Consider the following 57671-nt stretch of genomic DNA (forward strand, 5'->3'; position numbering starts at 1 on the left):
CTCTAAGAAGAGCATCTATATCTAATTCTAAAGTAGTGCAAATCGTAAATCAATACATGTATTATTATAATCAAATACGAATTCAGGCAAAATTAAACTACCAGTCTCCAATAGAGTTTGGAGAACAGGTAGCTTAGGTGTTTTTTCTAAGTCTCATTTAGATGGGTCAGTTCACTTTTGTTTATACTTTTTTTTGCAAGAGAAATACCCACATAAATGTTAGAGCCTGCTTTAATTCTTTAGATAAATGTTGTATATGTTGTTCTATTACCCCTTTTTTATAAATCCCAAATCCATCTATTGAATACCAGCCATTCTCTTTTGCAAGCTGTTCAAATTCCCAAGGCATCATTGTATTACAAATTACTTGCTCACCATATAATCGTGGATAGCTGTTTTTTCGTGGTTGTGCTGTTGGTCCGAGTATCCCTATGCAAAGGTGACCACCAGGCTTTAAAATGTGATGTAGACATTTTAATGATACTTGCGGATCCTCTGTCCATTCTAGACAATTTATTGATAATATGGCATCAAACTCATTTGCTTGAAAAGGCATTTCGTTGATTGATGCTTGGATAAACTTTAGTGAATCTGTCTCTCGATTCTTTGCTAAACGAATCATTTCTGAGGATAAATCAACACCTGTTACATGAAAGCCTTCTGAATATAATTTGAATGAACCGTATCCATCACCACAACCTATATCTGCAACTTTTGCAGATTTCTTAATATGTTTTGAAAAGAATGGGATGATTGAGCAACGGCTACCAGTTTCCCACATTTCCTTAGAGTTGCTGTGCCAAAAAGTTGCTTTATCATCCCATTGACTTTTTGAATTAGCCTGCCATTGTTTTGATAGCACAATTTATCACCTTTCCTTTAATAATGATCGTTTCATAACCTTTAAATATTATGTAATTATACAAATAAGAGTTGAACATAATGGTCATATTAATGGAGTAAATACCTTAAAAGTAAGCTCCGTTAAACTTGGTTGTTGATTTCCACTGCAGGAGTTCGCTTTCCGCGGGCGGTCCGGGAGTCTCACACCTTATCCCCAATCAACAGTGAGCTTTAACAGAGCCTAAAAGTAAGATGTTTATTATACATTTGAAGTAGTTTTGAATCTCGAGTGACAACCTTACTTATTACCAACTTTCAGGAGGACTTTATGACTAAGAAAAATAACAAAGGTAGTAAAAATCAAAACTCCCCTCAAAACGGTCAATATCAAATGGAATTGGCACAAGATCACATCCCAGGTGATAATAGTAAAGGGAATAAGCGCAATAAAGACCAAAGGGATAAATCAAGGATCGAATGAACACAAACAGCCACTGAATGTATCAGTGGCTGTTATTTAATGCTAGATTATTCTCCTAGACTTTCAGTTGTAATAGCACGTTCAACTGCTTCAAGTGCTGCAGCTTCATCACTACCATTTGCAGTTATTTTAATTTCTGCTCCCTTTGAAATACCCAAAGACATAACACCCATGATTGATTTTAAATTCACAGTTCTACCATTCGCTTCAAGATTTACTTCAGAAGTAAAAGAATTAACTGCATTTACTAATGCAGTTGCTGGTCTAGCATGTAACCCTGCTTCACTTGTAATTGTAAAAGTTTTTTCTACCATTTGTACATTCTCCTTCCATTTTTGCCAATGTAGCTTTTCTACTCTATTTAGATTGATGAATTTGTATGTAATTCTTCATCTCTTGCAGCTGTAAAAAGCTACTTTAGTTATTAACATTATTATAAACTTTTTTTATAAAAAGGGAACTAGTTTGTTAATTAATTTGAAAGACATTCTTACAATTTATTTCATATTGAACATGTAGAGTAAAAGTATCTGTATTCATACGCTCAATAACGATCGAATTTAGCTCATTATCCTGAAGAAGGATGATAGAAGATTTTCTCATCTCTAGGATCGCTTTATCACACTTAGCAACAAACTCACATGCTCTAGCAAAACCAGCTTCGTCAATCCTACGGCTACATGTTATTAAAATATCTTCCCCATTCATGTAAAACTTACGCATTAAGATCCTCTCCAAGCTTTTTAACTATTATATGCTTGTACTTTTATGTGTATTTATACTATTTTTTTCTCACGGGAAGATTCTGAAAGTTTTGTAAAATTATCCTTGTTAAACTTGACGGTTTTTATAAAATTAGTGTATAGTTAAAGCATCATTAAGCTGAGTATTTATGATAACGTTTTAATAACGATTATTTATACATATAATATTCTGTTAATGATAAAATTTTTTTAGCACCACCTGTGCTACAGTATTAGGAGGATTAAGTACTATGCAAAACGGTAAAGTAAAATGGTTTAACAATGAAAAAGGTTTCGGATTTATCGAAGTTGAAGGCGGAGACGATGTATTCGTACACTTCACAGCTATCCAAGGCGACGGATACAAATCTTTAGAAGAAGGTCAAGAAGTTTCTTTCGAAATCGTTGAAGGTAACCGCGGACCACAAGCTGCTAACGTAACAAAGTTATAATCACAAGCAAGTTCTTCAAATAACTTGTGATTCAACCATAAACAACTTGAATTAACAGAGGCTGAGTTTTCTCCGCCTCTTTTTTATTTGTTCTAAACCTTCAAGGATCGTTTATATGTTAAATGAACCAATATTACCAATTTTCTAACGTTTTTGACTTACTAGTAGATATTCCACCGCTTTTACATTTTGCTTAATGCTTTTCTCAATTCTACTCACTTCATGTTGATTAAAAATATTCGCGTTGTTCGCTATAAAGACTAATTTATCAAGATCTCGGTAAATTTCTGAGAATGCTTCTTTGATTGATGTATCTAATGGTTCATTCCCCATGTCATTTCCACTCCTTCCAATCAGAAAATTGACGAATATCTAGTCAAAACGTTGCATAAATGTGTTATATTTTTACATAGTTTACTTCTTTCTTCATTTTAACACGACATTACTGTTTTCGATATATGTATACGATTGTTTTTTTTAACGAATATTTTCTTCCAATATTTCAAATCCTATAAACTGGAGGTGTTATCATTGGATCAAATTAAACATACTGGATTAATTAGTGGAATGAATGAATTAAGTCAGATTGAGATGTCAGTAAAGGCTGCGCAAAAAATGGTTGGTTCAGCAACAATGCAGTTAGATCCTGAAGCGATCCATCATGCAGAAAATGCGATAAGTGATGCAAAGGATATTATGAATCGATCAAATAAAACAGGTGTTGATCAAGAGTTTTTAACAAAGCAACAACAATTACTAGATCAATGTGAGCATCAATTATCTGAGGCAAAGCAATAAGAAAAGCGCACGCGCCTTGATCAGACCCGACTGGCATAAGACGCCCAGGAATAGAAGACATTCTTTGTCTTCAATTCCCTGAGAGGCTTAGGCCCCCGAGGGTCTAGGCGCTGGAGCTAGACACCAAAACTGAGTAAGAAAAGTTATAAATTCTGATACAATAAAAAAATCCGCTATATGCGGATTTTTTATTGCTAAAACGATCTAGGCTATTTGGTTTTAGCATTTATAATAATTTTTCTCCAACTTCTTTTATCTTTTGACCAACAGTACATTGATTAATGCAAAAAGAGTGAGCATACCGCTTTCCAAATTCTTCACGGAAATGCTTCTTAAGTAGACAATTAACACAATAAGTATCTAATATTTCGCTAAGTTCCTGCAATGTTTGTTTTTTACTCATTCTCTTCAACTTCCTCGTCCAATATCAATTTACTTCTAATTTCAATTCCACTCATTGCTTGTGTTGCTAGTTTATCAGCTTCACCATTCTCTTTCCGAGATAAAGTCTCATACTCAGGTGTGATATGAAGACTCTTTATTTTATTTTCTATACGATCTAACCAAATTGTAAATTCTTCCTCATAGCATGGCCATTCACCAGATAACTGGTTTAGAACTACTTGGGAATCACCTTTAAATACTATCTTTTGTTTTGTTATTCCATACTCCTCTAGTATATTTATCAAATAAAAAAAAGCTGCATACTCTGCTTCATTATTTGATGTTAACTCCATAACCTTCTCGTTCATTCTTATCCGATATCGATTACCGCTCTGTGTATAGTAGACCACAGCCCCGAAGCCTGCTAATTTAGTGTTTTTGTGATATCCACCATCAAAATAAGCAATAACATCATGCGGTTCATCCTTAACAATATCTCTTAGACGTTTTAATTCCTTTAGCGTCCAGGTTTGCCCGTCTTCTGATGAAAAATAAAGTTGTTTTACTCTACCAGTTTGAATAAAATCTTCAGCTAAAAATATCGTCTCATTTAATGACAGATAATCTGTCGAAATAAGTGCTTGAAACTTTTTTTTCGTTTGATAGGTCCATTCGATTCTATACTTCAAAGGGTTCACTCCTGATTAGGTTCTTTGGATTTCACTCGAGTTAGTATATATTGAAGCTAATAAAAAAATGTCACTGTATTTCATAAAGGTTTAACCCACTTGAATAAAATTACTTTATATTTACTAATGTTATCAATGTGCTATAATCATATTCGATTTACCTTTATTTTGATTCCATTAATCGTAAGTTAATCATTAAGTTTATTTTTAACCAACTATTTTCTATTAATTTTGTTTTGTTAGATTTGTTTATTGATTTCCTCATGCAAGCGTTCGCTCCAATCAACAAAGTACCTATAAGAACCGTGAGCTTACAAATAGCCATAAGTTTAAAAAAGGGCCAATGAAACCTATTTTATCACCGTTTTAGTTTTTGTTAAAGGCTGTTTTCGAAAACTTTTTTGCTATTTACCAAGTAGTGCGGAGTGGTTGATTTCCGCTCCAATCAACCTGAATTATTTTTTATTTAAAAGCAACAATCTCTTAGAAAAGAGCCTTGTTAAACAATTTAACATCGTTAGGAGGTATTAGTTTATGATTGAGGTATATGTAGATGGTGCCAGTGCTGGTGATCCAGGAATGTCAGGTGCTGGAGTTTTTATTAAAGGTCATGGAAGTGCAGAACAATACTCACTCCCTCTTGGGATTATGACAAATCATGAAGCAGAATACCATGCATTAATAAAAGGCTTGGAAATTTGTCTTGAAAATGGTTATCGAATTGTATCGTTTCGTACAGACTCACAGCTTGTTGATCGTGCCATCGAAAAACTATTTGTTAAAAACCCCTCGTACGCACCATTACTTGAACGTGTTTTAGAGCTATCGCAACAATTTGATCTTTTCTTTATTAAGTGGATTCCTAGTAAAGAAAATAAAGTAGCTGATCAACTTGCGAGAAGTGCTATTTTAAAAAATAATTAAAACGATAGAGAAGAAAGATGTGAAGGATATGAAAAAAACAACATTAGCAGATATAAGTTTATTATTTGTAGCATTTATTTGGGGTTCAACATTTGTCATTGTTCAAAAGGCGATACAATTCTTACCTCCGCATTTTTTTAATGGTACGAGATTTTTAATTGCGGCTTTATTATTATTAATTTTCATGAAAAAAAAATCGAAGTTTTCACTCACCTTATTAGGATCTGGTATGTTTTTAGGTATGTTTTTATTTCTCGGCTATGCTTTTCAAACGGTCGGTTTACTTTATACTACTTCTTCAAAAACAGGCTTTATTACTGGTCTTAGCGTTATGATTGTACCTTTATTTGCAATATGGATACTAAAAGAAAAACCTAGATCGATCGTTTTTCTCAGTGCTTTTATTGGGGCATTAGGACTTTACTTCCTTACTATTGGAGATAAGATGAGTATGAATATCGGTGATCTCCTTGTTTTCTTCTGTGCTATTGCATTCGCACTTCATATTATTTTTACTAGTAAATTTTCAAGCAAACATGGGGCGATACCTTTAACAATTGTTCAATTATCTACTGTTTCTCTACTAAGCTTTATTAGTTCGTCTATGTTTGAAAAAACATCTTTTACATATGATGCCTTATTTAATCGAGATGTGATTATTGCATTAGTGATTACATCTATTTTTGCAACAGCGATTGCGTTCCTTATCCAAACAAAATTTCAACAGTTTACAACTGCACCAAGAGTCGCACTTATTTTTGCAATGGAGCCCGTATTTGCTGCCCTTACTGCTTTTATTGTCATCAATGAACGACTAAGTGGATCTGGATTAATTGGTTGTTTACTTATCTTTATTGCAATGATCGTGACTGAATTTCCAGACTTTAAAGAAATTAAACGGATAAAACAAAAGCACGGCATGTAAGCTCGGATAATTCGGGCTTACTTACATTAAATTTAAAGATTTAACATGTCTAATTGCCTGTTTTCTATTTGAAATTGCTTCTTTATCCAACATCTCTAACAAAGATATGAAAAAAGCACCATCAAATTCCTTTTGGATTTTTAATGTAAGCTCAATTGCAATATTGACGATTTCATCTTGTGAATTGGTATAATGTTTGCCAAACTGAATAAAACCGTATGCGTCCTCACCTAATATAAAGCCCTTTCCTGTTAAATATTCTACGTAATCTAAAACTGTTTGCACCGTTTTTGCCAATTTTAATTCCATCCTTACATAATCAGTATATAGACAATGATAGCGAATCCTGTCGATTAATTCTATTGTTTTTTATAATAAATACGAAAATTCCTTTTAAAATATTCAAATAATAATGGAGACTTTTGACACAGGATTAACATTACCAAATGTTTTTTCAATTATTTTTATGAGAAAAAGGTCATAATACAAGTGGAGGTGACATGATAATGAGTAGTGAAAAAAGAGGTAACAATCGTGGCCAAAAAGCACCAAGTGTCAATCCACAAGGATATGGAGAAGGTGTTGAGTTTTCAACAGAACCAAAGAGCAAGCTAGAGAATGCCGCTAAGAAGAAAAATACGAAATAAGGAAAGAGAGGCATTTAAATAGCCTCTCCTAAACCTGTTACACTTTTCAAAAGTGTATGAAATCCTCTTAATTCCAGGCCCTTTATCATTAAAAATGTTTTGGCCCCCATGAACATGAATTTTGGAATCGTGCTCTTTCAATGTTTAGTTGTGGGGTTTTGAACATCTATTTCTAGATAAGATGATTGCAAGTCCACAGAAGATGTCTTTAATTTAATCGTTCCAGGCTGATCTGTGGCCTGTACGTAGATTAGTAGCTTGCCATGGTAAGCTTTCCTGAAATTCGCTTTATAATCCTGATGGCTTGTAGGGTTACTACATTCAATCCCAATAATTTCACCCGGCCCATCAATTTCACAATGTAATTCATTCGTTGCTTCATAAACAAGATGATTGTCTTGATCTAGGATATTTACTTCTACATGTGCCACATCCAGACTGTCAGCTTTAAGAGAAAGAGTGTCCGCATTCATTACTATCTTAGTTGGTTCGCCAGCTGTTTTTAACTCATGTGTACAACGGCTTTCTCCATTGCTTACGCCTATCGCCTTTAATGTACCATCACGATATGGGATATCCCAATAAATTGTCCCGTCGGGGTATTCTTCTCTCTTTTTTAAACCAAATGATTCACCATTTAAAAGTAACTCTGCCTCCTGGCAATTTGTACAACATACAACCCTTACTATTTCACCATCAATTCCCTTCCATTGGCAGACAACTTCATGATCCCAATTTATATGCCCCGGCTTTTCTTTATCCTCTATAGAGGTCACACCTAAATGGACCATATCTTTTCCAGACCATTGACTTTGTTTAAAAAAGTATAAAGGTTTTTTGAATCCAGCAAGATCCAGCATTCCAGGGGTTGCATGGCGGAGTGGCCATCCTCTTGCTTCACCTAAGTAATCAATTCCTGTCCAGATAAATTGTCCTGATACATAGTCATTATCTTTCACAGCTAACCAAACATCATTATTCCTTCCATTCTCACTTCCATAAATAACTCTTTCAGGGTATTTTTTATGGTCCTTAGAATATCGAAACTCTTGATAGTTATAGCCAACCACATCAAGCGCATCCGGAAATTCTGTTTCATTTGACATTATGACACTTGCTAAAGCAGCTGTAACAGGGCGTGTTGGATCATATTGCTTTACAACCTTTACCAATCTCTTGGCAATGTCACCCATTCCCTTTGCTTCTGGTTTGTCTACTTTGTAACGATCTTCAAGTACAGGATGTGAATATGGATCGTTTGGATAATCAATTTCATTACCGATACTCCAAAAAACAATAGACGGATGGTTCCGATCTCTTAAAACCATATCCCTCAAATCCTTTTCCGCCCACTCTGCAAAGTCGGAAGCATAACCGTCTAGTGATGGTTCGCCTTTATTCCAGCCTTCTACCCACTTATTCTTAGGAAATTCCCACTCATCAAATGCTTCATCTTGAACTAAAAACCCATAAGAATCACACATATCTAGCAATTCCGGTGCAGGTGGATTATGACTCATTCTAATCGCATTTACACCAGCTTCTTTTAATAGTTGCAATCGCCTTTTCCAGACCTTGTCAGGAACTGCAGCTCCAAGACACCCTGCGTCATGGTGAATACATACACCCTTCATTTTAATATTCTTTCCGTTTAGATAAAATCCTGAGTCCACATCGAAATGAAAATATCTTACACCAAGTCGAGTAGTCTCAGAATCTATCACTTCACCATCTTTTATCACTTTTGTTTCTACACTGTATAAGTAAGGGTTTTCCGGTGACCAAAGATTTGGCTGTTCTAGTAAGATAGCATGAGAAAACTCTTGTTCATTATTTGCTGGAATAGTCTCTACGTTTGAACAAGCGGTAACTTCTTTACCGTTCGCATCCTTAATATTATGATTAATTTTGATTTCAGCTATGTCACTGTATTCATTTTTTACACTTGTGCGAATTTGAATTTCTGCTTCTGACGTTGTAATTTTCGGAGTTGTGATGAATATACCATATGGCTTGATATGCAACTTATCGGTCAAATTGATAAAGATATTTCGATAAATACCAGAACCTGGATACCAGCGAGAATCTGCAAAATCTGAGTGGTCTACCTTCACAGCAATCACATTTTCTTTATTATCGAAGGTTAAAAACGGAGTTAAATCATAATGGAATGAGCTGTATCCATAAGGTCTTTTACCAAGAAATTGTTCATTTATCCATACTTCACTATTTTTATAAATTCCATCGAATTGAATAAATATTTTCTTCCCCTTTAAACTATCAGGTACAATAAATTTCTTCCGATACCACCCAATTCCTCCAGGCAAATACCCCGTTGAACTAGCATATTCCTTTTTAAAGGGCCCTTCAATACTCCAATCATGAGGTAACGTTAAATTACGCCAATCTGAATCGTCAAACTCACGCTTAAAAGCATCCAAATTGTCACCTTTTAGGAATTTCCAATCAAAATTAAATTTTCTACTCTTTACAGACAGGTCCCATTCTTGATTTAAAACATTTACCATATATAACTTACACCCCTTGTTTAATTATTCAAATTGTAATTATTCTTATTTAACTTGATAGAACAAGGGCTATCAAACATGTTGATAGCCCCTCCTTCACTTACATTTAATCGATAAATTAATTACCTTCAACAAGCTTTTTATATTCATCCATTTGTTTTTGGATTTCATTCAATACTTTCTCATAACCAGCTGCTTCTAATCTCTTACGCAAATCTTTAACAGCTTTTTCTGGGTCTCCCGCTTTACCGAATGCAATCGCTGGTACCATTTGTGCTGTCACTTGTGATAGAGCAGCAAGTTCAGCTTCTACAGGGGTACTATCGAAAACAAATCTTCCATATGGGAACGGCTTCTTAATTTTATCGTACTCTGCATAAACCTCAGTAATCCCTTCCCATTTATCAGCACTTGGAATTTCGAACTTGTCTACACGCCCACCCCAGAAGTTAGAGGAGAATGCATCCTTTGTTTCATCATAACCTTCAGGACGAACACGTTTGCCGTCTGCAATTTCGTATTGAACTCCTTCAATCCCATAGTTGAATAGTTTGTATATTTCCTCATCGTTACGAATTAAATCATATACCATTAGGGCACGCTCAGGATTTTTACTATGAGCTCCTACAGCTGTAGCACCGTGAGTTACTGACATTGAAATTAAGTTATCACGTGTATCAGACCAAGCAAACATATCAATTTCTGAACCCGGTTGTTTCACGTCCATTTGCGGACGTAGACCAGAGAATGTTTCCGTATGATGCTGATCAGCTCCTGTTTTTCCAGCTTGGAATAACGCGCGAGTGTCACCTTTATAATTCAAAACATCGCTACGCCAGTATCCTTTATCTGCCCAATCCTTCATAAGCTTTGCATAGTCTACAAAAATATCTTCGAAAACTGGACTAGTAACTGTATACGCTTCATCATAAGATTTACCCCAGTAAATCGGGAATACTCCTGTAGCGATTGGAAGTTCAATCTCGTCCGAATAAGAAGTTGTATACCCCCATGCTGTAGTGACGTTTGTACCAGGTGTATCCCAAGGAATTACACCCTCTTTGTTGTCAATAATACCTTGGAAGTAATCACCTAATGTTTCAAAATCTTCAATAGGTTCAGTAATTCCAAATTCTTTTGCCCAATCCGTGCGATAGAAAAAGCCATGGTTAACCCATTGAGTATAAGAGTCCTCAGGAATCATTACAATTTTCCCATCAAATTTTGTTTGCTCCCAATTTTCATCGGAAACTTCTTCCCATGTTTTAGGTGCGTATGTTGGTAGAAGGTCACTAATATCCATGAATGCTCCTTTTTGAGCATTTCCCCATGCATCTAACCAGTCAGTAGCAGTGATAATTAAATCAACTGGTTCACCAGAAGCTAAAGTAAGATTATACTTTGTCATATAGTCCGCCCATTCTATCCATTTAATTTCAAGATGAGCGTTTACTTTTTCTTTTAATTTAGCATTTACTTGTTCCATAACTTTTTCTAATTGTCCGTTGGTCGGCTTATCTCCCAACGCCATCATGGTAATTGTTACGAATTCAGAAGTATCAACTTCGCCATTTTCATTTACCTTTGTACTTGGATCTGACTTTTCTGAACTTGTTTGGCTGGATCCATTACAGGCCACAAGGCTAAAAGTTAACAACATTACCATGACCATTACCAAGAAATTTTTCATTTTCAACATATTATTGCCTCCCTTTTATTTTTTTCAAAAACTATTACATAGTTCTTGATTCTATGAAATGAGGAAGTTCCCTCAACCATATTCAATCATCCTTTTACTGCACCAACTGTAATACCTTGGATAAAGTATCGTTGAACAAACGGATAGAAGAGAATAACAGGACCGGTAGCAATAACCGCTGTTGCCATTTTCATCGTTTCCAATGGAACATCTTGTGGCTGTACATTGGAAGCAGCCGCAGAATTCCTTATGAAATCAGCACTTGTGATTACGTTATAAAGAAATAGCTGTAACGGTCGATATTCCATATTGGGTGAAAGGAAAAGCATTGCATTATACCATTCATTCCAATATCCTAAGGCAATGAAAAGTCCTATTGTCGCCAAGGCTGGAGTAGACATTGGTAGAATTAATCTTAAAAAGATCGTGAAATCACCCGCACCATCCATTTTCGCTGATTCCGTAATCTCATGTGGAATCGACTTTGTAAAAGCCTTCATCATAATGATTAGAAAAGGACTCAGTAATCCTGGAAGCAGTACTGCTAGGTAACTATCTTTAAGATCCAAATATTGCGTTACTAGAAGATAAAACGGGACAAGTCCACCAGAAAAAAGTGTTGTAAAGTAGATATAAAATGATATTTTATTACGATACAAGAAATCCGCGCGTTGCAAGGCATAACCTGTCATCGCTATAATAAACAAACCTATCGCAGTACCTACAATGGTAATTCCGAATGTTACAGCATATGAACCAATAATAAGTCTAGGGTTCTTAAAAACTATTTCATATGCAAATGTAGTGAACTCTTTTGGCCACAAGGTAAATCCACTTTCCATAACCGCCTGCTCAGATGTGAAGGAAGATGATACGATCAAGACAAAGGGCAAAAGACAACATAAAGCAAATACACCAATAAACCCATAACCGATAATACGAACCATTAATGTAGAAAAATCTATATTCCGTCTAACCGTACTTTCCATAAACGATCCCCTCCTTAAAACAATGAATTTTCTGGCGAAACCTTTTTAACAATCCAGTTAGCTATAATGACAATTAGGAATCCAAAAACAGATTGATATAAACTTACAGCACTTCCTAATGAAAAGTTAAAATTCGTCATCAATGTTCGGAACACATAGGTTTCAATAATATCTGTTGTAGGATAGAGCATTGTATTATTAGCACCTACTAGGTTATAAAACAAACCGAAATTTCCTTTTAATACTCCACCTAAAGAGAACAGCAGTAAAATGATAAAAGTTGGCTTAAGCCAAGGAATAATGATATATCTAATACGCTGGAAAGCATTCGCCCCATCGATTTCTGCTGCTTCTAAAATAGCTTTATCAAGACCCATGATCGCAGCAAAATAGACGATCGATCCATAGCCTGTGGATTGCCAAAGGAAAGTAATAACAATAATATAAGGCCAAATCGCCGGATTAGAATAAGTCTGTACTGGATCCATGCCAATCATTTTTAAAAATGAATTAAGTATTCCATAATCGTAACTAAGTATGTTATAGGCTAAAAGTCCAATTAGAACTGCAGAAATAAAATGTGGTAGAAACATAATTGTTTGTGATACTTTTTTGAACCATTTATTTGTCAGTTCGTTAAGCATGATGGCTACAGCTATTTGTAGGAAATTTCCTAGGATGATGAAAGCTAGATTATAAGCAATCGTGTTAAAGGTTAACTTCCATAAATCACCAGTCATGATCAAAAAGCGAAAATTATCTAACCCCACAAAAGCGCTTTCAAATATTCCAAGTGAATAATCATAGTTTACAAATGCTAAATATAATCCTGGCATTGGTAAGTAAGCAAAAATAGCAAAGAAAATAATTGCCGGTAGGCACATGAGAAGAAGAGAACGGTTTCTCCACATTCTTTTAAATGCAGAGTCTTTCGTTTGCTTTTGGACAACAGGTGTCGATGATTGTACAGTTACAGTTTTCATTTAATCCCCCCCGATTATAATCAGCATACTTTTAATTCAAAGCGGTATACGAATACAGTCCAGATACATGGTAATCTAGTAGTTTGCTAACCTTTCAAAAACACAATTTAGTAAGAATGTGCTTTTGAATAATTTGAAATGGGTTTCATATTTTTGAATGAAGTTAAGTTCTACAAATAGGAACACCCTACCGTAGTTTTTTCCAAGATATTCAAAAGCGATTGCTGACTTATGAAAGCGGTTACTTCATTGACCTAATTATATTATTCCTGTATTAATAAGTAAATATTATTTTTAAAATAGTTCGCTATTTCTAAATATTCTGAGTTATAATTTCACTTCATGTAAGTAAATATAAGTAGATATAGTTATTACTTTACCAACTATTAGAAAGGGGTTTCATTTTGTCTTTTCATATAGGTAATGTTCCTTAGCAAAAATAATACTAAGGAACCACTACCGTATTTTTGAGAAATAATAGTAATCAAACACCGATTACTATCATACTAATTATCTCATATATCTTTCGTAAACATCCCTTTAAGTTTAAAGGAATATGAATAGTCCCGATTAGCAAAAAGAGTGAATTCAGGATGTGTTTTTTGTCCCCAGCTATCATCTCCACCAACACCCATTTGCTTATAATTAATCCGGACTACCGTCTTATCACTAGTTGGCAATTTATAAGCATGGTCATGTTCTTCAAGTTCAAATGGTGTATATGGTAGTGCATTTAGCTCAAGTATAGGAAGTCCAGAAATCTTTAGCCCTACACCCTGCTGTTCATTTGAAAGAAAAGCCCATCTTACACCTGTTTTATTGCCGCACTCCTGTGGTTTTAAGTATGGTACATATTGATCTATTACTTTACCAGTATACAAACCAATTTTTGCACCTTTTTCTTTGTCCCAGTAGTTTTCATAAGGTCCCTTCCCATACCAAGTAATTTTTTCAAATGAATCGTCTAATGTTGCTAACATGCCAATTTCAGGTATTTCAGGAAGGTTTTCACCTGGAGTTAGGATAAAATCTACTGTAACTTCCCCATCACCTGTAATCGTGTATGTCGTTTTGCAATGTGATGTAGTTGTTGTAGCTAAACGATATTCGCTTGTAACCATAGTAGTCATACTATCTACTTCATCAATTAAAAATGATGAAAGAACTCGATTAACTCCCGCTTCTCTCCATGTTAAGCTACGTTGATCCAACTTATTTCCTCGGTCATTATCCGTCATTGCACGCCAGAAATTAGGACGCATTCCACCGTTAATAAGATTTATATGATTAAATAAGTATGACTCTAATGTTCCAGTTTTTTTATTAAAAACAACCTTAAACTCTTTACCAACTACTGAAAGAAAATTTTCATCTTGAGTGACTTTTGTTTCTGGTAAGTTTACAGTTTTGGTTTCCAAAGCTGATTTGGTTTTATTGATGACAAACTGTTCAAAGGCAACCTCATGACCCTTTTCAGCCCAAACTGTGTTTTCCTTCAATTGCAAACTAATTGTTAACACATATTCTGAAGTTGGTAGTTTCACATCAGAAATGGTATAGGGTAATTTAATCGTCTTTGTGGAACAAGGTTCTACATCAATTTCGGTTATTCCTGTCTCAATTACTACCTCATTTTCTGATAGATTCCAGACTAGTTCGAACTTATTTAAGTTTGTAAACAAAAAGTTATTTACTACCTCTACTAGGCCATCTTCAAACTTACTAGCTGTAAGTCGAACATTTTGATAACATTTTTTCACCTCGATGATTTTTGGGGAAATCGTTCCATCAGCAAAAATTAAGCCATTCCCTGAAAAATTCCCATCATGCGGTGTTTCGCCAAAGTCACCACCATAAGCTAAGTATGGAGTGCCCTCCTTTGTCTTTGTTTTTAGAGCTTGGTCCTTCCAATCCCAAATAAATCCACCTTGAATGATTGGATATCGTTCAAATAAATCAGTGTATTTGTAAAGGTTTCCACATGAATTTCCCATTGCATGGCTATACTCACAAAGAATATATGGCTTAGCCTTCTCTAAGAATGCTGCACTTTTTGCATATCTCTCAACACCTTCAGGACTAATATACATGGTGCTTTCAATATCTGAAGCAGCTTCTGATTTCCGGAAATGAAAAATCCCTTCATAATGAACGATCCTTGTAGGGTCATTTTTCTTTAAGAAATCATGCATCTTAATAAAATTATCACCACCAAATGATTCATTCCCAAGCGACCAAATAACAATTGAAGGATGGTTTTTATCCCGCTGAAACATTGAATTACATCGGTCAAGAACGTTATCTCGCCACTCTACCTTGCTTCCCGGGACGGTTTCTCCTTCTTCTTTCTGACCATATTTCCATGTCCCATGGGTTTCAAGATTTGTTTCATCAATTACATACAATCCGTATTGATCACATAGCTCGTACCACAACGGATTATTTGGATAATGTGAGGTTCTAACGGCATTGATATTATGTTGTTTCATCAACTTTATATCATTCACCATGTCATCATACCCCACTGCTCTCCCTTTATCTGATGCAAACTCATGACGATTTACACCCTTAAACACAATGCGTTCACCATTAATTTTCATTAGACCGTCTTTTATTTCAAATTTACGAAAACCTACCTTGCAGCTTTCTGTTTCGATTATTGCTCCGTTATTATCTTTTAAAGTTAAGACAAGTGTATATAGGTATGGACTTTCTGCACTCCATTTAAAAGGATTCTTTACAGAGGTTGATGTAAAAACAGAAATAACCTGTTGACCATTCATATCCAAGCTTATTCGGAGTGGATCTACTAAGACAAAATTGTTCTGGTGATCATAAAGCATAGCTTCGAAAATATAGCCAGTAACTATCTGTTCAAAGGAATTTTTAATTTTAGCTTCAATTTTCAATTCTGCATCTTTATACTCATCATCTAGTTCTGTAATCACAAAGAAATCGTTAATATGAAGATTTGGAGTTGAATACAAATAAACATCACGAAAAATCCCACTCAATCTCCAAAAATCCTGATCCTCTAACCAGCTAGCATCACACCAACGGTATACCTCAACGGCTAGTTTATTTTCTCCATCAATAAGATATGGTGTTATATCAAACTCTGAAGGTGTGAAGGTATCTTCACTATAACCGACAAATTCACCATTTACCCATACGTAAAAAGCAGATTCTACTCCTTGAAAATTTAGGTAAACAGGTTGGTCTTTCCAATTCTCTGAAATTGTAAAACTTTGAATATACTGCCCAACAGGGTTATAATTAGTCGGGGCAAAAGGTGGTTTTATATCCTCTTTGCCTTCCCACGGATATCTTAGGTTTGTGTACTGTGGGTAATCATACCCCTGTAGTTGCCAATGTGACGGAACCTTTATTTCATTCCATTCACTGGCTTCAAAGTCTTTTTTAAAAAAGGATTGATTTCTTTTTTCAGGATTTTCATAGAATGCGAACTTCCAATGTCCATTTAACGACTGAAAAAATTCCGATGATGATCGATCACCTTTCAATGCTTCATCTACTGTTCGGAAAGGCATTAATGTTGTATGAGCATCTAAACGGTTTAACTGGAAAATCTCAGGGTTATTATTCCACTCAGGATACCCATTCTGTGGTGGAACATACTTATATTTATCTAGCTGTTTGAGCATAAATAAGCCTCTTTTCCTATTAATTTAATCATACTTAATAATACAAACCATTCTCAAATTATGAAACCCGTTTCATAATTTGGTTTTGTGAATTAGAAAGAATAAGGAAATCCTATAGTTTTACAGTTACTAATAAACTTATGTATATTACTTCAAAAATGAAACCCCTTTCATTTTTATCCTAACTTAATCGCTGATACCTTGTCAACAAATTATTTTATTATTCTGAATATATTTTACAAGAATCCCTTAATACAAGTGATGTCGGGACAACGGTTTCTTTTTCAGCTTCTTTCTCATTAATTAAATCTACTAATATATTAATAGCAGTTTGACCTAGCAAATCGTAATTTTGGCTCACAGTTGTTATTCCTGGAGGATAGTACTTTGCCAAATAAACATCGTCAAACCCAACAACTGAAATATTTTCCGGAACCTGTAGACCAAATTTAGTAAGGACTTTTATTACTCCGATTGCGACAAGATCATTTACACACACAACTGCTGTAGGTCTTTCTCTCAAGTATAGTAATTGCGCAGCGACTTCTTCCCCTGATTCAATATTAAACCCACCGTCTAATACCCATTCTTCTTTAACCTCTAACCCTTTACTTTTAATCGTTTTTATAAAAGCACTTTTTTTCACTTCTGTTGAACTAATTCCTTTTAGTCCACCAACAAATCCAATCTTTTTATGATTTAAATTTATTAGTAACTCAACGAGTTTGATAATGCCAGACTCTTCATCTGTTCGAACGATGTGAGCATCTACCCCTGCCATTTGCCCGTTAACAAAAACAACTGGAATTCTTTTCATCACATTTTTCATCTCTTCAGCATAGTCTTCATCTGTGTCGGTATCATTAATTCTTCCACCAAGATAGATAATACCATCAACCTGTTTTTCAATTAAACTTTGCAGGTATTTAGATTCATTTTCCGAACTATTCATGGTGTTGCACAAAAACGATGTATATCCTAATTCTAATGCATGTGCTTCACTTTTTTGTACAAGTGTTGAAAAAAATGGATGATTTATATCTGGTAAGATAAATCCAATCATTTTCGATTGCTTGTATAATAAGCTTCTTGCTAAACTATTAGGTCTAAAGTTATACTTTTCAATAACCTCAACTATTTTCCTCATTGTTTGAGGACGAACTTTTGCATTACCAGTCAATACTCGAGAAACTGTTGCTGGAGATACGTTTGCCTCTTTAGCAATATCATATATGGTTATATTTTCTTTTTTCATAACTTTCCTCCACCGCTAATTAATTCAACGCTTTCTTGTAGTAGTTCTTGAAAACGTTCCCACTAATTGTTTTGCTGTTTTCTCTCTATTCAATGTATTTTTATCTTATCAATCTTTTATGATAAATGCTAATAATTTGTTATGGAATTAAATAAAAACAACTTACTTTCACTATCACTAATACAGGATTAGCCCCTACTACCATCAATCTCTTAAACTCAGCATGGTTCATTCTTTTTCTTGATACAATACGGCCTCACATTAACTAACTGGATACTCATATTCATCGAGATTAGAGGAATATAAAAAGCCGCTGAAGTATTTTCAAAAGAACAGATGCTCTTTAAAAATATTCAAACGGCCTCTATTGCTACTCTATTAACTAATGATTTTTTCTAACCCTCTAAATTCTAGGTCTTCAAACATTTTCAAAGCTTTAGACTTATCTATTTTTATTTCAGAATGTTCCAGACTATATTCTAATGGGACCTCACTATGAATTTTTGCTAATATTCTTGATACTTCTAAACTTTCCAAATCTTTTTCAATCTTACTTCTTTGTGTCTTTGTTATTTTATCTAAGTTATTTAATAATCCGTCTATGGAATTAAATTCTTTTATTAATTTAATTGCAGTTTTTTCACCTATACCCTTAATTCCATTATAATTATCGGATGAATCACCCATAAGTGCTTTAACATCACTAAATTGGCTCGGTAGTATACCATATTCTTCGATAAACGTATCCATTGAGAATAAACCATAATTGCCAATACCCTTCTTTAATATAGCAACTGATGTATTGTCATTTATTAGTTGTAGTAAATCTTTATCTCCAGTAACTATAGTGATTTTTGTATCATTACTCATTTCCTTTACTATAGTACCTATGCAATCGTCAGCTTCGTATCCTTTAATACCTATATTAGGAATACTTAGAGATGAAACCAATTCTTTAACTAAACCAAATTGGGGTAATAGTTCTAATGGAGCTTCTGCTCTATTTGCTTTGTATTCTGGAAATATTTTTGATCTATGTGTTTGTCCTTCCATATCCCAACAACAAATAATATGTGTTGGATTAAAATAATCCTTTGCACTAAAAAAATGTTTCACAAAACCATACAGAGCATTAGTTGGAATACCTTTACTATTTATCATAAAATAGTTATTCACTGAAGTTGCAAAAAACGATCTAAATAATAAAGCCATGCCATCAACTATCATTAAATGTTTATTATTATTCATTATTTACCTCCATAATTGTTATTACTTCTTGCCCGATAAAAACGCTCAAATTAATGTTAATAAAAAGCTGTTTTCGCAAACTTTGTTGCTATTTACCAAGAAGTGCGGTGTAGTTGATTGCAGCGAGAGTTGCTCGCTTTCCGCGGGGCGGGCGGTGAACCTCCTCGGCGTATACACCTGTCTCACCTGTCCCGCTGCTCCCGTCGGAGTCTCGCAATCCGTTCCAATCAACCTTCAACAGTTTTTGTTTTAAAAGCAACAATCTATTAGAAAAGAGCCTAATAAAATGACCATAAAATATTTTTTCAATCAAATTAGTTTAATTATACTACATGAAAAATGATTCTGTGCATTTTCATTAAAATGGTAACGATTAACATCACAATTAATAAAGTTTGCTGGTTTTAAAAATATACTTTATAAGACCACCATTACCTAAACTTGATTAAACCTACATAATTGGATACTTTTTTATATTGATCTCTTAATAAAATTTAAGATAGAATGTGTTCCCTTTCACCTTTAAAGCTTTAGAGTCTTATCAATTAAAAAAGCTAAATTCTAGTAATCTACTTTTTTCATACTGCTAAATCCAAATGTCGAGCACTAATTCTCATTCAAAAATTTTTATATATCCAATCCGACAAAAAAACTAAGCCATTTGGCTTAGTCTTTATTTTTACTGCTCATTTTGTGAGCTTCATTTTGTGCGTATGATGCGAATTCTGTGTTAAAATCATTCTTTTTCTTTTTATTATTGTTACGTTGTGCATTTGCGTTTCCAAGTTTTGTGCGACCCATATCATTCACCCTTTCAAGTTTTATCGAGATTAGCTTTCCACCTCAACCACAATTTAAATCTTTGAAAGGTAAAAATGAATGTTGGAAAAATCCGGTGTTTTATTTGCCGTATTTTTTTTGGACAAATGCTTGAACCATTTCCTTCGTTACAGGTTTACGTGTTGGAACAATTCCTTCAGATGCTAACCGATTCATTTCTCCTGTAACTTGATTAATATTACCAACCTCAAACGGAAGGGAGCTTACACATAATTGGATGGCTTCTTCAATTAATGCCTCACGTTTTGCCTCAAGCTTTAAAAATGATTGAATGTGATTATGCTGTTTTTTACTATGCTGTGATATTGCTTCATGTACATTACTCATTTATGTTACCTCTTTTCTCCATTAGCCTTTTAACATGTTCTTTAGGATCCCAGCACTGAAACGAATAAGATGGCTTAGTTTCATATTTTAAACGGCTGCACAAATAAGTCATTTCTCCATTTACACGCACCGCTTGAAAATGAATACAGGTAGCACATACCTGATACGCTTTAAAATTCATGCTAGTCCTCCCTAAAACACATGTTAATTCGTGTTTATATCCTATGATTTTATCACAAATTAGCCATAATGATCATCCATTAAGAAGATTTATTGTTGACTCTAAAGTAACTTGCAACTGTTTTAATTGTTCAGTATCTTCAGCCTGTATATCAAGCAAAGCATCAAAGCCTTCTTCAGTTTGTACTCGTATCGCTTGAACAAGACTTGAATGAATATTCTCGATCACCGCTTTATAATAATTAGAAAATTCATTTAAGTAATGTTCTAATGTAACGGATACTGGCACATCTATGCGTTTAAGTAAATCTTCACTCATTGTCTTTTTCTCATTTTTTTCAAAAAACGCCTTCGTATTTTTAAATAATTTCAATGAAATGTTTAGATTAGTGACCATATCTGATGAAAATCCCACCGTTATGTGAGGTGTTTGAATCTCTTTCGTTTCAGGCTTAGTCAAAGTTACTGAATGGGATTGTTTTTTGATCAGCTGAGTTATTCTTATGAATTCATCAGCTAACACCTTTTGAATGAAACGCTCTACTCTCAGAGTGGTTGCTTGTAGCTCTTGTACTAATTCAAATTCAATTGTTCTTATTAATTCCTTTAAACAAGATTGAAGCGCTAGTTGAGTATTTTTATTTTGATTAAATACCCCTGGATGAAAGGATTCTTTAAAGAAATCATTGAAACGCAAGAGCAATCTTTGTTTCACATAAAAGATAAGTTCCTCAATTTCCTGATGAACAGTATTCATAATATGTGTATTTGTCAACGTAGTTAATTCTTGCTCTACCTTCTGCTTTTCTTCAATCAGTTTTAACTTAATAATTTCTTTTTCCGCTTCATCCTTTTCAGCAGCGTGGATTAGCGACACTAATCTTTCATTTGATCGTTTTAAGCCTTCATTTATTGAAACTATTGTTGTATTAGTCAATTCTTGTTTAATAAAATAATCAAATTGTTCCTTAAACAGTATATAGTCTTTTTCTTTATCCAACATGTTCGAAATGATATTTAAGCTTGATACACCATAGAGTCGAATGTTCCTAATTTCCTGCTGTAAGAGTTGATCACGTATATAGTCTTTTACAAGCTCAACTTCCTGTTCATCCTTTGCTAAATCAATTGCATTAATGATAAAAAACATCTTATCTAATGTAAATGAGTCCTTTACACGTCCCAATTGACGAAGGAATTCTCTGTCTCCTTTGGAAAATGGATGGTTATAATACGTTACATATAGAATTGCATCTGCCTTTTTAATATATTGAAAGGCGACATCAGTATGTCTTTTATGCAGAGAATCAGCTCCAGGTGTGTCAACTAATGTGATTCCAGCTTTTGTAATTGGACAATCATAATAAAGGATGACTTCTTCCACCAAACAAGCTTTTTCTTCTTTTGCAACAAAATCTTTAAACGTTTCTTTTGTTGATGTGATAAGCAATCCGCTGTTTGTAAGTTTTTGATAGTCAATTAGTGCTTTGGTGTACTTTTTTATACTGTCCTTTTCAGATTGATCTTTTCCTTCAACATCTTTGAGTTTTACAATTAAATCCTCTATGGCTAATTGTTTGTTTGCTAATGATGGAATACTTTCTACAACTTCCTTTAATATTGCTTCTTCTGCTTTTAACTTTACTTCTACTAATCCATGATTCTTTTCCTCTGAAGTAGGAGCAATTTTATTAATTGTTGCAGTAGTAGGAGTTGGAGAAGATGGCAATACTCGCTCACCAATTAATGCATTCGCAAATGATGATTTCCCAGCACTAAATGCCCCAAATAAAGCAACAGTAAATGATCGATTATTGTAGCTATTTACTTTACTCTCTAACGAATCAGTAAATTGTTTAAAACCACGGATACCCCTAAGGCGTTTAATTAATTCTTGTGTTTCGGTGATAAATTGGTCTTTGTTATCCAGTTGACTTGCAACATGCATTTCCTCTAAGCGTTTACCATTTTCCTCTGAGTTAATTTTAGCTACTTCTTTCAAATTTAATGAATCTTGCACGCGATGATGGTAAACTTGGTTAATTAAGAGCCACTGCTTACTATCTTGGTGGTCTATAATTGGTCCATTAAACAGTTTCTTAATTGCTGCTTCATAGGTGAAATACTGCTCAAATTTCAACAATATTCCTTCATAATAACTAATCTCATTCTCATATTTCTTAAGATCATTAGATGCCCTGTCGATATCTTCCTGTCGTTCCAATCTAATAAGATTCATCATTTGATCAAAAATCTTCATAACTATATTTTTACTTTGCTTCTTAATTAAATCACTGACATCTGATGAATAGGTCAAAATATATTGGTTATTAAATGAAGCTCCAGTTTTCAATGCATCAACAACAATTTGTTCAGTTATTGCAATTGAAAACGTCTGAACCTGTTGAAGGAGTGTAACATCATGGATTTCATATTTCTGAATATATTCTTTAAATAATGGTGTAAAATGCCAAGTGATTTGTGTTTCGACGTTTTTCTTCAACTCTTCAAATAGTGCCTTTTTCCTTTGTTCACGTTCTTGCTCTGTTTTAGATTTTGAAAATAAAAATCCTACTTTAAAGGCAGGATCTACTGCTTCGATGAATAATGCAGCTTTTTCCCTTGTTTCATACGGAATTATATTTGCGCTTTTTAAAAGAGATGAAACTCTTTCGTTTATTTCAGTGGATAAATCTTTTAATTTTCTTTCTTCCTCATCAATTTGGTCTAGTACCATATTCTTCTTGCTCACGAAATCAGATAATTCAGTATTAATGTGATCTTTATCAACATCGGTTAATTCTAATTGGTCTTTATACTTTTCCAAATGCTCTTTAACTAATTGTGTAACTGATGCCATCACATTCTTTTCCATGTATTCATCTTTATTGTTAACAATCACACGAATAATATCTCTTATCTCATTTAGTTGATTATACTCATGGTCATCATTCATTAATGTTGTGAAAAATACGTCCTGATGATGGAGACCAATTTCTGAAAATGATGTTTCGATTTGATTTTTAAAATCTGTAAAAGGTACTTCACTTTCTTTATGCTTATCGATTTGATTTACAATGAGAAAAATGATTTTATCTTTATTTTTCATTTCCTTTACAAATGATAGGTTTTCTTCAGATTGGACATGGTTATAATCTGTTACATAAAAAATAACATCCGCAATATGAAGCATTGATTCTGTAGATAGTTTATGTGCAGCATCTGTTGAATCAATTCCGGGTGTGTCCATAATGACAACATTATCATTAAGATTTTGATAAGGTTTTTTAATAAATACCCTTTCAATCTCATCACCTTGTTTACAATATTCCTTTATTTGCTCGATCGAATAGTTACCAGCAAGGTCAATACTTTCTTTTGCTTTTGAATATAAGGTTACCCGTTCTTGACCATTCTCTAATAAAACTAAGTTTGCACTTGTAGGTATTGGACTAGTCGGTAACACTTGTTCATTTAGAAGTTTATTAATCATAGATGATTTTCCTGCAGAAAAATGTCCAGCAAACGCGACATAAAGCTTGTCATTATAAAGTTTATTAACTAATTCTACAAGCTTATCAGCATTTTCATTATCATCTGTCTTGATCGTTTGATGGAGCTTTATTAACATTTGCATTAATTGATCTGTTTTTACAGCAGCTGTCATTGTAATCCCCTTTTTCTTCCGCTTTGCTTTCATTAAGTTTCATTTTACAGAATCTTTTTGATTTTTGCTATGCAAAAAAGAAGCTAATTTAATTGAGTTAGCCCCTTTTTTTATATTTATTTATGATTTTCTTTGTGTCGTTTATTTGCTAAAGATTTAAAACATAATAAAAGCCCACTTAAAGTGAGCCGAAAAAGTTATGCCTTTCGAACATCTATATTCTTTAATATGTAGCCGACTAATACACTATATGCAACAACGGTACAACCTACAAATAACATCGTCATATTCGCAGTAGACCTCCAAGTTTTAAAATGAGAATGTTTTTCACTACAAAAATATTGTAGCATTAATGATAATCATTTTCAATATGATTTACTCATTTTTCTGAAAAAAACCATTATCTTTTCGGTACAAATCTTGATCTCATGTTAAAGACTTCTTGATAATTAGTATGCGACTGAAGTGCCTTTTCCTCTGCAGGTATACGAATTGTCATCATGATGATATTCAATACTGAAAATAGTACTGCGGTAAAGTAGGCTTGATATAATAATGGAATAAATAAGATCTCAACTGCTACCACTACATAGTTAGGATGCCTCATATATTGATACGGACCTTTTAAAACAACAAGATCATTTGGAACGATAATAATTTTCGTATTCCAATAGCTACCCAACGACATTACAGCCCAATAGCGAATTAGCTGTGTAAAAGCTAGTATAGGAACGAGTATATACCATAATACCGTTACTTCTTTGTGGAGGAAAGTAACCTCTAATAAGAGAGAAAGTAAAAACATCACATGAAGTGCAACAATGTAAGGATAATGCTCACTTCCATGTTCAATTCCTCCCCTATTTAACAGCCATTTTTCATTTCGCTTAGCAATATACATCTCGGTCACTCTTTGAACAATTAGAAGCAGCAAAAATCCATAAAACATTTGGTTATACACTCTCCCAATGAACAAGTAGCATTTCTGAGCTAAATCCCGGACCTAGTGCACCGATTAATCCATGCTCATTTGCCTGACCAAGTTCTCGCTCTAAATATTCTTGAAGTACATACATAACTGTAACAGATGACATGTTTCCGTGATGTATGAGTACTTCTTTAGAAATATGTAAATGCTGTTCAGTAAAGCCCAATCCATCCATATAAGCTTCTAGAACTTTTTTTCCTCCTGGATGTGCTACAAAGTGAGAAATTCCTTCTAATTCTAAACCATATTCTTGTAAAAAAACTTTTAATTGAGGGCGAAGCCACTTATTAATAATAGATGGAATATCGCGGGAAAACACGACATAAAATCCATTATTTTTAATCTCCCATCCCATCACATCCTCCGAATCTCTTAAGAACGTTGACCTAGTTCCTTTAATAAAGGGGAGTGCATTTAGTTTTGAATGCTTCTGCCAATTAGAAGATTCACCAGCAACACATGTACAAGCTACTCCATCAGCAAACAGTGATGTACCGATTAAATTACTCTTTGTACGGTCATCTTGTTGAAAGGTTAAACTACATAACTCCACCGAAATCACAAGAACGAGTGAATTAGGATAAGCCTTGCAATATTCATATGCGCGGGACAGCCCAGAAGCTCCGCCTGCACATCCTAATCCCCAGATCGGAATTCGTTTGATCGTTTCTTTAAAAGGTAATTGATTCATAATCTTTGCATCAATACTTGGTGTCGAAATCCCGGTACTACTAATAAAAAAAATCGCGTCAATTTCTTTATACTCGATTGATCGATCTAAAAGTTTAGAATTGGTCAAACAGTTTTTAATTGCTTCACTACCTAATTGGACTGCCTTATGGACATACATTTGGTTTTTCTCTTCAAATGTATGCTCATTTTTGTACCAATCAAGGTCTTCAACAAATTGTCTTTTTTGAATTTCTCCATTTTTAAAAACGGTTAGTAATCGTTCGATATCTTTAAAAGAATCTTGAAAAATTTCCTTAGCAAATTCTACAGTTGTATCCTGACTCATTTCGTTTTCTGGCATTGCCTTACCTACAGATAAAATATAGGCCAATGGAATATTCACCTCAGTTTCATTAAGGATACTATTACCAAATAAATGTAAAAATATCCATTTCTGCGAGGTTTAAAATAAAAAATATTTCGAAGGAATTGTCGAAGTAAGGAGTTTTTTAGGTGCATTGAACAACCTAAGGCAATAAGGAAGGGCTAAGGACTGGGGATGGATGCAGTGCGGGGTTTCCACGGTTCAAAATTTTCATTCGCTACACGATAAAAAAAGCCTTTCCCAACTGGGGAAAAGCTAGACGTATTAAAGGAGTTGTTGTTGTTGTGCACTATTATTATATCGCAATTTACACCTATTATCATTATTAAATTTTGGTAATCTTAAGATCTGAAAAAATATGCCATAAATATTTCATCATCATAATGTCCATTTACTTTTACTTGCTCTTTCTGAATACCTTCCTGGATGAAGCCGTATCTTTCATACAGTTTAAAGGCTAAATCATTTGATGCGAATACTGTTAAACATAATTTATGTAACCCATTATTTCTACACCAATCAAGTGTATAATCCATGATTTGACTCCCAATTCCATTTCCTTGTACTGATTCAATAAGCCATGTTCTAAAGAGTCCTGTGTGCCTTTTCATTTCAAGCTCTCCTCTGATTACCCTAGCTATTCCTACAATTTTATTTTTTATTTCTACTGTTACATACATATTATCAAGTTTCTTCATTTCATTTATAAATTCTTTTTCTTCATTTACAGTACGGGCACTTTCTTTTTGAATATAAGAACCAATTTTCAGTATATTTTCTACTGCTTTAACGATTTGCTCTGCATCATCCGTTGTAGCAGGACGTAGCACAACTGCATCCCCATTTTTTGCGATAAATTCTTTTATATGCTGATTTTCTGTCATGCTCCTCAACCCCTTTTCAGTAAAGCAAGCAAAAAATTCAAAGGCTGACATTGCTGCCAGCCTTTCCTTTCTAGAATAAAGAAATTTGGGACGGAAACTCGCAAATTTATGAGCAAAGACCCTATTAGTTTTGTTTAGCTTCAATAAAATTTTAAATAGCTAGTTGCTCTATCCCTCTACCATATTTAAGTAACTCAGTCTTTCCTTGATTTTATAATATCGTTTAACATCATATTTGGTTTTATTAAGCAACACGAATCGCTTTTCCAAAAGGTACTTTAGGGACAAACTCATCTGGAACTAACCAAAATACCTCTTTTTTAAATGTTAATTCTTCATAAAAATATCCTGTTACATCAGTAATATAAAAAAGCGTATCTATTTCTTCTTTTTCTGTCCATTCTAACACTTCTGTATAAGACGATTTACCATGTGTATAATACTTTATTTGATCTTCTTTTATCGGAGTAATACTTCTTATTTTAAAGTCTGCTTGTACTAATAAGCTATTTGGACACACTTCACCAAACAATTTAACAATGTTTTGGATTAGTATTGTTCTTGTTTGATTTGTAGATGTGTCTATTGCGAGGGCAATTTTTTTACCTTCTCTCTCTTGTAACTTAGAAAGTAACAGTCTTTGCCATTTCATATTAATAACTCCCCCTCACAATTTTTTCTGAAGCACATCTATTTTGTGCAAACTTAAAATGATTTATGAGAAAAATCTTATGTTAAGTTATTATCAGACACGTTCCAATCAGAAAATTGGCCACTTCCATTACAGCCAGGACAGTCAAAAATAGCATCAAACGTAGGTGTATAAACGCTCGTTAATGTTGATATAAAGCCTTTTCCTCTGCAATCCGGGCATCTTCCTAAAGATTCCATCTCTGAACGTACCTTTTCATTTCTTGCTTGCTTCCAATCAGAAAAAGTATTCAAGAAATTCATATCATCACCTCTTTTTCCTTAATATGTATCATGAGATGATATTTTAAACCTTACTTCATATTGGAGAAGTTCAAAAAAAAAAAAGAACATAGATTATATTCTTTTAATAAATTTCTTGAAATGAAAAATTATTTCAACATCGAACAATCGTTAATTTATAACTTCAATCTTTGTGAATAATATTTTATTTTTCACTACCTACAGTTGCGAAGAATTTGATGGACTCGCACCTTCGTTTTGATCAGACAGATCTGGATCTATATACGTGTTATAATGCATTGAATTTGTTATAGATCCATCACCAATACCAAAACTTAATCCAACGATTTTACCTGTGATACCATTACCAGATATATTTGATGAACCAGGATTTATCGATGCATTCCCAGAAATATTTACAATTTTAATACCTTGGAGGTTAAAAAAATTGGAAGAGGACAAATTAATTCTCCTTTCATATTGGGTTAAAGGTTTCCGATTCTGAAGGATGTTTTGCTTTAGGTTGATCATTATCTTCCTCATCAAAGTCGCTTATTTTCATAATAGATTGAGACTCAGAATGATCACCTATAGAGGAGTTTAATCCTTTAATATTATTTGTAGAAGAAAACTCTTTGTTACTTATTTCACCAATGTTAAATGATGCGTTTCCGGACATATTCAAAATCTTTATGTTATTAAAATTAAATACGCTTTGAACAGGTTTCAACTGTAACCACCCTCTTCAAACACTTATATTACTATATGTTAAAAAAAATAAGATGCTAATGAATATATAAATTATCATGATTTACATGCGACAATGATGGATGATACAATAATTTTACATTTTTTTAGCTACTTTCTTTTAATCAGTCACTATGGTATCCTTACAATAGAAGAGAGGTGTAAAAAATTGGCTACATATAAAGCTAAAAAAAGTAATTTCAAGCAACTTTTATTAAAAAACAACACCGATCTTGACACCCTTGCTACTAACACTAATATTCCAAAGGACCAACTTACTAATTATTTAGATACTAAGGTCATGAATTTAAATAATGCCATGACAATTTCAAAAGAACTAAATTGTTCAATTGAAGAGTTGTATTCCTGGAAAGTTTCAGATAAGTAATTAGATCTATTTAAAATTAATTTATTCAGATCGAAAAAATAAAAATGCCTTCTTTTACTCAATTTTGAGTAAGAGAAGGCATTTTTTACCTACTTTAGTCTATATTTATAAAGCTGGATTTCCATCAGAGTGTTGTTCTTTCCCCCTTCTAATGGAAAAGGAGACTTTTCGCATAAAACGCCAAGACCTGAGGCTTTACTTATCTCCTGAAAACTAGTCCTAAGTCGGATTTATAACAGGCTGTTTAGAATGGTATAAAATATTACAAATATTAAATTTAACGTAAACTCTACCAAATTAGCTTTTTTTAATCAATGAACCTTAACTTTTGAATGAATTTTATGTAAAATATAAATAACTTGTTTATTAGAAAAGGAGCTTACGATGGCTGAGTTAGCATTTAAAGAATATATTTTCAAAAAAGGTAGTAAAACGACAATATACATGTATCAGAGTAGTATCGAAATTATTCATCACGGATTTTTAGGTAAATTTAACAGAGTCAAACTTATTCAATTCAAAAATATTACTAATGTTACACTTAAGAATCCTAGTTTGGCGTCCAATGGTAGTATTGTATTAGATTGTGGCAAAAATCAAAATAAAAATGAAAAGCACGAAAATACGATTGAGTTTTCCAAAAATGAAAAAGAACTTGCATTAGATTTAAAGGAAACGATTGAAAATAAAATTGAAGAAATAAAAGGACAACGTGCAGATTCCGCAATCGATAACTTTGAAAAGCTCAAAAAGTTAAAAGAGTTAGCAGACTTGGAGATTTTATCAGAAGACGAGTATGAAGAACAAAAGGAAAGAATCTTAGAGAGTTAAATCTTGTATAAATGGATTTGAGGCTGACATAAGTCAGCCTCTTTATATTGTATAAACGACTAATCGTTCTTTGAAAAGCTATAGAACTAGAAATTAACTTACTCCGACTATAGCAACAATTTCATAAACTCTTTGATCGCTTCTTCTTCATCTTCTCCTTTTGTAAGGATTGTTACTTCAGTTTCATTCCTAATTGTTGCCAATAAGCCCATTAAGCTTTTAGCATCAACTTTATAATGCTTCCCTACAATATAAATTTCTGATTCGAACTTATTTGCAGCTTCGGTTAATTCAATTAATTTAGTTACTGATACATCTTGAGTTATTTTTATATCCTTTACTCTCATTAGCTTTTCTCCTATAGTAAGAATAGTTAAATTCTATTTTAAATATAGGTATGTCATGACAACTATTTTTGATTCATTTTCAGATAATAATTCCTTCATTTTTAAATGAGTAAAAGGCCTCATTTAAATTTTATTAAGCTTGTTTTGAATTTACTCCTATAGTCATTTTTTTCGCCTCATAAAAATACGTCACCTCAATGTATGCTTTTGATAGTGAGAAAACGCTTTTATTTAAATAATGAATATTTAACTAAATAATCGTTGAGAAATGAAATTACATTCAAATTCATTTTTCATACTTTCTCATCACCTTTCAATATTTCAACAAAATTAAAAAGCATCCTTACGTTATTTTTACATTCCCGTCATATTCTTAACAAATAGATCATATAATCTAACAACCCTATAGGAAGGAGTGAAAATAATGGATAATCGGATTTTCTTATTCCTTGCTACGATCCTATCTGGTTTTGCACTTATTAAGGTTAATCTTGATGATACATTCTTATCTGCTTTAGCACCTTATACGACAATAGTCGGAGTCTTAACTGTAATCGTCTTTTCACTAGTTTTAATTTATAAAGGCGTTAGAAGCTTGTTTAGTAAATAGAAATAATCAGGAATGCACTCTTTATAGGGTGCTTTCTTTTTTGTTATATTTATCTAAAATTATAGAATCGCAGAAATCAACAACTAAGTTTAGCCGAACCTTTCATAAATAAAAAACGTCACCTCCGAATCCATGTTATACACATGAAAATGTAGGTAACGTTTTTTCACTAATAGGATTTTGGATAAAGCATGGGGTTTTCGCTTTAACTACTTAAGATGCTTGCCCTTGTACTACAGCATCACGATTGCTACCTGCTTTTTTACCAGATGGAATGACATTAAAAACAATATTCAGTACGATCGCAGTCATACTTCCAGCAACAATACCGCTATTAGTTAAAATTTTAACCGATTCAGGAAGACCTGCGAAAATCTCTGGAACAACCGTTACACCAAGCCCTAATCCAACGGAACAAGCAACGATTAATAGATTTTCCTGTGAAGCAAACTCAACCTGACCAAGCATTTTGATTCCATAAGCAACAACCATTCCAAACATAGCAACCATCGCGCCGCCTAAAACAGATGAAGGAATAACTGTTGCTAAAGCAGCAATCTTTGGCACTAAGCCTAATCCGATTAACATGATTGCTGTTGTATATATCACACGATTTGTTTTAATGCCAGACATTTGAATAAGACCTACATTTTGCGAAAATGTTGTATACGGAAATGCGTTAAAAATTGCACCTAGCATGTATGCGAGTCCTTCGGCACGATAACCTCTAGCTAAATCTTTATCGTCAAGTTTTTTGTTACAAATATCACTTAGCGCAAAATACACACCTGTAGATTCAACCATACTTACTACTGCAACAATTGTCATTGTAATAATCGGAGCTAATTCAAAGGTTGGAGTACCAAAATAAAAAGGCTTTCCGATATTAAACCATGATGCATCATTAACAGCCTGTAGGTCTACCATTCCCATAAAACCTGCCACAACTGTTCCTGCGATAATACCAATTAAAATTGAAATGGCTCTAATAAACCCTGTAAAAAATCGATTAAGAAGTATGATTAACAATAGAACTCCAAAAGCGAGAATAAGGTTCTCTTTCGAACCGAAAGTTGGACTTCCTTGACCGCCTGCCATGTTATTCATTGCAACAGGAATTAATGTGATTCCAATGATCGTTACAACAGAACCTGTTACAACAGGTGGGAAAAACTTAACCAACTTTCCAAAGACAGATGAAATAAGAATAACGATTAGTCCAGAAATAAGAATTGCTCCATAGATCGAGGATACTCCATATTCATTACCGATGGCAATCATCGGCCCAACTGCAGTAAACGTACATCCTAATACAACTGGTAAGCCTAGTCCGAAAAAGCGATTTTTCCATACTTGTAAAAACGTAGCGATACCACACATAAAAATATCAATCGCAACTAAGTAAGTTAATTGTGCTCCAGATAAACCGATTGCACTTCCTACAATTAAAGGAACTACAACAGCACCAGCATACATAGCAAGTACGTGTTGGATACCTAACGATATGTTTTGTAATGATTGCTTCATGCTTTAACCTCCTCAAGTTCTTCAACAAAGCATACCTTTCCCTCGTTTAACGATTGAATTCTCGCTAGAGATTCGACTCTGTAGCCTGAATTCTTTAATTCACTTGCTCCCTTTTGAAACGATTTCTCGATTACAATCCCAATACCTTGAATCGAAGCACCTGATTTTTTCACAATATCGATAAGTCCTTTTGCTGCCTCTCCATTTGCCAAAAAGTCGTCAATAATTAGTACTCGGTCTGATTTGTTCAGAAATTGCGATGATACAGCAATTGTATTTTCTTCTTGTTTTGTAAATGAATAGACAGAAGAAACTAGTAAGTTATCTGTTAATGTTAAAGATTTTCTCTTTCTTGCAAAAATAACCTTTACACCAAGTTCAAGACCAGCCATAACAGCAGGAGATATGCCTGAGGATTCGATTGTCACGATTTTTGTAATACCTTCTTCTTTAAAAAGTCTAGCGAACTCTAAGCCTATCTCTTTCATAAGCTCTGGATCAATTTGATGATTTAAGAATGAGTCTACTTTTAATACACCGTCAGAAAGAACTATACCCTCATCTTGTATTTTTTCTCTTAGCAATTTCATTTTCTTCCTCCTAACGATTAATCAAATTCAAATGAATAGGACAGAAAGAAAGCCTTATTTTTTGCTTTCTTCCGTAATTTAAATTCTGATTGTAAGAACAAAAGCTCAGGGCGCCTTGAACAGCCTCGGGCAAATAAGACGCTCATGAATAGAAGGTGTTTTTTACCTTCAATTCATGAGTGGTTGTAGACCCAAGAGGGGAAAGGCGCTGGAGCTGGATACTTAGCGCTTATCCACAGTACTAGAATTTTATAATTTCCTAGACAAAAAAAGCGGCATTGCTTCACTATAAGTGAAGCAATGCCGCTTTTATAAAAAATAGGAAAAAGACCCATTTATAAAATAGCGAAACATATAACCTCACTCATAGTCAAATAATTTACGGTTATTTGGTAGAAACTTGTGGGCCATATTCCCACGATTATATGAGCGTTATTTGCAATTAAATGAATTATATCAATAATTGAGTGATTTGCAAATATTTTTTATGAAAAACACGAACTTTAATCGTTAAATCAATTAAGAATATTCGTAAAATTAAAAAAGAAGCAGCTGAGCCGCTTCCTCTTCTATTATTGTATTTAAATATGATAGATGTAACGATACTTTTCGTCAAGATATTCAATTAAATAGTGAGCATTTAATCCTTCACCTGTTACATCCTTCAATATCTCTAAAGGTTGTTTTGTTTTCCCATATTGATGAATACGCTCAGTTAACCAATTTTTAATCTTTTTAAATTGGCCTGTTTCAATTAATTCATTAAAATCAGGTAAATCTTTCAGCATTGCATTTTTAAATTGTGCTGCATACATATACCCCAATGCATATGACGGGAAATACCCAAAGCTCCCTCCTGCCCAATGAACATCCTGCAATACACCCTTTGTATCGTTTGGAGGTGTGACACCTAAATATTCTTCATATTTTTCATTCCAGATGCGGGGAAGCTCTTCTACAGTTATTTCATCGTTAAATAAAGCTTTTTCGATTTCATAACGAACCATAACATGAAGAGAATAGGTTAGCTCATCTGCCTCAATACGAATAAGGGAAGGCTTTGATTCATTTATCGCTTCATAAAAGTCTTGTAAACTAACACCATCAAATTGCTCTGGGGAAAAATCCTTTAGGTTATTATAGTAACGCTGCCAAAAGCCTTTGTTTCTTCCTACAAAATTTTCATAGAATAGTGATTGGGACTCATGAATCCCCATTGAAGTACCACTACATAAAAAAGTTCCTTCAAGCTTTTCTGATATGTTTTGTTCATATATTGCGTGTCCACATTCATGAATTGTTCCAAAAATCGCTGTACGGAAATCTCTCTCATCATACTTTGTTGTGACCCTGACATCACCACGGTTAAGAGTAATTTCAAAGGGATGAACCGTTTCATCTAATCGACCTGCATCAAAATCATAGCCTAATTCATTTAACAGGAATTCACTAAGCTTACGTTGATTTAATTTGGGAAAATGTTGATTTAGGAAATCCGTTTTAGGTTGATGGGATGACTCGGCAATTTTTTTAACAAGTGGCACAATTTTTTCCCGTACTTGTGCAAATACTTGATCCAATACTTCAACAGTGACACCTGGTTCATATTCATTTAACAATGTATTATATTTATTTCCTTCATAACCCCAATATGTAATAAGTTTTTTGTTATAATCTACAAGCTTTTGCAAATAAGGTGCAAAGGATTGAAAATCAGATTTTTCTTTCGCATTTTCCCAAACTGATTCAGCTTTTGAACAAAGGACAACATATTCTTGATATTCCTTCGGTGGAATTACTTTATTTTTTTTGTATTCTTTTTTCAGAAGTTCAACAGCCTTTTGTGTCACTGGATTAAGTTCGCTGTAGACTTCATCTTTTGATAGAGCTACCAAATATTCATTCATTTGGTCTGATACAAGCATTTGGAAAGCTTCTGTTGATAGCATACCAATAACTTCTGATCGCTGTTCAAGCCCCTTTTTAGGTGCTCCTGTGCGCATATCCCAATACATGACATTGATAGCTTCCTCATAAGCTTGCATTTTCTTTATATAATCTAAAAAATCCTTTTCAATTTGAGTCATTTATCTCACTCCCTTTGTCTATTCATTTAAAGCGTAAATAGGCGAACCGATATTGTCAATCAAATTCCTTCTGCAATTTATGCAACATTTTTAAAATATAAAAAAGGATAGACAAAGAGCAACAGCTCTTGTCTATCCAATAATTGGCTCTACAGGTAATACAGCAGTTATTTGATCCATAACAGACTGATCATTCTCTCCCAGGAAAATTGTGATAGATCCTCTATCTTCACTAGTTCTTATCAATCTGCCCATCCCCTGTCTCAGCCTTAAGAGCATATATGGTAAATCCACTTCCTTGAAGGGATCCTTCTTACCTGACTTTTTCGCTTCGAACACAGGGTCTTCAGGAGGATATGGTAGAGTCCATATAATCACATTAGATAGTGATGGACCTGGTATATCAAGGCCTTCCCACAAATGAACTGCACAAAGAACTGATTCCTCGTGTTGCTGGAATTCCTTGACAAGTGAGCTAATTTCTTTATCACCTTCAAAAATAATTGGAAACTCATACCTATTTGAAGCAATAGAAGCTTTGAACCACTTTAATTCTTGTTGTGAAGAGAATAAGATAAGTCCTCTTCCTCCAGATTGATTTAATTCTTCTAGCGTTTTAGAAAATTTCATTGCGCGTTCTACTTCATTAATAAGCTGTAATTTCATTTGCTCATCGTAGTCAAAAGGTGATTCAACAGAAAGTGATAAATAATCGTTTATACCTAAACTGTTTGCAATAAAATCAAAGGATTTACTTTCTGAAAGAGTAGCTGAAGAGAAAATAAAAGGCAAGTTCTTAGAAAATACTCTTTCTTTTAATACTTCCTCTACTTTTCTTGGCATGATAACTAGACTATAATCGTTGTCTTTTTCCTCAACCCAGCTCACAGCGTTATTTTTTTGATTAAACAATGAAAGTGAATACTCCATTTGATCAATAAACTCTTCAACAATTTTTAATTCATAATCATCAATTGTAAAGAGCTCGCCTTCAAATACAAGTGCTTCACTAATTTCAGCTAATTTTTTTTGTAGATTTCTTCCTGTAGTTTGAAGTTTAGTCTTGCGATTAATTTTTAAACGATTTGATCCTTCAACACTAGTGGTACATTCTTGTAAATCATCAAAAAATTCGTCGTTAATAGCTAGACCATCTTCAACTAGATATGCGAGCTCTTCACGAATCTCGTTTTGTAGTAATCGTTCTAAAAAAATTTGTAACGAGCTTTGCTTAACACGATGTGTTAGTGCTTTTTGGGCAGCAAACTCCAATAAGTGCCCCTCATCAAATACAACGCTACTATACTCAGGCAATAGCGGCATTTGTCCTTCACGTTTTCTTGATTCAGATGTCCACACATGCTCCATAAAGTAGTCATGTGAACAGACAATGATATCAGTAGCTTTACGATAGTGATCACGTGATAAGGTCAAACCACAGCGATGGCGTTGTGAACAAGTAAAACAATCTTGAAAGGTGTCCCATCCAATCTTGTCCCATTCTTCATCAGAAAGATGGCCAAATTCCTTACGATCACCATACGCTGAAAATTGTTGCATACCAGCTTTTTCATGAACGAAGTCTGGGAGGGATTGATAGACATCTAAATATTTTTCATTCCCATTTTTTTGAATAACTTCATCTAGTTTATTTAAACATAGATATTGACTATGGGTTTTACTAAGTCGAACATCCATTTGTAAATCAAGAAATTCTGACAACTTTGCAATGTCGCCCTCTTGCTTAACTAGCTGTTCTATTAATGTTTCATCAGCACAAGCAATGATAGCTGGTTTACCTGTGTATCTCGCATATGATAAAGCATATAGCAAGTACACGATTGTTTTCCCTGTACCAACCCCTGCCTCAGCAAACATAACCTTTTTCTCTTGATAAGCCCTCTCTAATTGAAAGGCCATGAAAATTTGTTCGTCTCTTAACTCAAACCCTTTCTCAGGAAGGATATCGTAAAAAACATCTCCTATCCAATTGTTTAAGGCTTGGTAAAAGCTCTCATCCTTTGATATAGCAAAAGGCAAACGGGACGTCACCATGTGTACGTTTCCTCCAATATTTTCAAATTCCAATTAATCCACAAAATATAATTATCTTATTTAATAAAGAAGATGTCAATTCATATGTATACATCTAAAAAGGAGTTAGCCATATTAGCCACTCCTTTTTTCTTTCAGAATTTATTTTCTAAGTATGTTGGTAAACCAAGCTTTTCTAAACTTTATTTATCAAATAAAGTTTCAATTATTAATTGGTGATCAATCGATGTCGCATGTGATAAAGCTTTAATCATATCTTCTCTAGCATTTCCTATTTGAAGCACAGCAGGAGATTCTAATCCTATTTGTTCCTCTAACGATTTTTGAGTGGAACTTAGTGCCTTTGAAATAAGTTGAAATTGCTGATCTTCATACATAAAATAAAACCACCCTTCATTATTACTTTCAATATCAAATCAACCGTATTAAAGTAAGAACCTATTATAAATCTAGCATGAAAAGTATATGCTAATTATTAATCATATGATTTCGGTCTTATTCTTTATTACTAATATTTACTTGCTGATTTTCACATTGAAAAAAGTCATTTTTAGGAATGGTCTTATATTTAACAAAACAAGCTTATTTTATTCGAATAAGGCAGATGTAAAGTGATCTATGTTAGCTAGAAGAAAGTTTCCAGAAATAAACTTCGAGAAAAAGCTTAATGGTTTTTGGGAATTAGAAAAACGAAGAGAAATTACTCTTCGCCTTCTACTTTTTTATATCCCAATTCTAGTAACTCCTCTGTTAACACATCAGGTGTAACAATATAGTATGTATTTCCTTCATCATTCGTTATAATTACTTCGGTTGGACTTGCATCTACACGCGCTGCCTCTAAAGCAAAATATTTTGGTCCAAGCTGATTAAGTATTGAAGACAATTATTCCACCTCCCTTTATCCATTATTATAACAAGGATAGTCTAATTAGCGTAGAGCAATTATCTGTTAAAGACAATAGAAGCTGACTCTAAAATTCACTAATACACTATAAAGTCTGCCAGCTAATTTAGTCCTTGTTTCTTGGTGGGCGTACATTTGACCAATATTGATAGAAATCTGTTTTTATAAAGCCGTTAAACAGCTTGCGTTTTTTTGTGGCAGGCTTTCCGTAAAAGTCTTCAAAGCCCTCATGCGAAGTAAGCATATAGATACTCCATGTATCTAACGGAGCAAATGCTTGTCCCATTTCCTTGTACATTTGTTCTACGGCTCTTTTCTCACCGAGTCGTTCACCATAAGGAGGATTGCCGACTATCACTCCAAATTCCTTTGTTGTTGTAAAATCCTTAACTTGCATTTGTTTAAAGTTAATAAGCTCCCGAAGACCCGCTTCCTCAGCATTATCTTCAGCAATACGGATCATACGATGGTCAATATCTGCAGCTTGGATATCGAGTGGTTGATCATACTTAGCCTTTTCTTCAACTTCCTGTCTTGCAAGATCCCACTTTTCCTTGCCAATCCAGTGCCATTTTTCTGAAGCAAATTCACGATTAAAACCTGGTGCTATATTTTGACCTATAAGTGCTGCCTCCATTGGGATTGTACCTGAACCGCAAAACGGATCGACAAACGGACGATCTGGTGTCCATCTTGTTAGTAAGACTAGAGCTGCTGCAAGTGTTTCCTTAATTGGTGCTCCCCCTTGATCAATTCGAAACCCTCGCTTATGGAGACCTGTACCACTTGCATCAATTGTAATTGTTGCAACATCCTTTAAAAGTGCTACCTCAATTCGAAAAAGAGGTCCATCTTCATCAAACCAACCGGTGGTTTTATAATGAGTCTTTAATTTTTCAACTACTGCCTTTTTAACAATTCCCTGACAATCAGGTACACTTGCTAAAGTAGATTTTACAGATTTCCCTATTACAGGAAATTCTGCGTTTACTGGTAAATAATCGCCCCAGTTTAACGCTTTTGTTTTTTCAAAAAGCTCATCAAAGGTCTTTGCGTGAAATTCTCCAACCTTAATCTTAATACGATCAGCTGTTCGCAACCATAAATTTGATCGACAAATAGCTAGTGCATCAGCTTCAAAAGTTACTTTGCCATTCTCTACTTTGCACTCATACCCTAAATCCTTAACTTCTTTACCAACAATAGCTTCTAAACCCATTGCTGATGTTGCAATTAGTGTTAACTTATTATTCATTTTTTCACCCTACCTTTATCTCTATTACCTATACTAGTCAAATTTTATCTTGGATAGGCAAATAATATATTTGCTTATTAACAACACATTCCCTTACTACAGGGCAAGCCTTTTCTCTATAACATCATCGTCTATTTTGACATTATATAACCAGAAAATATGTAAATGAAAAGGGGCTGAATTGATCAGCCCCTTGTGCATATGTTTTCATACTGATTAATAACGTTCGATAAGCCATGTTTTGTTCCATCGTACTACAAGCGGCAAAGCCTCGTACTCAGGTGGTAATCATCTATCTACAGAAGCTTGTGAAAACTTCTGTCCTTCTCTTCGTTTGGTTCCTCCAAGAAGGTGCCCCTACCATAATTTGGGTTTCTCGCTCGTGGGGTTTACCTCGTTCCACTCTTACAATTTCTTGTAAGACTCCGTCACTGTGGCACTTTCAAGGTAGTCAAGCCATATCCGAAGACTTAGGCTTTTTCCCTGCCGTCAGCCGAGCTAAAAGCTCATACTGCCCTAGCTTATGAATTCGCTAGGCACGAACACTACGGGCATCTCAGCACCGTGCGAGCATGGACTTTCCTCTACAATCCTAAAGACTGCAGCGATTACCTGAACGTTATTAATGAAACAGCAAAACTAAGTATACCTAAATATCCTTAATAAAACAAGTGTAAAAAAATGGATTATTTATTCATATAGTTTACTGCCAAATACATGTTTCTCTAGATTAGATAAACGTTTTAAGATATCAAAGTTTGTTGTGTTCGTTTGAACTGGTGGCTGTTTTTTATATGTATCATCTAGTTGCTTCTTCAAACGAAGATTTTCCTGTTGTAGATCTTCAATTTCTTGATGAAATGTTTCATAGTCTTTTATAATAAGATCTAAAAACTTGTCAACTTCCTCTTGTTTATAGCCTCTTACTCCTGATTTAAATTCTCGTTCCAAAATTTCTTTTGCCGTTAATTTCACTTTATCTGAAAGCATATCTTTCACCTCTTATAGCGAAGTCATCAACCTATATTTTTTCAGAAATCTCGCTAATTGTCAATTTCAATCAATCGCAATTTTCCGTTATTATCTTACACAAATCACCAAAAATCAACATTTTTCATATTTTCTTCCTCCACAACTAGTTGTAGGTCAGAAAATGTAATAAATCCAATGAAATAACTAGTTAATTCTTGCTTTTTTCTTGCAGTTTCCAATAAATATTTTGGTGAGCCCTGTTTTTCTTCATCAAATATGAGGAGCAGACCCTCACTTTTACTTACAAGAAATTCATTCTTTTGACGGAATTGTATTGGACTTTCATACTCTCGTTTTGTAATACTATCAACAAAATCAGCCTGAGACAAGATAAATTCATAATATTCTTTGTTTGTTTCATTCCATTTACTTTCTTGATTAAGAAAAGGCGTTAAAATAGCTAGCTTTAAATCTGAGTATTCCATTTGTAAATCAAAAACAACCTCAGCTGCCCATAATTCTACACCCATTTGTCCACTAATGATTACCCATTCGAGCCCTTCTTCAACGAAACCAACTAACGATTTTTCAATTGCCTTTTTAATGTATTGTACCGCTTGATCATCATTTTTAAAAATTCCTAATTCAAACGATTTATATCCAGAGATTGTTAAAACCTTCACAATAATCACCTTATCAATATACGAGATATTACGTACTCATTATAACTAATAATAATGAGTACGTAAAAAAAAAGGCATTTAACTGGGGATTTTTTTAATAATGGACTGTTAAACTTGGTTGTTGATTTCCGCTGCAGGCGTTCGCTCCAATCAACAAAGTACCAAAATCAACAATGAGCATTAACTGAGCTAATAATAAGAAAAGGAGCTGAAAATACAGCTCCTAATCCGTCTACTTATCGACCAAATGGGCCAAAGCCTGGGCGAGGTCTTGGGCCTCCGAAGCCAAAACCTGGAGCAGGAGCTTGACCATACACGTTAAAGTGTTGATGTGTTACCTCATTCTCAACTGATTGAGTTTGCGGGAAATAGTGTTGATGCTTATAAAAGTCATGATTTACAATTGTTGTGTGTTGTGGATGGATGTGTGGTACGATCGTTTCAGAATAATTATTTTGTACACAGCATTTAGTAGGGTGTACGATAGGTGCCATTACTTTAGGTCTACAATGCATATATCATTCTCCTTTCAATCATTTGTCTTACACTTCTAGCCTATGATGAAAGGGATGTACATGTACTAATGCAAGTACCTAATTTTATAGAAAAGCATAAAAGCTTTCTTTGAAATTTGTGAAAATAAAAATTGTTAAAACGATAACGATGAAAAACAAGTATAATATGTTTTTGTACACAATATTCTTCTCCCTTTTAAAAGTTAGTACAGTCACTTATTTTACATCGTTCTACAGGAATCTACAATTGGTTTATTGCTTGATCTATATAAATTCATAATTTCGTCATTTTTTTGACGAATTCACTCACTTTTTGCGCTTACCCGGGCAATATTTTCTGAATATTTCCGCTTCAATCTATTTATTCTTTTTTCAACATCACGTATATCTGATTTCAGTAAAACTAGCTCGTTTTCATTTACCATCTTATTCACAAGTTCACTATAGTGGATAGCATCATCATAGTTTTTTTCCTTATGCTCATAGTATTTAGCCAATTCAATCGATGCTTTACAAATAATAGTTTTATTATTTGATGAGTGAATTATTTCCTTCCATGATTCTATCGCTTTATTCCATTCTTTTTGTTTCTTATAATGCAGTGAAAGATTGTAATTTGCTTCATCCTTATTATTTGGTTCTTTTTCCATTAAAGATTGATAAGCTGAAAATGCAGATGATTTTTCCCCTATATAATCTAACCATCTGGCAATTTCATAGTGCTCTGATGCATTTGCTTCATTATCTGTTTCTAAAAGCTTTATAGATAAATGGATATATAGAGTGATAAGCGATAATACGTCAATTTCATTATGTTTCAGGACTCCCATTATGATATCTGGTTGTTGTTGTTTAACAAATTGGAAATAAAGCATTGGTGCTAGAAACCCAGGAATATCATTTTCTCGGGTAATATTAAGGATTTCAGTTTCAACATTAACAAGTCTTACGGAATCAAGTTGACTTTTCCATAGTCTCCTTGCTGCATGAAACAAATCAAAATGACCAAAAGCCGGAAGACTTGGGACAGAGTCGCGTATTAACGTGTGCCTTGTTTTGACTTGTGGCCAATCAAATGCTTTGCCATTATAGGTAACAAGAGTTTTACTATTAATTCCTTGTAAAAAACTTTGATATAAGGCAACTTCATTGCCAGGCTTAGGTAGTAAATGCTGCTTAATGACAACACGATCAGTAAAAACTTGTGCTTGACCTAATAAAAAGATAGTGTTCCCCGCTCCCCCACCAAGACCTGTTGTTTCAGTATCAAAGAAAAATAATTCACTTGCTTCATGACCTTTACATGATAACGGATGGGCCCGATCACTATCATTCCACATCGAAACAATCTTATGGAATTCACCAAGCTGATAATGTCCGTGTTTAAAATCTAAAGGATAGGTCACTTCCCTTATTAGACATACTTGCTCCTCATATGAAAAGACAGATGTTTGATGCTCTTTCCACAAGTGATCAACAGGATCATGATCTACCTTTTGATCACTTGAATCTTTTTCTTCTCTAATCACATGCTTTTTCAACCGATTTAATTTATTTTTTAACGACATTTGCCTCATCCTTTAATTTAGTATGAAGGGTATAGGATAGAGCTACACTAATTAATTATCAGTAAAAATCCTATTATTAAATTAGGCTCTGTTAAACTGGGTGTTGATTTCGTTACAGGAGTTCGCTTTCCGCTAGCGGTCGGTGAGCCACCCGCAGGAGTCTCAAGTTTCCGTTCAATCAACTAAGTGCAAAAATCAACAGTGAGCTTTAACAGAGCCTTAAATTATACGAATTTAAATGTAATAATTGATTATATAGCTTGCTCTGTTCGTATCACCATATTTGCGTGGGGATTTTAGTTCTAAGATGATTTTCCTTCATTCTAGATGTTGCTGTTATTTCTTAATAGCAAGTTTTGTAAGAAGAAGATAAGAATCTTTTTTGATTGAATTTGAGATGCTTTCAGTCCCAATGCAAGAAGGACAACCATTGTGACATGGGCAAGTTGACAGTAATTTAATAGCTTCTAAAAGGACAGAATTCATTGTTTCGTAAATTTTCTTTGCCAATCCGACGCCTCCCGGGTATCGATCGTATAAGAAAATAGTTGGTTTATTATTGTGAACCGCTTTTATTTGAGCAACTACGTGGAGGTCAGACGGATCACACATCACTTTTAATGGTGCTACATGCTGAAGAACATGTGCAACTCCAATCAATGATTCTTCTAGCCGTTTTTCTGACATTTCTTCTTTATCGAACGGCTGTAGACTCATCCATGCTGCATTTGTATGAAGCTCTTCTTCTGGAAGATGGATAGGACCTGAACCGATATTTTCATGAGTATCAAATTTTATTTTCTTAAAGATCGTTGCCATCGCTTGAACGGTTACATCGCCAAATCCATACTCAGCACTTTCTTTCTCTTGGAGCATATCTTCTTCTAGAACCTTAAGCTGTACAGCCAAATTTGCATCTGTAAAATAGTCAACATCCACTTCCCTTACAAATGCTTTTTTCTCCTCCCAATCAAGCTTTTCCACTTGAAATTGAACTCCTTGATGTAAATAAATCGCTTCATCGTGTAAAAGAGTCATTGCACTAAATCGATCCATTTCCCCAATCACCTTTACATTTGCAATATCAGATTGATCGATAATAATGACATTTTCCTGAGATGCTGAACGAAGGCTAATGTTATGGGCTGGGAAGGAATCATTCATCCAATGGTATGTGTTGTCGTTATAATATAAAACCCGTTCTTCTGCTAAAAATTGTAAAATATCTTCTAATTCAAGTCCGTCAAATGTATCACCATTTTTAAAAGGGAGCTCAAAAGCTGCGCATTTCAAGTGGTCCACAAGAACGACGAGATTGTCAGGATTTATGATAGCTGTTTCAGGATTTTGTTCAAAGAAATAATTAGGATTTTGAATAATATATTGATCTAGCGGACTAGAGCTCGCAACCATTATTATCACTGCTTCCCCTTGTCTTCTTCCAGCTCTACCTGCTTGCTGCCATGCACTAGCAATTGTTCCAGGATAACCAGTCATGATACAAACCTGCAACCTACCGATATCAACCCCTAATTCAAGTGCGTTTGTACTAACAACGCCTAACACGTCTCCGTTTCTCAGACCTTGTTCAATCTCTCTTCTTTGTTTTGGTAAATACCCACCACGATATCCACGAATTGACTTTTGTTTTAGTTCATTTTTTATTAGTTCTTGCAAATAAGTTAATATAATCTCCACTCGTACTCGACTTCGGGCAAAAACGATCGTCTGGATTTTATTTTTCAGAAAATGCCCTGCAAGCCTTCTCACTTCAAGCGTTGCACTTTTTCTAATATTTAAGGGCTTGTTCACAATTGGTGGATTATAAAAAATAAAATGCTTTTTACTCGATGGAGCCCCATTTTTAGAAATGAGTTCCATTTCTGTACCTGTCAATGTCTCAGCTAATTCCTTAGGATTTGCTATGGTTGCAGATGTACATATAAATTGCGGGTTACTTCCATAAAATTGACAAATACGTTTAAGGCGTCTTATGACATTGGCAACATGACTACCAAATATTCCTCGATAAATATGAAGCTCATCAATCACGATATACTTTAGGTTTTCAAAAAGAGATACCCACTTCGTATGATGTGGTAAAATCGCTGAATGCAACATATCTGGGTTCGTAATAACGATATGTCCAGCCTTTCTTACCTTTTGTCGAATCGCAGGTGACGTGTCACCGTCATATGTATAGGAATTCAATCCGACACCCATTTCAGATATAATCTCATTTAATTCCGATTTTTGATCCTGTGCAAGTGCCTTTGTCGGAAAAAGATATAATGCTCTACTTGTTTCATCATTTAAAATTTTCTGCAAGACCGGAAGATTATAGCACAACGTTTTTCCTGATGCCGTAGGGGTGACAGCAACAAAGTTTGAGCCATTTTTCGCAAATTGATAGGCCTCATATTGATGTGTATACAAATCTGAAATTCCTCTATTTTGCAAAGCTACTTTTAAGCGTGTATCTATATCATCAGGCAAATTAATCGCTTCCGCCTCTTTAGATGGGATCGTATGCCAATGAACAATTTGTTCACTAAATTCTTTTTCTTGTTTTAAAGCATGAAGAAGACTTGTTAACGACTTTCTGAATTCCATTTTATTTCCACCTCTATCTTTGTCCTACAAATGTGGATGTTCAATTCCTATTCTACCGAATAAACGTTCGTAAATAAATAAAAAGCAGAAATATTTTCTGCTTTGAATTAAAACTTTTTTATTTAAGGTGTAAGTTTGAATTACTTAACTTTTACATCTAGTATATTTGAAGTACCTTTTGTTACATTTCCTGATGAGACTTTTGTGATGTTTTCTAGTATATCTGAGTTCGTGATAACAATTGGTGTAATTGTACTCGCGGCTTTCTCCCTTATCAAGGAAAGATCAGCGGTAATTAATGGATCACCCACTTTTACCTTTTGTCCTTCTTTAACATGGACATCAAAGCCATCTCCATTCATACTAACTGTTTCAAGTCCAATATGTATTAGTAGCTCTAATCCTGTTTGCGAACGCAATCCAATAGCATGTTTTGTGTGGAAGACTTGAATAACTTGTCCATCAATAGGAGCAACAATAACTCCTTCTGTTGGCTCAATCGCCATCCCTTCCCCCATCAATTTTTGAGAAAATACAGGATCTGGTACTTCTTCGATATCTAATAATTTTCCAGTTAACGGGGCAAAAATTGATTCATTAGTCACTTTTTCTTTTTTTCCAAATAATGATTTTAACATAAAAATCCTCCTCTTTGTTTTAGGCTGTTTTCGCAAACTTTGTTGCTATTAACCAAGTAAAGCGGTGTGGTTGATTGCAGCGAGAGATGCTCGCTTTCCGCGGGGCTGGCGGTGAGCATCCCCGGCGTAAACGCCTGCATGAATCTCACATGTCCCGCTGCTCCCGCAGGAGTCTCGCAATCGTTCCAATCAACCTGAATTAGTTTTTGTTTTAAAAGCAACAATCTCTTAGAATAGAGCCTTGTTTTAATATTCGCTTCCTAAATATTCAATACCTTATGGACTATGGAACGATTTACCTTAACAAAAAATCCTATATCTAAATACCATAAACCTTTTTTCAAAATCTTCATATAATAATTTGTAATTTATATTATGTAGGGTGGGTTAAAATGAGAAAAAAGGATAATTTGGTAAATAAAAATAATGAGCAACCAATAGAACAGCTAGACTTTTTCCAAATTGTTGATCAGTTTTTTCGCTCAGAACCTTTAAAGCAATTTATGAATGAATTTGATACAATGCTTACTGATTCATTTCCCTATCACCACATTAATGTTAACACATATGAAACAGATAAAAATTGTGTAGTAGAATTAAGAATTCCTCCCGTTAAAAAAGAACAAATTAAATTAGAGCTTTTTGACCAATATTTAACGATTTCTATCACAAATCGCGAAGAAATTAAAGAATTCAATGAAATGTCATCTACATTTAGAAATTATACATCATTTGATAGTTTATCAAGAACAATTCTACTACCTTATCCTGTTAATGAAAATGAAATTAAAACAACTTTCAAAAAAGGTTCCTTAATTGTTACGATACCCAAAAATACAGAACGCCTATTAATAGAAGACGATTTCTAAAAATTTACTATAACATAATGAAAATACAGTGAAAAGGTCAGACACTCACGTGTCTGACCTTAACTGTTTTTATGTGATTTACTACCATACTTAGGGTTTTCTTCTGGTGTTGGATCGTTTGCTAAATCTTTTGCAGAAGCTGTAACTTCGCTTTTTCTTGATTGTTTACGTTTTATTCTCACCATTTTCATCACCTCTTAACTTTACTATTACACATTAAGAAAAAATCTATGACGATAAAAAAATCCAAATTTTGACGAGAGAGAAATACACTTTACATCAAACACTAAAGCATGGAGGTGTTAAAATGGACAAAAAGAAAACAGATCTACCTGACTTCGATGAATTAAACGATCGTGTGATCGCAGAACCAACTTCATCCCCAACTCTCGTAATCAAAACAAATTTAGATAGCAAAGATATCGGTAAAGATAATCCTTATTCAAATACATCTGAAAATTCAACTGAATTCAAAAACTTTTTTAAGGACTGATTGATCGTGGATTTTACATTAGGATATTTAACAGAAGCAATTTCAAATTATGATAGTAGCTCAGTAGCTAAAAGAATTAGCTTAAAATTAGAAAAAGGACAATTTAAATCTGAAAGAGACTTCGTGTTAACACTGGATGAAGATGAGATTCAATTTTTAAACAATGTTTTACCTGATGAAATTAAATACGCATTTAATGAACAAGATTTTATTAGGGGCAACCAATTAAACGAGGTTTATGAATTGTTAATTTAAATTGTTTTCTTAAAACATAAATTTTAATTTTTGAAAATTGTGTCCAAGGGAGTGAAATTAAAATGAATCGAAACAGCAATCACTACATTAATATTAAATTCCAAACAGGTGCTATTGATAAAGAAGGTGTCAATGGTTGTCAAGTTGAAGATGTAATAAGTGTACTTGTCGAAAAACTAAAATCACACCAGAATGGTGATTTTGCCTGCCCAGAAAATTCTTTGGCAATCTCAAATTTACAAAGTGCTAACTATGCACTTCGTGTAAGAAAAGAACGATTGGAAGAGAAAAATCGAGGGAATGAGTATGTTGAAACCTTTTAGTACAAAAAAATATTCTAATACAAATGTGGATGAAGTCAAGCGTTTAAACGCTCAATCAGGATTATCTTATAATGAAGTGAAACAACTACTTGCTGCACAATTAAAAAAAGAGCAAAAATGAGGTCTTCCTCGTATTTGCTCTTTTCTTTATCCCGTAGCATTTATTTAAACATTGAGGTAACCCCTTTAAATAGTCCTCCCATTTGGTTTACAGCACTCATCATTTGTCCTGCTGTATCCATCATTTTGTTAATATCTAATTGACCATCAGATTTTTTAAATTGTGAAATAACTGTTTGAAAACCTGTTGGCTGTTGTTTAAAGTTAGGTACTGGCTTAGGATATGGTGTTGGATATTGCGAGTTCATATACTGTCCATTTAAAATACTATTGTTTCCAGTTCCATAAAATGGTTGATACGGATTTTTAAACTGTGGTTGGTATTGTTGCTGATAAGGTTGATAATACGGGTTTTGATATTGTTGCTGATACGTTGAAGCATTCATATTTTGGCCATTTTGAAAATCAGAAGTTTGTTGCTCCAAAAAAGGAAAAGGCTGAACTGGTGGATAGTACGGACTTTCTCTTCTTCTCCTTCTTTGAAAAGCATGTTGTTGATTCATCTAAAATTCCTCCTCCCATTAATCGAAACCTAGTTGTTCTTACTATATGAATAAAATGCCTATTGGGTGAAACAAAAATCAATACATGAATTTTGCTTGATTTGCTCATATTAGAAGGGAACATATTAAGGGGGGATTATCTTGGCAAGAGGGAAACATTTTAACCATAAAGAAAGAGGACATGATCCTACAATTCCAAAGCATGGACAAGAAGTTCCTGATAAGGAAACAGAACATTTAGCATATGCTATTGAACCAGTCGCAAGTGAAGGTCAAGGTCCAGTTAGTATTAAGACAGAAAAGTAAAAGAACAAAAGCGCAAGCGCCTTGAACAGCCTCGGGCAAATAAGACGCTTAAGAATTGAAGGTGTTCTTTACCTTCAATTCTTAAGTGGCTTATGACCTCGAGGGGCTAGGCGCTGGAGCTGGATGCCAAGCGCTTATTCACAGTATAAGAATTTTATAATTCCTAGACATGAACAAATGCTAGAAGCTTGTGGACATGAATTTATCCACAGTACAGAAATTTTATAATATATGAACGACAATAAGGGACTGCTCTAGTCAGTCCCTACTTCAATCTCTGCGAGAATACTATGGATAATATATTCCACAGAATGATGGAGATTATGAAATCTTTGATTATTTACATCTTTATAAAATGACTGTAGGACAATCTGCTCAATATTATCAATCGTTGATTCAATTTGTGATTGATGGATATATTTAGGTTTATGCTCGTTTACCCAAGCCTCTGCTAACGGCTTCCACTTAGTTGCTTGGTTCATAACCTTCTCGAACGCAGGCTTTACCTCATTATAAAAAAGCGATTCAGTTTTTTCTGGTTTTTGCTTTATTTTTTCAAATCTAACCTTACAATCATCTAAAAGCTGCAGAAGCTCTCTTGAAAACATGATTAATTCCATTTAAAGCTCACCTCTGCACTTATCATACCAAATCAGTTAAAATAACGCACATCACTTAAATATTTGTTGCTACAAAAGGAAAGCAGGAAGTATGAGACTGATAACTATCATTCTTTAGATGTGTTTCTTTTTCTATGCTTAAACAAGAAATTAGTTCAGTTAGCTGCTGATCAATACGACTAGCATCCTCCTGCAATTTAATCTCCATTTTATTAGTTGAAACCTTATCTATAAATACTTCCTCAAGTGCCGTAAGCTCTTGTTCTAATTCTGCTAATTTCCCTTCAATTACACTCTTTTCAATGATATTTTTCAACGTTCTCCCTCCTCTTACTGATAGTTAATTCGCTGAATATTTATGACCACCTTCATGCTTGACAAAACTAGTTTCTATTCGTCAAAGAAAGTGAAAATGTACATTCTTCGACATCTATGTTCGACCTGCATGGAAACAATTACATTAGTAAAGACTACTTCATAGGAGGTGCTAACAATGGCTAAAAAACCAAAAGGTAAACAACAATCTGCTGATGATAAAGCACGTAGTACAGGAGATAAAAAGCTGGATGGTCCTAATCGACCTTCAACGTAAAAGGTAAAGGGTATTTAAAGTGATTTCACCAATGAAAAGAAAGCAAGGACCACCGTCCTTGCTTTCTTTATCCATTTCTCCAATACTCTTGAAGTAATGTTAATAAGTGTAATTGATTTTGCTTATGTCTAAACCAATTAGTTAGTTCATAGTTTTTGGGGATTTTGGGTTCTTTAAACCATTTTATTGTATTTTGACCATGAAACCAATCTTGCTTTTTATCGTCTATACTATGTGGAACCATTGGATATGCTGTTCGCAATAATGGTGTTTCCCTTTTATTTTTTTCGGGAAAGGTTTGTTCATAATCATATCTTGAGCCAGTGTGTTGAACAGACCGGGAAAAAGTCAAAAATTGTTCATATAAACCAGCATAGAATAGTAACCAAGCCAATCTCTTACCAAGTTCAATCCTATTTGTCAGATTATTAAAGTTATAAACAGAAAAACCAAACAGTTCTCCACTTAAGGTTGGAAATATAACTGTACTAAAGTGAAGCAAATCTTGAATTTTATAAGGATTCTTTTTAAACACTAAGCTCTTATACTGTTTATTATTTATTACAGGCGTTTGAATTACATTTTGCTCATTAATAATAAGTGCGGTTAATAATCGATTTGTTTGTTTATTACACCAAAAATCATTCCATTCTTTTAACATAAATTGAGATATCTGAAAAAAATCGAATAAATAAAAAAGTGGCTTATTTACCTTTTTTGACCACTCATAAAGTAATAGTTGTGGGTATGCATCTTGAAAAATTGTCCAATTTGCTCGTTCATATGTCATAAAAAGCAACGATCTCTGTTCCGTACTTAACGCTTTTCTGAACCATTTTCCTTGCAGGTCTGTCATGCTCCAGCCTGCATTTCTTGAAACCATACTAGCAAGGTATGACCATTTTATTTCTGGGTGACGTTCATAAAAGTCCTGATACGCTTTTGTTCTAGATATATTGTCGTAATTTTTTTTTCTTGTCGTATTAACTATAGATGTGATGATTTCTTGATCACTCATTCTATTTTTCGCTAATGGTTTGCTGTTAAACATTGTTCCACCTCAAATAAAACGAAATTTAAAATATTTACAAGCCATGTTCAATTAAGAAGGAAAAAGCTTGATCTATAATCTGTGTCTGAGATCATTTATATTTTTAACAGCTAAAAGAAAAAATTCATGAAATAATAAGCGGATATTTCTACCTTACCGTCATACAAATTATCGTCTCCTAAACGTTTAGAATGTACACATTAACAAAATTGAAACTTTTTTATCAAACATTTCTTGATATTTTTGGTATGATAGGTAGTAGTTTCAATGAGGAGGTTAAGTATGATTTTTCGTTACCCTAACGGAAAGCCTTATGAGCCAAAGGAACAATTCCTACAGAAAAAACAGCAATCGATCACTTATAGCAATCGCGGTATGACACTTGAAGAAGATTTAAATGAAACAAATAAATTCTATCTTGAAAACAAACTAGCTGTTATACATAAAAAGCCAACACCTGTCCAAATCGTTAATGTTGACTACCCTAGAAGGAGTGCAGCAGTGATCAAAGAGGCTTATTTTAAACAAAGCTCAACAACAGATTATAATGGGGTATATCGTGGTAAATACATTGATTTCGAAGCAAAGGAAACAAAAAATAAAACCTCTTTTCCTTTACAAAATTTTCATGCTCACCAAATTGATCATATGAGAAATATAGTCGAACAAGGTGGGATATGCTTTGTTATTTTGTCAGCATTTAATGAATTTTATTATTTAGATGCTAAAAACCTGTTAACCTATTGGAACCGGCAAGAAACTGGTGGAAGAAAGTCAATCACACTTAATGAATTGAATGAACATGGTCATAAAATCCCTTTAGGTTATCAAGCAAGGATTGACTATCTTAAAATTATCGATAAACTATATTTTTAAGATAGATTTCAAATATGAATCGTTACTTATAGTTACTTATAATAACGCTTTTTAATGAAAGCCTATTATGAAAGGTTGGTAGTAAAATGTCAGAACAATATAGAAGTCGTGAAGAACGGAAACGACAACAGGCGCAAAACTCGCCAAAGCAAAAAAAACAGCAAAAGCAAAAAAGTAAGAAATCATCTCCATTGTGGAAAAAGATTTTATTAACATTATTAGCCATTGGAATTGTAGGAATGGTTGCAGGTGGAATTACATTTGCAGCAATCGTAGCCGGGGCACCTTCACTAGATGATAAAAAATTAAAGGATTCTTTCTCCTCAGTCATCTATGATATAAATGGTGAGGAAATTACCGAATTTGGTCAAGTTAAACGAACATATGTCCCTTATGATGACATTCCTAAAATTCTTGAAGAAGCAGTACTTGCTACAGAGGATGCACGTTTTTATGAACATAACGGAGTAGATATTATCCGTCTTGGTGGTGCATTTGTAGCAAACATACAAGAAGGTTTTGGTGCAGAGGGTGGTAGTACTATAACACAGCAGGTTATTAAAAACTCCCTCTTAACAACAGAAAAAACCATTACACGAAAAGTTCAAGAAGTATGGCTAGCATTTCAATTAGAACAAAAATATTCAAAACAAGAAATTATTGAAATGTATTTAAATAAAATTTACTTTCCTGGAAATGTATATGGTGTAGCACAAGCTGCTGAATCGTTTTATGGTAAGGATTTAAGCGAGTTAGAGCTTCATGAGGCAGCAATGATCGCTGGTATTCCTCAAAGTCCGAATAACTATAATCCTAGAACAAATCCTGAGAGTGCAGAGAAACGACGTAATATCGTGTTAACATTAATGGCTAAGCATGGTTTTATTACTGAAGCTGAAGCCGATGAGGCAAAGAATATCCCTGTACAATCTACAGTCATCGAACCGACTGAAAAAGCAAATCCTTATCATGCATTCGTTGAAGAAGTTATTGAAGAAGTAAAAGAAAAAACTGATATTGATGCAGGATCTGCTGGATTAGAAATCTATACTACTTTAGATCCGAAGGCTCAAGATACAGTCGAAAATGTGCTAAATGGTGATACACTTAATTATCCTGATGATAAGCTACAAGCAGGTATCGCTTTAATTGATACGAAAACTGGTGAAATTCGTGCAATAGGTGGCGGACGTAATCAACCTGTCGGAGGTTACAATTACGCAACAGACACTAGACGACAACCAGGATCAACGATTAAACCTATCCTTGATTATGGCCCAGCGATTGAACATTTAGAATTTGATTCAACATATGAACAAATTCGTGATGAGCCATACACATATAGTGATGGAAAAACACCAATAAATAACTGGGATAGAGATTATATGGGCCAAATGTCCATTCGACAAGCATTAGCTTATTCAAGAAATATTCCAGCATTAAAAGCATTACAGAAGGTTGGATTAGAAAAAGCTCAAGATTTTGCTCAAGGTCTTGGTATCCCTCTACCTGAAATTCATGAGTCATATGCAATCGGTGGTTTTAAACATGGTGTATCCCCTCTCCAAATGGCAGGAGCTTTTAGTGCCTTTGGAAATAATGGAATTTTTATTGAACCACACGCTGTTAAAAAAATTGTTTTAAGCGATGGGACTGAAATAAGTCTTGCTCCAGAACCTGAGCCAGCAATGAGCGATTACACTGCTTTCATGATTACAGACATGATGAAATCTGTTGTAGAATATGGAACTGGTAAATCAGTTGCTATTCCAAATGTAAATATTGCTGGGAAAACAGGTACAACAAACTTTACTGATGATGATAGAGCAAAATACAACATCCCTTCTGGTGCTGCAAAGGATGCCTGGTTTGTTGGCTATAATCCAAACTATACCGCAGCTGTTTGGACTGGATATAACATTACAGAGGACAGTGAAAAGGTCTACTTGGATTCGTCAGATCAAAAGCTTGCAAGAGCTATGTTTAAAGAGGTCTTCTCTGAAATTGCAGGTGACGATACAGCAGACTTTGAACAACCAGATAGTGTAGTGAAAAAAGCCGTTGAAAAAGGTTCTATGGAAGCTGTTTTAGCAAGTGAATATACACCTTCAAGCAAAATTTCCTATGAATATTTTGTTAAAGGTTCTGAGCCTTCAAAGGTTTCAAAAAAATACGTGATCCAAAAACCTGATAAACCATCAAATCTAAATATAAATTATGATCAAGTAACTAATTCTATAAGTCTTAGTTGGAGTTTCGATGAGAATGCTTTAGATAATGTCTCCTTTGAGGTAAGGCAGTCTGTTGATGAAGGCCCATACCAAGTCGTAAATACATCTAAAAATATGGGTTATCAAATAGCTGATGTTATTCCAGGTGCCATCTATTCATTCCAGGTTGTAGCTGTTAGTGATGACGATAATAGCAATCGAAGTGATGAAGCTGCAACGAAGATTCAAGTACCAGAGCCAGAAGTGGATGTTCCAGAGCTTCCTGGAGAAGCTGAAGGAACCGAAGAAGAAAATGTGGAAAAAGACACAAATAACAATGGTAATGGGAACGAGAATGGGAATGGCAATCAAGACAAAAACGACAATGGCAATCAAGATGAAACTGAAGTCGAAGATGGCAATCAGGACAGTGAAGTAATTAATCCTGAGGATATTGATACACAGCCTGCTACCGATGCCATTACACCTCCCCAAGATAATAATGGAAGAAAAGAAGATGGAGAAGAAGAATAAGATGATTCTCTCTTCTCTCTAAACAGAAAAAAAGAGATTACTCGTTAGCAGTAATCTCTTTTTTCTGTTTCAAGCGCTGGATCGCCAATGTTTTATAGAAATTTTTTTCAAGTTCATCAAACAATTGTTGTAGCTGGATAAAAGAATGGTATCCACTAGGTTTATTAAGTATAAACAATAACCGTTCTTCACAATTTACCGGTTTTTGATTCAATTCTGAAACCATCATATCTTTTACATGTAAACTTTTTATTGGGGTATGATTCGACCAAAAAAGAGCTAGTAAAAATAATGAGATAGATTGAATAGATGCTGATTCAACCTGCAAATTTGTCTTTCTCTTAGCATAACTTGTTTGTAATTCCGGTTTTAACATCTTCCATTGCTCGATAACAGCCTTTACTGCGACCTCTGAGTTCTTCCAAGGAGGATCTTCGCATGGTTGATTGCTTGCTAAATGGAGCATATCAAAATAAAAGGGCTCCTTTCTAATGATATCCTCAAAATTAACTATATCAACCATTTTAAACGTTGTTCTTTTTGTAGAAAAAGGGGCAACTAGAAATGCTTCTGGCACTTTATATTCAGCACTATGATTATCTAACATGTGTAGACTTATCCTTTTTCATCCGCTTTTGCCCTTCGCGACATAAATGTAAAAGTGGGCAAACCTCACATTTAGGTGATTGGGCTTTACAATGGTAACGACCAAAAAAGATTAACCTATGATGAGTATCTGACCATTCCTCTTTTGGAATTTTTCGCATTAATGTTTTTTCAACCTCTAAAACAGAATCCTTCCAACGACAAATACCTAATCGCTTACTAACCCTTTCAACATGTGTATCTACAGCGATAGCTGGAACACCAAATGCAACAGACACGACAACATTTGCTGTTTTACGCCCTACGCCTGCAAGCTTTGTTAATTCTTCATGTTCACGAGGAACTTCTCCATTATATTGTTCAAGAAGCGTTTCACACAAGCTTCGGATATTTTTAGCCTTATTACGGAATAAGCCAATAGATTTAATATCGGATTGTAATTCCTCAAGTGGAACTGCAAGATAATCCTCTGGTGTTTTATATTTTTGAAACAAATCTTTTGTTACTTTATTTACAAGTGCATCTGTACATTGTGCTGATAATGCAACAGCAATAACAAGCTCAAATGGATTATCATGAATTAATTCACAATGTGCTTCTGGAAACATGTTATGAAATGTATCTAAACATTCTCGAATTTGAACTTTTGTTAGCATGGTTTCACCTGCTTTATTTTTATTTGTAGAAAATTGGGACGGAAATACGTCTTTTATTAGAATAAAACCATCCTATTTCGAAAGAACTGGTTGAGAAGCATCACTTTTTAGTGCTTGCTCTGATCGAGCCTGCATATTTGAGTGGTTATAATAAAACGATCTTTTACTTCATTTTAATAAAGATGCAATATTACTTTATTGGTTTTGTTTTCAAAGAAAAAGAGAGCTAGTTGCTAGCTCTCAAGCCAATTATAAAAAGGAACTTTACGTTGATACTCCTCTTGATTCACTTGCTGCTTACTAGAAGAGTTACCTTGGTGTTGACGAAATTTTTTAGCGTGATTTCGTGCTTGATCTATTGTTCGAATCCCATTCTTTTTCCATTCAAATAAAATTCGATCAATATAGCGAAAGTTCAACTTACCTGACATGACAGCTTCTCTTAGTGCAGCTTTTATGATAACTGGATCATAATCATCTTGATCAATCCATATTGCTAATGATTCACACTCGAACGGAGATAATGGACGGCCAAATTCATTTTCAAAAATGGTATACAAGCTTAGATCCTCTTGCTTGCTTTTCTCCTGCTCTACTTTGTTGTTTTCCTGCATTAAATAGGAATATAACTTATCCCATAACGGTTTTAAAGAATAGTTTTCAAAAAGTATTGTATTTTCTTCACATTCTTCTATTGTTAAAAAACCTCTTTGAATTAAACTTCTTAAAATGGATGTACATGTTGATGTAGAAAATGACATGTGATCGGATAACTCCGTTGGGGTTGGAAACTGATTCCCATTTTGTTTGAATTTTTTCACTTGGAGAATCATCATAAATTCCTCTTCGTTTAGCCCTAATTTTGAATAATTATTAAATAAAATAACGGGTATTGAAACATTTCCCGTCTCTTGTAAATATATGAATTGTTCTTTATTCATCCAACACACCTCACTTTTAAGTATAACATTACTACACTAAACATTGTATAGAATCACCCTCGGTTGTTTTTGCCAATAGCCATGTTGTAGCTAAATGTGATTATGCTTCTCTTTCACATATAGTTAGTAGCTACGATCAAGTAATGGGTAAACATAAAAAACCGACTCTTTAAAAGCAGGCTAGCAAGCTTTTAAGAGTCAGTTTATTTTATGGATAAAGTCTATTTAATAAACGTGGGAATGGAATTGTCTCA

The 57671-nt window shown here is 34.0% G+C and carries 64 protein-coding genes, 1 other RNA gene, 2 pseudogenes and 1 riboswitch (1 of these 68 running past the window's edge); of the genes and pseudogenes, 17 read left to right on the top strand and 50 right to left on the bottom strand.

What is annotated here, in order from left to right; genetic code table 11:
• Positions 1 to 181: 181 nt before the first annotated feature.
• Positions 182 to 862, bottom strand: coding sequence for a class I SAM-dependent methyltransferase (locus I7822_RS19275; RefSeq protein WP_307847814.1), 681 nt, complete (start codon positions 860 to 862; stop codon positions 182 to 184).
• A 309-nt stretch (positions 863 to 1171) separates the two neighbouring features.
• Here I7822_RS19275 and I7822_RS19280 point away from each other — a divergent pair, with 309 nt between their 5' ends.
• Positions 1172 to 1324: a hypothetical protein gene (locus I7822_RS19280; protein WP_207980714.1), complete on the top strand. Its 153-nt coding sequence runs from the start codon at positions 1172 to 1174 to the stop codon at positions 1322 to 1324.
• A gap of 47 nt (positions 1325 to 1371) precedes the next feature.
• On the opposite strand, the gene I7822_RS19285 is transcribed toward I7822_RS19280, so the two are convergent.
• Both I7822_RS19285 and I7822_RS19290 read right to left on the bottom strand, forming a co-directional pair.
• The gene (locus tag I7822_RS19285) at positions 1372 to 1638 is read right to left on the bottom strand and encodes a phosphocarrier protein HPr (protein WP_207980715.1); all 267 of its coding nucleotides are present in this window, start codon (positions 1636 to 1638) and stop codon (positions 1372 to 1374) included.
• A 154-nt stretch (positions 1639 to 1792) separates the two neighbouring features.
• Positions 1793 to 2047: a hypothetical protein gene (locus I7822_RS19290; RefSeq protein ID WP_207980716.1), complete on the bottom strand. Its 255-nt coding sequence runs from the start codon at positions 2045 to 2047 to the stop codon at positions 1793 to 1795.
• A gap of 271 nt (positions 2048 to 2318) precedes the next feature.
• On the opposite strand from I7822_RS19290, the gene cspD reads away from it, so the two are divergent.
• Complete coding sequence (gene cspD / locus I7822_RS19295) at positions 2319 to 2519, top strand: cold-shock protein CspD (RefSeq protein WP_046590248.1); 201 nt, start codon at positions 2319 to 2321, stop codon at positions 2517 to 2519.
• 144 nt (positions 2520 to 2663) lie between these two features.
• Here cspD and I7822_RS19300 read toward each other — a convergent pair whose 3' ends face one another.
• Positions 2664 to 2852, bottom strand: a complete 189-nt coding sequence (locus I7822_RS19300) for a hypothetical protein (protein WP_066332557.1) — start codon at positions 2850 to 2852, stop codon at positions 2664 to 2666.
• Between the two features lie 234 nt (positions 2853 to 3086).
• Between I7822_RS19300 and I7822_RS19305 the strand changes: the two genes are divergently transcribed.
• Positions 3087 to 3317 (top strand): DUF2564 family protein, encoded by a 231-nt coding sequence (locus I7822_RS19305; RefSeq protein ID WP_207980838.1) that lies wholly within the window; start codon positions 3087 to 3089, stop codon positions 3315 to 3317.
• 226 nt (positions 3318 to 3543) lie between these two features.
• Here I7822_RS19305 and I7822_RS19310 read toward each other — a convergent pair whose 3' ends face one another.
• On the bottom strand, positions 3544 to 3720 hold the full coding sequence (locus tag I7822_RS19310) for a zinc-finger domain-containing protein (protein WP_207980717.1): 177 nt from the start codon (positions 3718 to 3720) through the stop codon (positions 3544 to 3546).
• Positions 3713 to 4399 carry a reverse transcriptase-like protein gene (locus I7822_RS19315; protein WP_307847817.1) on the bottom strand — a complete coding sequence of 229 codons (687 nt, stop codon included), beginning with the start codon at positions 4397 to 4399 and terminating at the stop codon, positions 3713 to 3715. Before I7822_RS19315 ends, I7822_RS19310 begins: the two co-directional genes overlap by 8 nt.
• A gap of 525 nt (positions 4400 to 4924) precedes the next feature.
• Between I7822_RS19315 and I7822_RS19320 the strand changes: the two genes are divergently transcribed.
• Together I7822_RS19320 and I7822_RS19325 are read left to right on the top strand one after the other, a co-directional pair.
• A complete protein-coding gene (locus tag I7822_RS19320; RefSeq protein ID WP_207980719.1) occupies positions 4925 to 5314 on the top strand; it encodes a reverse transcriptase-like protein in 390 nt (129 codons plus the stop codon).
• A gap of 28 nt (positions 5315 to 5342) precedes the next feature.
• Positions 5343 to 6239 carry a DMT family transporter gene (locus tag I7822_RS19325; RefSeq protein ID WP_207980720.1) on the top strand — a complete coding sequence of 299 codons (897 nt, stop codon included), beginning with the start codon at positions 5343 to 5345 and terminating at the stop codon, positions 6237 to 6239.
• A 21-nt stretch (positions 6240 to 6260) separates the two neighbouring features.
• Here the strand turns inward: I7822_RS19325 and I7822_RS19330 are convergent, their stop codons facing one another.
• Entirely contained in the window at positions 6261 to 6536 is a 276-nt protein-coding gene (locus I7822_RS19330; RefSeq protein WP_243459567.1) for a DUF6123 family protein, read from the bottom strand.
• Positions 6537 to 6745: 209 nt separating this feature from the next.
• Here I7822_RS19330 and sspL point away from each other — a divergent pair, with 209 nt between their 5' ends.
• Complete coding sequence (gene sspL, locus I7822_RS19335) at positions 6746 to 6886, top strand: small, acid-soluble spore protein L (protein ID WP_207980722.1); 141 nt, start codon at positions 6746 to 6748, stop codon at positions 6884 to 6886.
• 137 nt (positions 6887 to 7023) lie between these two features.
• Here the strand turns inward: sspL and I7822_RS19340 are convergent, their stop codons facing one another.
• From I7822_RS19340 to I7822_RS19420, 19 genes and pseudogenes are all read right to left on the bottom strand, one after another.
• Positions 7024 to 9414 (bottom strand): glycoside hydrolase family 2 TIM barrel-domain containing protein, encoded by a 2391-nt coding sequence (locus I7822_RS19340; protein WP_207980723.1) that lies wholly within the window; start codon positions 9412 to 9414, stop codon positions 7024 to 7026.
• A gap of 118 nt (positions 9415 to 9532) precedes the next feature.
• Positions 9533 to 11113 (bottom strand): extracellular solute-binding protein, encoded by a 1581-nt coding sequence (locus tag I7822_RS19345; RefSeq protein ID WP_207980724.1) that lies wholly within the window; start codon positions 11111 to 11113, stop codon positions 9533 to 9535.
• Positions 11114 to 11199: 86 nt separating this feature from the next.
• The gene (locus I7822_RS19350; protein ID WP_207980725.1) at positions 11200 to 12102 is read right to left on the bottom strand and encodes a carbohydrate ABC transporter permease; all 903 of its coding nucleotides are present in this window, start codon (positions 12100 to 12102) and stop codon (positions 11200 to 11202) included.
• Positions 12103 to 12116: 14 nt separating this feature from the next.
• Positions 12117 to 13013 carry an ABC transporter permease gene (locus tag I7822_RS19355; protein ID WP_372442181.1) on the bottom strand — a complete coding sequence of 299 codons (897 nt, stop codon included), beginning with the start codon at positions 13011 to 13013 and terminating at the stop codon, positions 12117 to 12119.
• Positions 13014 to 13600: 587 nt separating this feature from the next.
• Positions 13601 to 16750: a beta-galactosidase, LacZ type gene (gene lacZ, locus I7822_RS19360; protein ID WP_207980727.1), complete on the bottom strand. Its 3150-nt coding sequence runs from the start codon at positions 16748 to 16750 to the stop codon at positions 13601 to 13603.
• Positions 16751 to 16970: 220 nt separating this feature from the next.
• Positions 16971 to 18005 carry a LacI family DNA-binding transcriptional regulator gene (locus I7822_RS19365; protein ID WP_207980728.1) on the bottom strand — a complete coding sequence of 345 codons (1035 nt, stop codon included), beginning with the start codon at positions 18003 to 18005 and terminating at the stop codon, positions 16971 to 16973.
• A gap of 378 nt (positions 18006 to 18383) precedes the next feature.
• Positions 18384 to 19253: a 5'-3' exonuclease gene (locus tag I7822_RS19370; RefSeq protein WP_207980729.1), complete on the bottom strand. Its 870-nt coding sequence runs from the start codon at positions 19251 to 19253 to the stop codon at positions 18384 to 18386.
• 666 nt (positions 19254 to 19919) lie between these two features.
• Positions 19920 to 20054 carry a protein YpzF gene (ypzF, locus tag I7822_RS30285; RefSeq protein WP_260445621.1) on the bottom strand — a complete coding sequence of 45 codons (135 nt, stop codon included), beginning with the start codon at positions 20052 to 20054 and terminating at the stop codon, positions 19920 to 19922.
• Positions 20055 to 20153: 99 nt separating this feature from the next.
• A complete protein-coding gene (locus I7822_RS19375) occupies positions 20154 to 20420 on the bottom strand; it encodes a DUF2533 family protein (RefSeq protein WP_207980730.1) in 267 nt (88 codons plus the stop codon).
• Complete coding sequence (locus I7822_RS19380) at positions 20413 to 20601, bottom strand: hypothetical protein (RefSeq protein ID WP_207980731.1); 189 nt, start codon at positions 20599 to 20601, stop codon at positions 20413 to 20415. The genes I7822_RS19375 and I7822_RS19380 overlap by 8 nt, the downstream gene beginning before the upstream one ends.
• A 1044-nt stretch (positions 20602 to 21645) precedes the next feature.
• A pseudogene (locus I7822_RS30815) lies at positions 21646 to 22407 on the bottom strand (dynamin family protein); the annotation flags it as partial.
• A gap of 1272 nt (positions 22408 to 23679) precedes the next feature.
• Positions 23680 to 24300 (bottom strand): annotated as a pseudogene (locus I7822_RS30820) (dynamin family protein); the annotation flags it as partial.
• A gap of 367 nt (positions 24301 to 24667) precedes the next feature.
• Positions 24668 to 25168, bottom strand: coding sequence for an isoprenylcysteine carboxyl methyltransferase family protein (locus I7822_RS19390; protein ID WP_243459568.1), 501 nt, complete (start codon positions 25166 to 25168; stop codon positions 24668 to 24670).
• Between the two features lie 52 nt (positions 25169 to 25220).
• The gene (locus tag I7822_RS19395; protein WP_207980734.1) at positions 25221 to 26318 is read right to left on the bottom strand and encodes a type III polyketide synthase; all 1098 of its coding nucleotides are present in this window, start codon (positions 26316 to 26318) and stop codon (positions 25221 to 25223) included.
• A 335-nt stretch (positions 26319 to 26653) separates the two neighbouring features.
• Entirely contained in the window at positions 26654 to 27196 is a 543-nt protein-coding gene (locus tag I7822_RS19400) for a GNAT family N-acetyltransferase (RefSeq protein ID WP_207980735.1), read from the bottom strand.
• A gap of 244 nt (positions 27197 to 27440) precedes the next feature.
• Positions 27441 to 27848 carry a VWA-like domain-containing protein gene (locus I7822_RS19405; RefSeq protein WP_207980736.1) on the bottom strand — a complete coding sequence of 136 codons (408 nt, stop codon included), beginning with the start codon at positions 27846 to 27848 and terminating at the stop codon, positions 27441 to 27443.
• 77 nt (positions 27849 to 27925) lie between these two features.
• The gene (locus tag I7822_RS19410) at positions 27926 to 28150 is read right to left on the bottom strand and encodes a hypothetical protein (RefSeq protein WP_066332510.1); all 225 of its coding nucleotides are present in this window, start codon (positions 28148 to 28150) and stop codon (positions 27926 to 27928) included.
• Between the two features lie 198 nt (positions 28151 to 28348).
• Positions 28349 to 28591, bottom strand: coding sequence for a hypothetical protein (locus I7822_RS19415; RefSeq protein ID WP_207980737.1), 243 nt, complete (start codon positions 28589 to 28591; stop codon positions 28349 to 28351).
• A 13-nt stretch (positions 28592 to 28604) separates the two neighbouring features.
• Positions 28605 to 28859 (bottom strand): spore germination protein, encoded by a 255-nt coding sequence (locus I7822_RS19420; RefSeq protein WP_207980738.1) that lies wholly within the window; start codon positions 28857 to 28859, stop codon positions 28605 to 28607.
• 186 nt (positions 28860 to 29045) lie between these two features.
• Here I7822_RS19420 and I7822_RS19425 point away from each other — a divergent pair, with 186 nt between their 5' ends.
• The gene (locus I7822_RS19425; RefSeq protein ID WP_207980739.1) at positions 29046 to 29264 is read left to right on the top strand and encodes a helix-turn-helix domain-containing protein; all 219 of its coding nucleotides are present in this window, start codon (positions 29046 to 29048) and stop codon (positions 29262 to 29264) included.
• A gap of 384 nt (positions 29265 to 29648) precedes the next feature.
• Positions 29649 to 30095 (top strand): hypothetical protein, encoded by a 447-nt coding sequence (locus I7822_RS19430; protein ID WP_207980740.1) that lies wholly within the window; start codon positions 29649 to 29651, stop codon positions 30093 to 30095.
• 107 nt (positions 30096 to 30202) lie between these two features.
• On the opposite strand, the gene I7822_RS19435 is transcribed toward I7822_RS19430, so the two are convergent.
• Positions 30203 to 30442 carry an HPr family phosphocarrier protein gene (locus I7822_RS19435; RefSeq protein ID WP_207980741.1) on the bottom strand — a complete coding sequence of 80 codons (240 nt, stop codon included), beginning with the start codon at positions 30440 to 30442 and terminating at the stop codon, positions 30203 to 30205.
• A 424-nt stretch (positions 30443 to 30866) separates the two neighbouring features.
• Between I7822_RS19435 and I7822_RS19440 the strand changes: the two genes are divergently transcribed.
• The gene (locus tag I7822_RS19440; RefSeq protein WP_207980742.1) at positions 30867 to 31052 is read left to right on the top strand and encodes a hypothetical protein; all 186 of its coding nucleotides are present in this window, start codon (positions 30867 to 30869) and stop codon (positions 31050 to 31052) included.
• A 213-nt stretch (positions 31053 to 31265) separates the two neighbouring features.
• Here I7822_RS19440 and I7822_RS19445 read toward each other — a convergent pair whose 3' ends face one another.
• The 14 genes from I7822_RS19445 to I7822_RS19510 form a co-directional block, all read right to left on the bottom strand.
• On the bottom strand, positions 31266 to 32579 hold the full coding sequence (locus tag I7822_RS19445) for a nucleobase:cation symporter-2 family protein (RefSeq protein WP_207980743.1): 1314 nt from the start codon (positions 32577 to 32579) through the stop codon (positions 31266 to 31268).
• Positions 32576 to 33169 carry a xanthine phosphoribosyltransferase gene (locus tag I7822_RS19450; RefSeq protein WP_207980744.1) on the bottom strand — a complete coding sequence of 198 codons (594 nt, stop codon included), beginning with the start codon at positions 33167 to 33169 and terminating at the stop codon, positions 32576 to 32578. The genes I7822_RS19445 and I7822_RS19450 overlap by 4 nt, the downstream gene beginning before the upstream one ends.
• Before the next feature lie 347 nt (positions 33170 to 33516).
• Positions 33517 to 33618, bottom strand: a riboswitch (purine riboswitch).
• A gap of 132 nt (positions 33619 to 33750) precedes the next feature.
• Positions 33751 to 35256, bottom strand: coding sequence for a carboxypeptidase M32 (locus I7822_RS19455; protein WP_207980745.1), 1506 nt, complete (start codon positions 35254 to 35256; stop codon positions 33751 to 33753).
• Positions 35257 to 35388: 132 nt separating this feature from the next.
• Positions 35389 to 37311 carry an ATP-dependent DNA helicase gene (locus I7822_RS19460; protein WP_207980746.1) on the bottom strand — a complete coding sequence of 641 codons (1923 nt, stop codon included), beginning with the start codon at positions 37309 to 37311 and terminating at the stop codon, positions 35389 to 35391.
• A 182-nt stretch (positions 37312 to 37493) separates the two neighbouring features.
• On the bottom strand, positions 37494 to 37688 hold the full coding sequence (locus I7822_RS19465; RefSeq protein ID WP_066331726.1) for a hypothetical protein: 195 nt from the start codon (positions 37686 to 37688) through the stop codon (positions 37494 to 37496).
• Between the two features lie 323 nt (positions 37689 to 38011).
• Positions 38012 to 38197, bottom strand: coding sequence for a hypothetical protein (locus I7822_RS19470; protein WP_207980747.1), 186 nt, complete (start codon positions 38195 to 38197; stop codon positions 38012 to 38014).
• Between the two features lie 127 nt (positions 38198 to 38324).
• Positions 38325 to 39473, bottom strand: a complete 1149-nt coding sequence (locus I7822_RS19475) for a THUMP domain-containing class I SAM-dependent RNA methyltransferase (RefSeq protein WP_207980748.1) — start codon at positions 39471 to 39473, stop codon at positions 38325 to 38327.
• Between the two features lie 225 nt (positions 39474 to 39698).
• Positions 39699 to 40093: RNase P RNA component class B (rnpB, locus tag I7822_RS19480), an RNA gene on the bottom strand.
• A gap of 70 nt (positions 40094 to 40163) precedes the next feature.
• Positions 40164 to 40463 (bottom strand): cell division regulator GpsB, encoded by a 300-nt coding sequence (gene gpsB, locus I7822_RS19485; protein ID WP_207980749.1) that lies wholly within the window; start codon positions 40461 to 40463, stop codon positions 40164 to 40166.
• 104 nt (positions 40464 to 40567) lie between these two features.
• Entirely contained in the window at positions 40568 to 41128 is a 561-nt protein-coding gene (locus I7822_RS19490) for an SLOG family protein (protein WP_207980750.1), read from the bottom strand.
• Positions 41129 to 41364: 236 nt separating this feature from the next.
• Positions 41365 to 41643, bottom strand: coding sequence for a spore coat protein (locus I7822_RS19495; RefSeq protein ID WP_207980751.1), 279 nt, complete (start codon positions 41641 to 41643; stop codon positions 41365 to 41367).
• 302 nt (positions 41644 to 41945) lie between these two features.
• Positions 41946 to 43211, bottom strand: a complete 1266-nt coding sequence (locus I7822_RS19500; RefSeq protein ID WP_207980752.1) for a ribonuclease H-like domain-containing protein — start codon at positions 43209 to 43211, stop codon at positions 41946 to 41948.
• Between the two features lie 336 nt (positions 43212 to 43547).
• Positions 43548 to 45824 (bottom strand): DEAD/DEAH box helicase, encoded by a 2277-nt coding sequence (locus I7822_RS19505; protein ID WP_207980753.1) that lies wholly within the window; start codon positions 45822 to 45824, stop codon positions 43548 to 43550.
• 140 nt (positions 45825 to 45964) lie between these two features.
• The gene (locus I7822_RS19510; protein ID WP_207980754.1) at positions 45965 to 46462 is read right to left on the bottom strand and encodes a PTS sugar transporter subunit IIA; all 498 of its coding nucleotides are present in this window, start codon (positions 46460 to 46462) and stop codon (positions 45965 to 45967) included.
• A 392-nt stretch (positions 46463 to 46854) separates the two neighbouring features.
• Here I7822_RS19510 and I7822_RS19515 point away from each other — a divergent pair, with 392 nt between their 5' ends.
• A complete protein-coding gene (locus tag I7822_RS19515; RefSeq protein ID WP_207980755.1) occupies positions 46855 to 47331 on the top strand; it encodes an Hsp20/alpha crystallin family protein in 477 nt (158 codons plus the stop codon).
• 59 nt (positions 47332 to 47390) lie between these two features.
• Here the strand turns inward: I7822_RS19515 and I7822_RS30290 are convergent, their stop codons facing one another.
• Positions 47391 to 47516, bottom strand: a complete 126-nt coding sequence (locus tag I7822_RS30290) for a hypothetical protein (RefSeq protein ID WP_279382000.1) — start codon at positions 47514 to 47516, stop codon at positions 47391 to 47393.
• A 122-nt stretch (positions 47517 to 47638) separates the two neighbouring features.
• Between I7822_RS30290 and I7822_RS19520 the strand changes: the two genes are divergently transcribed.
• The 3 genes from I7822_RS19520 to I7822_RS19530 all read left to right on the top strand — a co-directional run bounded on the left by I7822_RS19520 (position 47639) and on the right by I7822_RS19530 (position 48402).
• Positions 47639 to 47824 (top strand): hypothetical protein, encoded by a 186-nt coding sequence (locus I7822_RS19520; protein WP_207980756.1) that lies wholly within the window; start codon positions 47639 to 47641, stop codon positions 47822 to 47824.
• Positions 47825 to 47830: 6 nt separating this feature from the next.
• Positions 47831 to 48079 (top strand): sigma-G-dependent sporulation-specific acid-soluble spore protein CsgA, encoded by a 249-nt coding sequence (locus tag I7822_RS19525; RefSeq protein ID WP_207980757.1) that lies wholly within the window; start codon positions 47831 to 47833, stop codon positions 48077 to 48079.
• 62 nt (positions 48080 to 48141) lie between these two features.
• Positions 48142 to 48402, top strand: coding sequence for an Acb2/Tad1 domain-containing protein (locus I7822_RS19530; protein ID WP_207980758.1), 261 nt, complete (start codon positions 48142 to 48144; stop codon positions 48400 to 48402).
• 161 nt (positions 48403 to 48563) lie between these two features.
• Here I7822_RS19530 and I7822_RS19535 read toward each other — a convergent pair whose 3' ends face one another.
• Positions 48564 to 48908 carry a YppG family protein gene (locus tag I7822_RS19535; RefSeq protein ID WP_504739656.1) on the bottom strand — a complete coding sequence of 115 codons (345 nt, stop codon included), beginning with the start codon at positions 48906 to 48908 and terminating at the stop codon, positions 48564 to 48566.
• 258 nt (positions 48909 to 49166) lie between these two features.
• Between I7822_RS19535 and I7822_RS19540 the strand changes: the two genes are divergently transcribed.
• Complete coding sequence (locus tag I7822_RS19540; RefSeq protein WP_207980760.1) at positions 49167 to 49331, top strand: hypothetical protein; 165 nt, start codon at positions 49167 to 49169, stop codon at positions 49329 to 49331.
• A 254-nt stretch (positions 49332 to 49585) separates the two neighbouring features.
• Here the strand turns inward: I7822_RS19540 and I7822_RS19545 are convergent, their stop codons facing one another.
• Both I7822_RS19545 and I7822_RS19550 read right to left on the bottom strand, forming a co-directional pair.
• On the bottom strand, positions 49586 to 49951 hold the full coding sequence (locus I7822_RS19545; protein ID WP_207980761.1) for a DUF1798 family protein: 366 nt from the start codon (positions 49949 to 49951) through the stop codon (positions 49586 to 49588).
• Between the two features lie 55 nt (positions 49952 to 50006).
• On the bottom strand, positions 50007 to 50267 hold the full coding sequence (locus I7822_RS19550; protein ID WP_207980762.1) for a hypothetical protein: 261 nt from the start codon (positions 50265 to 50267) through the stop codon (positions 50007 to 50009).
• A gap of 177 nt (positions 50268 to 50444) precedes the next feature.
• On the opposite strand from I7822_RS19550, the gene I7822_RS19555 reads away from it, so the two are divergent.
• A complete protein-coding gene (locus I7822_RS19555) occupies positions 50445 to 50543 on the top strand; it encodes a spore protein (protein WP_207980763.1) in 99 nt (32 codons plus the stop codon).
• A 67-nt stretch (positions 50544 to 50610) separates the two neighbouring features.
• Here the strand turns inward: I7822_RS19555 and I7822_RS19560 are convergent, their stop codons facing one another.
• Positions 50611 to 51594 carry a DUF2515 domain-containing protein gene (locus tag I7822_RS19560; protein ID WP_207980764.1) on the bottom strand — a complete coding sequence of 328 codons (984 nt, stop codon included), beginning with the start codon at positions 51592 to 51594 and terminating at the stop codon, positions 50611 to 50613.
• A gap of 285 nt (positions 51595 to 51879) precedes the next feature.
• Between I7822_RS19560 and recU the strand changes: the two genes are divergently transcribed.
• Together recU and I7822_RS19570 are read left to right on the top strand one after the other, a co-directional pair.
• Positions 51880 to 52470: a Holliday junction resolvase RecU gene (gene recU, locus I7822_RS19565; protein WP_307847820.1), complete on the top strand. Its 591-nt coding sequence runs from the start codon at positions 51880 to 51882 to the stop codon at positions 52468 to 52470.
• An 86-nt stretch (positions 52471 to 52556) separates the two neighbouring features.
• Complete coding sequence (locus I7822_RS19570) at positions 52557 to 55214, top strand: penicillin-binding protein 1A (RefSeq protein ID WP_207980766.1); 2658 nt, start codon at positions 52557 to 52559, stop codon at positions 55212 to 55214.
• Between the two features lie 37 nt (positions 55215 to 55251).
• On the opposite strand, the gene I7822_RS19575 is transcribed toward I7822_RS19570, so the two are convergent.
• The 4 genes from I7822_RS19575 to asnS all read right to left on the bottom strand — a co-directional run.
• On the bottom strand, positions 55252 to 55821 hold the full coding sequence (locus I7822_RS19575; protein ID WP_207980767.1) for a YpoC family protein: 570 nt from the start codon (positions 55819 to 55821) through the stop codon (positions 55252 to 55254).
• Positions 55811 to 56476 (bottom strand): endonuclease III, encoded by a 666-nt coding sequence (gene nth / locus I7822_RS19580; protein WP_207980768.1) that lies wholly within the window; start codon positions 56474 to 56476, stop codon positions 55811 to 55813. The genes I7822_RS19575 and nth overlap by 11 nt, the downstream gene beginning before the upstream one ends.
• A 233-nt stretch (positions 56477 to 56709) precedes the next feature.
• Complete coding sequence (locus tag I7822_RS19585) at positions 56710 to 57417, bottom strand: DnaD domain-containing protein (protein WP_207980769.1); 708 nt, start codon at positions 57415 to 57417, stop codon at positions 56710 to 56712.
• Between the two features lie 208 nt (positions 57418 to 57625).
• A protein-coding gene (asnS, locus tag I7822_RS19590; RefSeq protein WP_207980770.1) for an asparagine--tRNA ligase crosses the window boundary here: on the bottom strand, positions 57626 to 57671 show its 3' end. It continues 1247 nt past the right edge of the window; only the last 46 of its 1293 coding nucleotides appear in the window; its start codon lies off the right edge, out of view; its stop codon occupies positions 57626 to 57628.

Source organism: Metabacillus bambusae (assembly GCF_017497975.1).
GTDB lineage: Bacteria > Bacillota > Bacilli > Bacillales > Bacillaceae > Metabacillus > Metabacillus bambusae.

Excerpts from the sequence above, each read along its gene's own strand:
- I7822_RS19280 (WP_207980714.1), top strand. The coding sequence starts at position 1,172 with ATGACTAAGAAAAATAACAAAGGTAGTAAAAATCAAAACTCCCCTCAA.
- I7822_RS19285 (WP_207980715.1), bottom strand. The coding sequence starts at position 1,638 with ATGGTAGAAAAAACTTTTACAATTACAAGTGAAGCAGGGTTACATGCT.
- I7822_RS19290 (WP_207980716.1), bottom strand. The coding sequence starts at position 2,047 with ATGCGTAAGTTTTACATGAATGGGGAAGATATTTTAATAACATGTAGC.
- cspD (WP_046590248.1), top strand. The coding sequence starts at position 2,319 with ATGCAAAACGGTAAAGTAAAATGGTTTAACAATGAAAAAGGTTTCGGA.
- I7822_RS19300 (WP_066332557.1), bottom strand. The coding sequence starts at position 2,852 with ATGGGGAATGAACCATTAGATACATCAATCAAAGAAGCATTCTCAGAA.
- I7822_RS19305 (WP_207980838.1), top strand. The coding sequence starts at position 3,087 with ATGAATGAATTAAGTCAGATTGAGATGTCAGTAAAGGCTGCGCAAAAA.
- I7822_RS19310 (WP_207980717.1), bottom strand. The coding sequence starts at position 3,720 with ATGAGTAAAAAACAAACATTGCAGGAACTTAGCGAAATATTAGATACT.
- I7822_RS19320 (WP_207980719.1), top strand. The coding sequence starts at position 4,925 with ATGATTGAGGTATATGTAGATGGTGCCAGTGCTGGTGATCCAGGAATG.
- I7822_RS19325 (WP_207980720.1), top strand. The coding sequence starts at position 5,343 with ATGAAAAAAACAACATTAGCAGATATAAGTTTATTATTTGTAGCATTT.
- sspL (WP_207980722.1), top strand. The coding sequence starts at position 6,746 with ATGAGTAGTGAAAAAAGAGGTAACAATCGTGGCCAAAAAGCACCAAGT.
- I7822_RS19340 (WP_207980723.1), bottom strand. The coding sequence starts at position 9,414 with ATGGTAAATGTTTTAAATCAAGAATGGGACCTGTCTGTAAAGAGTAGA.
- I7822_RS19345 (WP_207980724.1), bottom strand. The coding sequence starts at position 11,113 with ATGTTGAAAATGAAAAATTTCTTGGTAATGGTCATGGTAATGTTGTTA.
- I7822_RS19350 (WP_207980725.1), bottom strand. The coding sequence starts at position 12,102 with ATGGAAAGTACGGTTAGACGGAATATAGATTTTTCTACATTAATGGTT.
- I7822_RS19355 (WP_372442181.1), bottom strand. The coding sequence starts at position 13,013 with ATGTGGAGAAACCGTTCTCTTCTTCTCATGTGCCTACCGGCAATTATT.
- lacZ (WP_207980727.1), bottom strand. The coding sequence starts at position 16,750 with ATGCTCAAACAGCTAGATAAATATAAGTATGTTCCACCACAGAATGGG.
- I7822_RS19365 (WP_207980728.1), bottom strand. The coding sequence starts at position 18,005 with ATGAAAAAAGAAAATATAACCATATATGATATTGCTAAAGAGGCAAAC.
- I7822_RS19370 (WP_207980729.1), bottom strand. The coding sequence starts at position 19,253 with ATGAATAATAATAAACATTTAATGATAGTTGATGGCATGGCTTTATTA.
- ypzF (WP_260445621.1), bottom strand. The coding sequence starts at position 20,054 with ATGGGTCGCACAAAACTTGGAAACGCAAATGCACAACGTAACAATAAT.
- I7822_RS19375 (WP_207980730.1), bottom strand. The coding sequence starts at position 20,420 with ATGAGTAATGTACATGAAGCAATATCACAGCATAGTAAAAAACAGCAT.
- I7822_RS19380 (WP_207980731.1), bottom strand. The coding sequence starts at position 20,601 with ATGAATTTTAAAGCGTATCAGGTATGTGCTACCTGTATTCATTTTCAA.
- I7822_RS19390 (WP_243459568.1), bottom strand. The coding sequence starts at position 25,168 with ATGTATATTGCTAAGCGAAATGAAAAATGGCTGTTAAATAGGGGAGGA.
- I7822_RS19400 (WP_207980735.1), bottom strand. The coding sequence starts at position 27,196 with ATGACAGAAAATCAGCATATAAAAGAATTTATCGCAAAAAATGGGGAT.
- I7822_RS19405 (WP_207980736.1), bottom strand. The coding sequence starts at position 27,848 with ATGAAATGGCAAAGACTGTTACTTTCTAAGTTACAAGAGAGAGAAGGT.
- I7822_RS19410 (WP_066332510.1), bottom strand. The coding sequence starts at position 28,150 with ATGAATTTCTTGAATACTTTTTCTGATTGGAAGCAAGCAAGAAATGAA.
- I7822_RS19430 (WP_207980740.1), top strand. The coding sequence starts at position 29,649 with ATGGCTGAGTTAGCATTTAAAGAATATATTTTCAAAAAAGGTAGTAAA.
- I7822_RS19435 (WP_207980741.1), bottom strand. The coding sequence starts at position 30,442 with ATGAGAGTAAAGGATATAAAAATAACTCAAGATGTATCAGTAACTAAA.
- I7822_RS19440 (WP_207980742.1), top strand. The coding sequence starts at position 30,867 with ATGGATAATCGGATTTTCTTATTCCTTGCTACGATCCTATCTGGTTTT.
- I7822_RS19445 (WP_207980743.1), bottom strand. The coding sequence starts at position 32,579 with ATGAAGCAATCATTACAAAACATATCGTTAGGTATCCAACACGTACTT.
- I7822_RS19450 (WP_207980744.1), bottom strand. The coding sequence starts at position 33,169 with ATGAAATTGCTAAGAGAAAAAATACAAGATGAGGGTATAGTTCTTTCT.
- I7822_RS19455 (WP_207980745.1), bottom strand. The coding sequence starts at position 35,256 with ATGACTCAAATTGAAAAGGATTTTTTAGATTATATAAAGAAAATGCAA.
- I7822_RS19460 (WP_207980746.1), bottom strand. The coding sequence starts at position 37,311 with ATGGTGACGTCCCGTTTGCCTTTTGCTATATCAAAGGATGAGAGCTTT.
- I7822_RS19465 (WP_066331726.1), bottom strand. The coding sequence starts at position 37,688 with ATGTATGAAGATCAGCAATTTCAACTTATTTCAAAGGCACTAAGTTCC.
- I7822_RS19475 (WP_207980748.1), bottom strand. The coding sequence starts at position 39,473 with ATGAATAATAAGTTAACACTAATTGCAACATCAGCAATGGGTTTAGAA.
- gpsB (WP_207980749.1), bottom strand. The coding sequence starts at position 40,463 with ATGCTTTCAGATAAAGTGAAATTAACGGCAAAAGAAATTTTGGAACGA.
- I7822_RS19495 (WP_207980751.1), bottom strand. The coding sequence starts at position 41,643 with ATGCATTGTAGACCTAAAGTAATGGCACCTATCGTACACCCTACTAAA.
- I7822_RS19500 (WP_207980752.1), bottom strand. The coding sequence starts at position 43,211 with ATGTCGTTAAAAAATAAATTAAATCGGTTGAAAAAGCATGTGATTAGA.
- I7822_RS19505 (WP_207980753.1), bottom strand. The coding sequence starts at position 45,824 with ATGGAATTCAGAAAGTCGTTAACAAGTCTTCTTCATGCTTTAAAACAA.
- I7822_RS19510 (WP_207980754.1), bottom strand. The coding sequence starts at position 46,462 with ATGTTAAAATCATTATTTGGAAAAAAAGAAAAAGTGACTAATGAATCA.
- I7822_RS19515 (WP_207980755.1), top strand. The coding sequence starts at position 46,855 with ATGAGAAAAAAGGATAATTTGGTAAATAAAAATAATGAGCAACCAATA.
- I7822_RS30290 (WP_279382000.1), bottom strand. The coding sequence starts at position 47,516 with ATGGTGAGAATAAAACGTAAACAATCAAGAAAAAGCGAAGTTACAGCT.
- I7822_RS19520 (WP_207980756.1), top strand. The coding sequence starts at position 47,639 with ATGGACAAAAAGAAAACAGATCTACCTGACTTCGATGAATTAAACGAT.
- I7822_RS19530 (WP_207980758.1), top strand. The coding sequence starts at position 48,142 with ATGAATCGAAACAGCAATCACTACATTAATATTAAATTCCAAACAGGT.
- I7822_RS19535 (WP_504739656.1), bottom strand. The coding sequence starts at position 48,908 with ATGAATGCTTCAACGTATCAGCAACAATATCAAAACCCGTATTATCAA.
- I7822_RS19545 (WP_207980761.1), bottom strand. The coding sequence starts at position 49,951 with ATGGAATTAATCATGTTTTCAAGAGAGCTTCTGCAGCTTTTAGATGAT.
- I7822_RS19555 (WP_207980763.1), top strand. The coding sequence starts at position 50,445 with ATGGCTAAAAAACCAAAAGGTAAACAACAATCTGCTGATGATAAAGCA.
- I7822_RS19560 (WP_207980764.1), bottom strand. The coding sequence starts at position 51,594 with ATGTTTAACAGCAAACCATTAGCGAAAAATAGAATGAGTGATCAAGAA.
- I7822_RS19570 (WP_207980766.1), top strand. The coding sequence starts at position 52,557 with ATGTCAGAACAATATAGAAGTCGTGAAGAACGGAAACGACAACAGGCG.
- I7822_RS19575 (WP_207980767.1), bottom strand. The coding sequence starts at position 55,821 with ATGTTAGATAATCATAGTGCTGAATATAAAGTGCCAGAAGCATTTCTA.
- nth (WP_207980768.1), bottom strand. The coding sequence starts at position 56,476 with ATGCTAACAAAAGTTCAAATTCGAGAATGTTTAGATACATTTCATAAC.
- I7822_RS19585 (WP_207980769.1), bottom strand. The coding sequence starts at position 57,417 with ATGAATAAAGAACAATTCATATATTTACAAGAGACGGGAAATGTTTCA.